Below are 57,671 nucleotides of genomic sequence, written 5' to 3'. Positions count from 1 at the left end.
ACACCTTCCGGCAGCTCGCAAGAACCGGTCACGTCAGTGGTCCGGAAGTAGAACTGCGGACGGTAGCCCTTGAAGAACGGGGTATGACGACCACCTTCTTCCTTGGACAGCACGTACACTTCGCACTCGAACTTGGTGTGCGGCTTGATGGAGCCCGGCACACACAGAACCTGACCACGCTCAACGTCGTCACGCTTGGTGCCACGCAGCAGCGCACCGATGTTCTCACCCGCACGACCTTCGTCGAGCAGCTTGCGGAACATCTCAACACCGGTACAGGTGGTCTTCTGGGTGTCACGAATACCAACGATCTCAACTTCGTCGCCAGTCTTCAGGATGCCACGCTCAACACGACCGGTTACTACGGTACCACGGCCAGAGATAGAGAAGACGTCCTCGATCGGCATCAGGAACGGCTGATCGATCGCACGCTCAGGCTCAGGGATGTAAGAGTCCAGGGCTTCTACCAGCTTCTTAACAGCGGTAGTACCCATCTCGTTGTCGTCCTTACCTTCCAGCGCCATCAGCGCGGAACCGGTAACGATCGGAGTATCGTCGCCCGGGAAGTCGTACTGGCTCAGCAGGTCACGAACTTCCATCTCTACCAGCTCAAGCAGCTCTTCATCGTCTACCATGTCCGCTTTGTTCAGGAACACAACGATGTAAGGTACGCCAACCTGACGGGACAGCAGGATGTGCTCACGGGTCTGCGGCATGGGGCCGTCAGCTGCGGAGCAAACCAGGATAGCGCCGTCCATCTGCGCCGCACCAGTGATCATGTTCTTCACATAGTCAGCGTGGCCCGGGCAGTCTACGTGGGCGTAGTGACGAGTCGGGGAATCGTACTCAACGTGAGACGTCGCGATGGTGATACCACGCGCACGCTCTTCCGGGGCGTTATCGATCTGGTCAAACGCACGGCTCTCACCAGTACCGAACACTTCGTGACATACACGAGTCAGGGCAGCTGTCAGAGTGGTCTTACCATGGTCTACGTGACCAATGGTGCCCACGTTCAAGTGCGGCTTATTACGCTCAAATTTAGATTTAGACACGGTTACACCTCTTCCTGTTTCTTAAGTCCTGGGGATCAACCCTTTTTAATGATCGCTTCGGCAATGTTCGAGGGAGCTTCCATATAGCGGGAGAACTCCATCGCATAAGACGCCCGACCCTGCGTTGCAGAACGCAGATCGGTGGCGTAACCGAACATCTCCGACAACGGAACTTCTGCACGGATGACTTTCCCGGCGGGACTCTCATCCATTCCCTGCACGAGGCCGCGACGACGGTTCAGGTCGCCAACAACGTCACCCATGTAGTCTTCAGGAGTGACAACCTCTACCCTCATGAGCGGCTCAAGAAGGGCAGGATTCGCTTCCAGAGCACCTTTCTTCATCGCCATGGAACCGGCGACCTTGAAGGCCATCTCGTTGGAGTCGACATCGTGGTACGAGCCGTCATACAGGGTTGCCTTGATGCGCAGCAGCGGGTAGCCGGCCAGACAGCCGTTCTGCATCTGCTCTTCAATACCCTGCTGAACCGCCGGGATGTATTCCTTGGGAACCACACCACCAACGATCTCGTTCACGAAGATAAAGTTCTCGCCATCTTCCTCATCCAGCGGCAGCGGCTCGAGCTTGAGCTTGACGTGACCGTACTGACCACGACCACCGGACTGACGAACAAACTTGCCTTCCACATCCACGGGCTTGCGGATGCACTCACGGTAGGCCACCTGGGGCTTACCGATGTTGGCCTCCACCTTGAACTCGCGACGCATACGGTCAACGATGATGTCCAGGTGAAGCTCACCCATGCCGGAGATGATGGTCTGGCCGGATTCCTCGTCGGTACGAACGCGGAACGACGGATCTTCCTGGGCCAGCTTGCCCAGAGCAACGCCCATCTTTTCCTGGTCGGCCTTGGACTTCGGCTCAACCGCCACAGAGATAACCGGCTCCGGGAACTCCATGCGCTCGAGAACGATCTTGTGGTTCTCGTCGCACAGGGTGTCACCGGTGGTGACGCTCTTCAGGCCGATGGCCGCAGCGATATCACCCGCCAGCACTTCTTTGATTTCCTGACGGTCTTTGGAGTGCATCTGAACCATACGGCCGACACGCTCTTTCTTCTGCTTGACCGAGTTGTAAACCGATGAGCCGCTTTCCAGCTTGCCGGAGTACACACGGAAGAACGTCAGGGTACCCACGAACGGATCGGTGGCGATTTTGAACGCCAGGGCCGCGAACGGAGCGTCGTCGTCCACCGGACGGGTCTCTTCGGTACCTTCGTCGTCTACCTCACCACGGATGGCCTTAACCTCGTCCGGGGCCGGCAGGAATTCAACAACGGCGTCCAGCACCGCCTGCACGCCCTTGTTCTTGAACGCGGAACCGCAGGTCGCTACGACGATCTCGTTGGCCAGGGTGCGCATACGCAGACCCTGCTTGATCTCTTCGTTGGAAAGCTCACCTTCTTCCAGGTACTTCTCCATGAGCTCTTCGTTGGCTTCGGCAGCCGCCTCAACCATCTGCTCCCGGTACATGGCCACTTCGTCGGCCATTTCTGCAGGAACGTCCTTCTGCTCATAGGTCGCACCGGAGTCTGCTTCGTTCCAGTAGATGGCCTTGTTACGAATCAGGTCAACGATACCGGCGAACTCGTCCTCGGAACCGATCGGCAGCTGAATGGGAACGCAGTTGGCGCCCAGACGCTTCTTGATCTGCTCAACAACACGCAGGAAGTTGGCGCCAGCACGGTCCATCTTGTTGACGAACACCATGCGGGGAACTTCGTACTTGTTGGCCTGACGCCATACAGTCTCGGACTGCGGCTCAACGCCAGAGGAGCCACAGAACACAACCACGGCACCGTCCAGAACACGCAGTGAACGCTCTACCTCGATGGTAAAGTCAACGTGTCCCGGGGTGTCGATGATGTTGATCCGGTGCTCAGGGTACTGCTTGTCCATACCCTGCCAGAAAGTGGTGGTAGCAGCAGAGGTGATGGTGATACCACGCTCCTGCTCCTGCTCCATCCAGTCCATGGTGGCGGCGCCATCATGAACTTCACCGATCTTGTGGGAGATACCTGTGTAGAACAGGACCCGCTCGGTGGTTGTGGTTTTGCCCGCATCAACGTGCGCACAAATACCGATGTTTCTGTAACGCTTGATAGGAGTCTTGCGTGCCACGATATAAACCTCGGCTGATTAGAAACGGAAGTGAGAGAACGCCTTGTTGGCTTCTGCCATGCGGTGTACGTCTTCGCGCTTCTTAACAGCGGCACCCTTGCTGTCAGCGGCGTCCAGGATTTCACCAGCAAGACGCTGCGCCATGGACTTCTCACCGCGCTTCCGTGAATATTCGACGAGCCAGCGCATGGCCAGCGCGTTCTGACGGGAGGGCCGTACCTCGACAGGCACCTGGTAAGTAGCACCACCCACACGACGGGATTTAACCTCAACCATCGGCTGGATGTTTTCCAGGGCCTTCTCGAACATGTCGATCGGCTCTTCCTTGGATTTCTCGGCAACAATGTCCAGAGCGCCGTAAACAATGCGCTCAGCTACGGATTTCTTGCCGCTCTCCATCACGTGGTTGATGAACTTGGCAAGACGTGCACTGCCGAATTTCGGATCCGGGATAATTTCCCGTTTTGCTGCAACTCTTCTTCTAGGCATCGATAAGCCCTTATATATCTAAAAGGTCTTCAGGAACCCCTGAGATAGCAGAATGCTACTCAGCCTTACTCTTACCGTTCTGACAAGCAACGATAAAAGACACCCGCTCGGGACATCAGGACTTGGGTCGTTTTGCACCGTACTTGGAGCGGCCCTGCTTACGGTTCTGCACACCCTGGGTGTCCAGCGTTCCGCGAACAGTGTGGTAACGCACACCCGGAAGGTCTTTTACACGACCGCCACGGATAAGCACTACGCTGTGCTCCTGAAGGTTGTGACCTTCACCACCAATGTATGAGGAAACCTCGTAGCCGTTGGTCAGACGAACACGGCACACTTTACGCAGTGCTGAGTTCGGCTTCTTCGGCGTTGTGGTGTACACACGAGTGCACACACCACGGCGCTGAGGGCAGGCCTGGAGCGCGGGAACGTCGCTCTTGGCTACCTTGCGCTTACGAGGCTTACGCACCAACTGATTAATCGTTGCCATGTAAGCAAACTCCAAAAAACCATATCAATGAAACTTACCCCCTGTGCAGGGGGTAAAATTTAAGGGACGCAAGTGTAAGCCTGCGTCCCTGGACAGTCAAGATGACTGGTCTCTTTTTGACCACCCACCGGGTAGGTAACTACCCGGAGGTGGCGCCCCGACCCAACTCAGCTTTCGCGGTTGAGCTCGGCACTCAGAGCTTCTTCCACATCGGCCGCTGTCACGCCCTGCTCTTCCAGGTCGCGTTTGCGACGACGCTCGTTGTGGTAAGCCAGACCGGTACCGGCCGGAATCAGTCGACCTACAACAACGTTCTCCTTCAGGCCGCGCAGGTAATCACGCTTGCCGGTAACCGCACCTTCAGTGAGTACCCGGGTGGTCTCCTGGAACGAGGCCGCAGAAATGAACGACTCGGTGGCCAGAGAAGCCTTGGTGATACCCAGCAGCAGACGCTCGAACCGTGCCGGTTCCTTGTCGGCTGCGTTGGCCTTCTCGTTTTCTTCCAGAACCTGGGTGATCTCCACCTGGTCGCCAGACAGCAGGGTGGTGTCGCCCGGATCGGTAATCTCTACCTTGCGCAGCATCTGCCGAACGATAACCTCGATGTGTTTATCGTTGATGACAACGCCCTGCAGACGATACACGTCCTGGATTTCGTTGGTGATGTACTTGGCCAGCTCGACCACACCCAGCAGACGCAGAATGTCGTGCGGGTTGGACGGGCCATCAGAAATCACCTCACCCTTCTCAACGGTTTCACCCTCGAAGACGTTCAGCTGACGGTGCTTCGGAATCAGCACTTCGTAGGCGTCGCCGTCCTTGGGTGTGATCACCAGGCGCTTCTTGCCCTTGGTTTCCTTGCCGAAGGACACCACACCGCTGATCTCAGCCAGAATGGACGATTCCTTCGGACGACGGGCTTCGAACAGGTCGGCAACCCGCGGCAGACCACCGGTGATATCCCGGGTCTTGGAGCTTTCCTGCGGAATCCGCGCGACCACGTCGCCCAGCTCCACGTTGGCGCCGTTGGCCATGGTGACCAGGGCGTTGGCCGGCAGGAAGAAGATCGCCGTGCCACCGCCAGGCAGCTCGACTTCTTCGCCCTTGTCGTCGACCAGCTGGATGGCCGGACGGATGTCCTTACCAGCCGCAGGGCGCTCTTTGGAGTCAATAACCTCCATGGTGGACAGACCGGTCAGCTCGTCCGCCTGGGTGCGGACAGTAATGCCCTCCTCCATGTTGACGAACTTGGCGGTACCCTTCGCTTCCGCGATGATCGGGTGGGTGTGCGGATCCCACTTGGCAACCACAACGCCCGCTTCAACCTGATCGCCGTTCTTCACAGAGAGCACTGCGCCGTAGGGCAACTTGTACCACTCGCGCTCACGACCCTGCTCATCGGCAATGGCCAGCGCAGAGGAACGGGAAACCACCACCAGGGAGCCATCGGTCTTCTCGATAGACTTCAGGTTGTGCAGGCGGACGGTGCCGCCATGCTTGACCTGGATGTTGTCCACAGCGGAAGCCCGGCTCGCGGCACCACCGATGTGGAAGGTCCGCATGGTCAGCTGGGTACCCGGCTCACCGATGGACTGAGCCGCGATAACACCGACAGCCTCGCCCACGTTGACCTCATGGCCACGGGCCAGGTCACGGCCGTAGCACTTGGAACAGATGCCGTGACGGGTCTCACAGGTAATCGCTGAGCGCACCCAGATTTCGTCCACACCCGCACGCTCCACCATCTCAACGGTTTTCTCGTCGAGCAGAGTACCGGCAGGCACAACCGCATTGTCCTTGTCGGTCGGTGTAAACACGTCACGGGCCGTCACGCGACCAAGCACGCGATCGCCCAGCGGCACAACCACGTCGCCACCTTCGATGTGCGGCGTCATCAGCAGGCCTTCATCGGTACCGCAATCTGGCTCGGTGACCACCAGATCCTGGGACACGTCCACCAGACGACGGGTCAGGTAACCCGAGTTCGCGGTCTTCAGGGCGGTATCCGCCAGACCCTTACGGGCACCGTGGGTGGAGATGAAGTACTGCAGTACGTTCAGACCTTCACGGAAGTTCGCTGTAATCGGCGTCTCGATGATGGAGCCGTCCGGCTTGGCCATCAGGCCCCGCATACCGGAGAGCTGACGGATCTGGGCCGCGGAACCCCGGGCACCGGAGTCGGCCATCATGTACACGGAGTTGAACGACTCCTGCATGAGATCCTCACCGTCCTCGCCCTTGACCGGCTGACCGTCCGGACCAATGACTTGTTCCTTGGACAGACGCTCCATCATAGCCTTGGAGACCTTGTCGTTGGCGCGGGACCAGATATCGATGACCTTGTTGTACTTCTCGCCCTGGGTCAGGAGACCGGACGCGTACTGGGTCTCGATGTCCTTCACTTCCTCGGAAGCGGCATCCACCAGCTCGTACTTCTCCGGCGGGATCTCGAAATCGTTGAAGCCGATCGAGATACCGGAAACCGTGGCGTAGTGGTAGCCCATGTACATCAGCTGATCCGCGAAGATCACGGTGTCTTTCAGACCCGCATCGCGGTAACAGGTGTTGATCAGGTTAGAGATCGCCTTCTTGACCATCGGGCGATTGACCAGATCAAAAGAAAGGCCGTCCGGCACGATATCAAACAGCAGTGCACGACCGACGGTGGTGTCGACAATCTTGTGCGTCTCCACACGCTCGCCGTCTTCACCGATCGCCACTTCTTTTACCCGAACCTTGACGATCGCCTGCAGGTCGACCTTGCCGGCACCGTAGGCGCGATGGGCCTCCTTCACATCGGAGAACACCATGCCTTCGCCCAGGGCGCTCTTGCGCTCACGGGTCATGTAATACAGACCAAGTACCACGTCCTGGGACGGCACAATGATCGGCTCGCCGTTGGCCGGCGACAGCACGTTGTTGGTGGACATCATCAACGCGCGGGCTTCAAGCTGGGCTTCCAGGGTCAGCGGCACGTGTACCGCCATCTGGTCACCGTCGAAGTCAGCGTTGTAGGCAGCACACACCAGCGGGTGCAGCTGGATGGCCTTGCCTTCGATCAACACCGGCTCGAACGCCTGGATACCCAGACGGTGCAGAGTCGGCGCCCGGTTCAGCATGATCGGGTGCTCACGGATGACTTCGTCCAGAATATCCCAGACCACGCCTTCCTCACGCTCGACCATTTTCTTGGCAGCTTTGATGGTCGTGGCCAGGCCGCGATGCTCCAGCTTGGAGAAAATGAACGGCTTGAACAGCTCCAGGGCCATCTTCTTCGGCAGACCACACTGGTGCAGACGCAGGTACGGACCGACCACGATCACCGAACGACCGGAGTAGTCGACACGCTTGCCCAGCAGGTTCTGACGGAAACGACCCTGTTTACCCTTGATCATGTCAGCCAGGGACTTCAGCGGGCGCTTGTTGGTGCCGGTAATGGCACGGCCACGGCGACCGTTATCCAGCAGGGCGTCAACGGCCTCCTGCAGCATCCGCTTCTCGTTGCGCACGATAATGTCCGGCGCGTTCAGCTCCAGCAGACGCTTGAGACGGTTGTTCCGGTTTATGACCCGACGGTACAGATCGTTCAGGTCGGAGGTGGCGAAACGGCCACCGTCCAGCGGAACCAACGGGCGGAGATCCGGCGGCAGAACCGGCAGCACGGTCATTACCATGTCGCCCGGCTTGTTGCCGGAATACAGGAACGCCTCAAGAATCTTCAGACGCTTGCTGAATTTCTTGATCTTGGTTTCTGAGTTGGTCTGGGGAATCTCTTCCCGCAGGGCATCCACTTCCGCCTGCAGGTCGATACCTTCGAGCAGCTCTTTAACGGCCTCGGCACCCATACGGGCATCGAACTCGTCGCCGAACTCTTCCAGGGCTTCGTAGTACTGCTCGTCATTCAGCAGCTGCCCCTTCTCGAGGGTGGTCATCCCCGGATCGATAACAATAAAGGATTCGAAGTACAGAACCCGTTCGATATCGCGCAGGGTCATGTCCAGCATCAGACCGATACGGGACGGCAGTGACTTCAGGAACCAGATGTGCGCGACCGGGCTGGCCAGCTCGATGTGGCCCATGCGCTCACGACGCACGCTGGCCAGGGCAACTTCAACCCCACACTTCTCGCAGATAACACCGCGGTGCTTGAGTCGCTTGTATTTGCCACACAGGCACTCGTAGTCCTTGATCGGGCCGAAGATCTTGGCACAGAAAAGACCGTCCCGCTCGGGCTTGAAGGTACGGTAGTTAATGGTCTCAGGCTTCTTCACTTCGCCAAAGGACCAGGAACGGATCATGTCCGGCGACGCCAGGCCGATACGGATGGCGTCGAATTCCTTGCTTTGGTTCTGGCTCTTGAGAAGATTCAGCAAATCTTTCATCAGTAAAAGCTCCGGATGGCGTTAATCTCGGGCGGGCACTGAGTGCCCGCTCACGCTGCCAAAAACAATTCGGCTCACTCGGATTCCAGCTCGATGTCGATACCCAACGAGCGGATCTCCTTGACAAGAACGTTGAAGGACTCGGGCATGCCCGGCTCCATGCGATGATCGCCATCAACAATGTTCTTGTACATCTTGGTCCGACCGTTCACGTCATCAGACTTGACGGTGAGCATTTCCTGCAGCGTATAGGCTGCACCGTAGGCCTCCAGGGCCCACACTTCCATCTCACCGAAGCGCTGGCCACCGAACTGCGCCTTACCACCCAGCGGCTGCTGGGTAACCAGGCTGTAGGAGCCAGTGGAACGAGCGTGCATCTTGTCGTCGATCAGGTGGTTGAGCTTCAGGATGTACATGTAGCCCACCGTCACCGGACGATCGAAGGCGTCACCGGTGCGACCGTCGTACAGCTTGGTCTGGCCGGTGGTGCTCAACCCGGCGAGCTCAAGCATGTGCTTGACCTCGGCTTCCTTGGCACCGTCGAACACCGGCGTTGCCATCGGGACACCGCCCCGCAGGTTATGGCACATCTCCAGGATTTCCTTATCGGACAGGGAATCCAGGTCCACCTTCGACACTTCGTCTGAGTGATTGTAGATCTCATCCAGCAGCTTGCGTAACTCGGCCACCTTGCGCTGCTCGTCCAGCATCTGGCTGATACGCTCGCCCAGGCCCTTGGCGGCGGCACCGAGGTGCGTCTCCAGAACCTGACCCACGTTCATCCGCGAGGGAACGCCCAGCGGGTTCAGAACGATGTCGACGGTATTGCCGTGCTCGTCGTAAGGCATGTCCTCGATCGGCATGACCGCCGAGATAACACCCTTGTTACCGTGACGACCGGCCATCTTGTCACCCGGCTGGATACGACGCTTGATAGCCAGGTACACCTTGACGATTTTGAGCACGCCCGGCGCCAGGTCATCGCCCTGCTGCAGCTTGCCCTTCTTGTCGTCAAAGCGAGCCTCGTGCTCCTTCTTGCGATCTTCCAGACCCTGCTCGGACTTCTCCAGCAGTTCGTTCAGACCCTCATCCTTCATGCGGAGCTTGAACCAGTCGGAGCGTGGCAGATCGGCCAGGTAGCTTTCTTCAAGCTTCGCACCTTTCTTGAGGCCAGGGCCGCTGATCACTTCCTGGCCCTTCAGTGCGCTCATCAGACGCTCGAAGGTAGCCCCTTCCACAATCCGGTACTCGTCCTTCAGGTCCTTGCGGTACTGGTCCAGCTGCTCCTTCTCGATGGACTGGGCACGCTGGTCTTTTTCGATACCGTCCCGGGTAAAGACCTGCACGTCGATGACGGTGCCACGGGTGCCGGTGGGCACGCGGGAGGAGGTGTCTTTCACATCCGACGCCTTCTCACCGAAGATGGCACGCAGGAGCTTCTCTTCCGGTGTCAGCTGAGTCTCGCCCTTCGGCGTTACCTTGCCTACCAGAATGTCACCCGGGCCGACTTCCGCACCGATATACACAATGCCGGACTCGTCGAGCTTGGACAGCGCACTTTCACCAACGTTCGGAATATCCGCGGTGATTTCCTCGCTACCCAGCTTGGTATCCCGAGCCACACAGGTCAGTTCCTGGATGTGGATGGTGGTCAGGCGATCTTCCTGAACCACTTTCTCGGAAATAAGGATGGAGTCCTCGAAGTTGTAACCGTTCCAGGGCATGAACGCGATACGCATGTTCTGGCCCAGTGCCAGCTCACCCAGATCCACGGACGGGCCGTCGGCCAGCACGTCACCACGGGCAATCACGTCGCCCTGGCGCACGATGGAGCGCTGGTTGATACAGGTGTTCTGGTTCGAACGGGTGTACTTGGTCAGGTTGTAGATATCCACACCTGCATCACCCGCCTCGGTTTCCTCGTCGTTGACCCGAACCACGATACGGGCCGCGTCAACGCTTTCGATCACACCACCGCGACGAGCGGTGACACACACGCCGGAATCCTGGGCCACGGTACGCTCAACACCGGTACCGACCAGCGGCACCTGGGAGCGCAGGGTCGGAACCGCCTGACGCTGCATGTTGGCACCCATGAGCGCCCGGTTGGCGTCGTCGTGCTCCAGGAACGGGATCAGGGACGCAGCCACTGACACAACCTGACGCGGAGAAACGTCCATGAAGTTGACGCTTTCCGGCGGCATCACGGTGAATTCGTTCTGGTGACGTACGGTAACGAGTTCGTCGGTCAGGCGCTTGGTCTTCTCGTCCATGGCCGCACTGGCCTGGGCGATGACGTAGTTGCTCTCCTCGATCGCGGACAGGTATACCACCTCGTCGGTGACCACGCCGTTTTCCACCTTCCTGTACGGGCTCTCCAGGAAGCCGTAGGAGTTGGAACGGGCATAAGTCGCCAGGGAGTTGATCAGACCGATGTTCGGACCCTCCGGCGTCTCGATCGGGCACACACGGCCGTAATGGGTCGGGTGAACGTCACGAACCTCGAAGCCGGCGCGCTCACGGGTCAGACCGCCCGGGCCCAACGCAGAGATACGACGCTTGTGCGTAACCTCGGACAGCGGGTTGTTCTGGTCCATGAACTGGGACAGCTGGCTGGATCCGAAGAATTCCTTGACCGCGGCAGCCACCGGCTTGGCGTTGATCAGGTCCTGCGGCATCAGGCCTTCGCTTTCGGCCAGGCTCAGGCGCTCGCGAACGGCGCGCTCAACACGTACCAGACCGACGCGGAACTGGTTCTCGGCCATTTCGCCCACGCAGCGAACACGACGGTTACCCAGGTTGTCGATGTCGTCCACATTGCCCTGGCCGTTACGGATATCGATCAGGGTCTTGAGGACATCAATGATGTCTTCGTGGGTCAGCGTGCCCTCACCGGTGCTTTCCTCACGACGCAGACGACGGTTGAGCTTCATCCGGCCAACGGCGGACAGGTCGTAGCGCTCTTCGGAGAAGAACAGGTTGTTGAACAGGTTTTCGGCCGACTCCTTGGTGGGCGGCTCGCCCGGACGCATCATGCGGTAGATCTCGACGAGCGCCTCCAGCGGCGTACGGGTCGGATCGATGCGCAGGGTGTCCGACATGAACGGACCACAGTCGAGGTCGTTGGTGTAAAGGGTTTCAATTTCCTTCACGCCCGCGTCCAGGATCTTGTTGACCAGATCTTCAGTCAGCTCGGAGTTGCACTCAACCAGCACCTCGCCGGAGGCCTGGTCGATCATGTCCTTGGCCAGCACACGACCGTAGAGGTACTCGGTCGGCACTTCCAGCTCGTTGATACCGGCTTTTTCCAGCTGCTTGATGTGGCGGGCGGTAATCCGGCGACCTTCCTCAACAATCACGTTGCCGTCATTGTCTTTGATATCGAAGGTTGCGATGTCACCACGCAGGCGGCTCGGCACCAGCTCCAGCTTGCACACTTCGGCGCCCAGGCTGAACTTGCTGGTTTCGAAGAACATGTCGAGCATCTGCTCGGAGGTGTAGCCCAGGGCCCGCAGCAGGATCGAGGCCGGCAGCTTGCGACGACGGTCGATACGCACGAACACGGAGTCCTTCGGATCGAACTCGAAGTCGAGCCAGGAACCACGGTAAGGAATCACCCGGGCTGAATATAGCAGCTTGCCGGAGGAATGGGTCTTGCCCTTGTCATGGTCGAAGAATACACCCGGGGACCGATGGAGCTGGGAAACAATAACGCGCTCGGTACCGTTGATAACGAAGGTACCGTTCTCGGTCATCAGGGGCATTTCGCCCATGTAGACTTCCTGCTCTTTGATGTCCTTGATCGCCTTGTTGGACGATTCCTTATCGTAAATGATAAGGCGGACCTTCACCCGCAGCGGCGCTGCATAGGTTACGCCCCGAAGCTGGCATTCCTTGACGTCAAACACCGGCTCGCCGATACGGTAACTCACGTACTCGAGCGCGGCATTGCCAGAGTAACTGACAATCGGGAATACGGATTTGAATGCTGCGTGAAGACCGGTTTCCCGGCGGTCTTCAGGAGCGGCTTCCATTTGGAGGAAGTCCCGGAACGAATCCAGCTGAATAGACAGCAAATAGGGGACGTCCATCACGGAAGGCAATTTACTAAAATCTTTGCGAATCCGCTTTTTCTCAGTGTAGGAGTAAGTCATCTGCATTCCCCAGCTTTAGACCTGATACCTGGTATCAAGAAGCAACCATTGTTCTGCTTCGGGGCCGAATTGCTCGGCTTATCGCGCCGTCTTGAACAAGACTCTGGCTGTAGGTTATCGACCTGACATCAACCTGCAATTGCACACCAGACTCTATAGCATATACAACAGAAAAAGGCCGGTGGCCCAAAGCCACCAGCCTGTCCATGCTTAACGCACGGTTTCGATCAACAGCCGACTCTTACTTGAGCTCAACAGAAGCGCCTGCTTCCTCAAGCTTCTTCTTGGCTTCTTCAGCGTCGTCTTTGCTTGCGCCTTCCTTAACAACAGAAGGAGCGCTGTCGACCATTTCTTTCGCTTCTTTCAGACCCAGGCCGGTCAGTTCACGAACAGCCTTGATGACGTTTACTTTCTTCTCACCGGCGCCGGTCAGAACAACGTCAAATTCGGTCTTCTCTTCAGCAGCAGCAGCGTCACCACCGGCAGCTGCAGGAGCAGCAGCAACAGCAGCAGCAGCTGATACGTTAAACTTCTCTTCCATTGCTTCTACGAGCTCAACAACTTCCATTACGCTCATTTCAGCAATTGCATTCAAAATATCGTCTTTAGACAGAGCCATGACTTTCTCCCAAAAAAGTAAAAAATGGTGTTCAACAGAATCAAGCAGCTTCTTGCTTCTGGTCCCGGACTGCAGCTACAACACGTGTGATCCTGCCCGGAATATCGTTCAGGGTACGTGCAAGCTTGGTAACTGGTGCCTGTGTAACGATGGCCAGCTTGGTCAACGCTTCGTGCAGCGTCGGCAGCGTGGCCAGGCGATCAATCTGGTCTGCACCCATCAGCTCACCGCCAACAGCCAGACCCTTGATTTCAAACGCCTCTTTCTCTTTGGCAAAATCCTTCAGCAGGCGCGCAGCGGCACCCGGATCTTCCATTGAGAAAGCCAGAATGGTCGGACCAACCAGCGCCGGATCAATGCACTCGAACTCGGTACCACGAATCGCGATCTTTGCCAGGTTGTTACGCACAACCTTCAGACGCACGTTTTCGGCACGAGCCTTGGCACGCAGCGCCGTCATGTCACCGGAAGTGACACCACGGTAGTCAGCCAAAACCACAGACAGAGCAGTACCAGCAGTCTCGTTGACTTCAGCGACGATCGCTTTCTTGTCTTCGAGTCTAATTGCCACTGGTTTTCTCCTCGATTTCGCCGGCACAAGCCAGCAAACCCATCTATGTCCCTTGCGGGACGCCTAACGGTGTTTGGGTTCAGAGAGAACGTCGTCACACCGTCTGCGCAGGCGTTGCTTTAACCCTTGTGGTGCTCCGAAGAGCACCTCGGGGGCCTGCGGTCTTTGACAGCCTTGGCTTCCGCCCAGACTACAAAGCAACTACCGTTCAGAGGATCAGATAGCCAGACCGCTCTGATCGATAGTCAGGCCAGGACCCATAGTCGAAGAAATGGTGATCTTTTTCAGATACACCCCTTTCGCCGACGACGGCTTGGCCTTTTTCAGGTCTGCAATCAGAGCTTCAAGGTTTTCCTTGATGTTCTGAGCAGAAAACTCAACGTTGCCCAGCGGGGCGTGGATGATGCCGTTCTTGTCGGTGCGGTAACGAACCTGACCCGCCTTGGCGTTCTTGACCGCAGTCTCAACGTCCGGAGTCACAGTGCCCACCTTCGGGTTCGGCATCAGGCCACGGGGACCAAGAATCTGGCCCAGCTGACCAACGACACGCATGGCATCCGGAGTGGCGATAACCACGTCGAAGTCCATGTTGCCTTTTTTGACTTCGTCCGCCAGATCATCCATACCAACCACGTCTGCACCGGCAGCGGTGGCTTTCTCGGCATTGGCACCCTGGGTGAACACAGCAACACGAACCGTCTTGCCGGTACCGTGCGGCAGCACAGTGCTGCTACGTACAACCTGGTCGGATTTACGCGCGTCAACACCCAGGTTGACAGCAACGTCTACGGATTCCTTGAACTTGACGCTCTGGCCCAGCTCAACCAGCAGCGCAACCGCTTCATCTACGGAGTAGGAACGGGTGGAATCAACCTTTTCACGAATAAGCTTCTGACGCTTGCTCAGCTTTGCCATGTTACAGGCCCTCCACGTTCAGGCCCATGCTGCGGGCTGTTCCGGCAATAGTGCGAACCGCTGCGTCCATATCGGCAGCCGTCAGATCCGGCTCCTTGGTCTTGGCGATTTCTTCGAGCTGGGCACGGGTCACGGTACCAACCTTGTCGGTATTCGGACGACCAGAGCCGCTCTTGATGCCAGCTGCCTTCTTCAGCAGAACCGGCGCAGGCGGAGTCTTGGTGATGAAGGTGAAGCTGCGGTCACTGTATACGGTGATCACGGTCGGAATCGGCAGACCAGGCTCCATGTCCTGGGTCTGGGCGTTAAACGCCTTGCAGAATTCCATGATGTTGACACCGCGCTGACCCAGCGCCGGACCAACGGGGGGACTCGGGTTGGCCTTACCGGCAGCAACCTGAAGCTTGATGTACGCTTCAATTTTCTTTGCCATGTTTCATCTCCTGTGGGTTCTAACGCCTTTCGGCTCCCCGGTTTTACACAACTGCCATTAGCAGACACAAAAAGCCCGCGTCGCCTGGGCGCGCGAGCTTTCAGATTTCCTGTTGCCTGTCAGTCCTTCTCGACCTGACCAAACTCCAGCTCTACCGGAGTGGACCGGCCGAAGATCAGAACAGCAACCTTCACACGACTCTTGTCGTAGTCGACTTCTTCCACAACGCCATTGAAGTCTGCAAACGGACCTTCAATAACGCGTACAATCTCGCCCGGCTCAAACAGCGTCTTCGGCTTGGGCTTGTCAGCACCACTCTCTACCCGACGAAGAATGGCTTCCGCCTCTTTCTCGGTGATCGGCGCAGGCTTGTCCTTGGTACCACCAATAAAGCCAAGAACGCGCGGCGTGTTTTTCACAAGGTGCCATGTCGCATCGTCCATTTCCATCTGGACCAATACGTACCCCGGATAGAACTTGCGCTCGCTCTTGCGCTTCTTGCCTTCGCGCATTTCGACGACTTCCTCGGTCGGAACCAGGATCTCGCCAAACTTGTCTTCCATGCCATTGAGCGCAACACGCTCTTTCAGAGTGCGCATTACGTGCTTTTCGAAGCCAGAATACGCATGAACGACGTACCAGCGCTTAGCCATTGCCCACTCCTGTTAACCGATGAACCCGGCGACCAGCCAGCTGATCAGTGAATCCATGCCCCACAGAATCAGAGCCACGACCAGCACGAACACCACCACAATAACGGTGGTCTGCACGAGCTCAGGCCTGGTGGGCCATACCACTTTCCGGATCTCTACTCTTGCTTCTTTCAGCAGGGTCGCAAAACGGCGACCCCGATCGGTCTGCAACGCCACCAGGGCGGCAACGATCGCAAGAGCCACTAGAGCCAGAACCCGATACAGCAGAGACTCGGCACTGAAATACTGATTACCCACCACGCCGGCAGCAATCAGAACGAAAACAACCAGCCACTTCAGGAAATCGAAACGGCTGGTTGACTGAACGGCTTTTGACTCCATAGGAATCAGCTTATGTATCCGGATGTTAAAAAATGGCAGGCCAGGAGGGAATCGAACCCCCAACCTGCGGTTTTGGAGACCGCTGCTCTGCCAATTGAGCTACTGGCCTGCACCGAAACAACTCAGCGCACTTACTATCGAGCGATTTACTCGATGATCTTGGAGACCACGCCGGCACCTACGGTACGGCCGCCTTCACGAATCGCGAAGCGCAGGCCATCTTCCATGGCGATCGGGGCGATCAGGGTAACACTCATCTTCACGTTGTCACCCGGCATTACCATCTCAACACCTTCCGGCAGCTCGCAAGAACCGGTCACGTCAGTGGTCCGGAAGTAGAACTGCGGACGGTAGCCCTTGAAGAACGGGGTATGACGACCACCTTCTTCCTTGGACAGCACGTACACTTCGCACTCGAACTTGGTGTGCGGCTTGATGGAGCCCGGCACACACAGAACCTGACCACGCTCAACGTCGTCACGCTTGGTGCCACGCAGCAGCGCACCGATGTTCTCACCCGCACGACCTTCGTCGAGCAGCTTGCGGAACATCTCAACACCGGTACAGGTGGTCTTCTGGGTGTCACGAATACCAACGATCTCAACTTCGTCGCCAGTCTTCAGGATGCCACGCTCAACACGACCGGTTACTACGGTACCACGGCCAGAGATAGAGAAGACGTCCTCGATCGGCATCAGGAACGGCTGATCGATCGCACGCTCAGGCTCAGGGATGTAAGAGTCCAGGGCTTCTACCAGCTTCTTAACAGCGGTAGTACCCATCTCGTTGTCGTCCTTACCTTCCAGCGCCATCAGCGCGGAACCGGTAACGATCGGAGTATCGTCGCCCGGGAAGTCGTACTGGCTCAGCAGGTCACGAACTTCCATCTCTACCAGCTCAAGCAGCTCTTCATCGTCTACCATGTCCGCTTTGTTCAGGAACACAACGATGTAAGGTACGCCAACCTGACGGGACAGCAGGATGTGCTCACGGGTCTGCGGCATGGGGCCGTCAGCTGCGGAGCAAACCAGGATAGCGCCGTCCATCTGCGCCGCACCAGTGATCATGTTCTTCACATAGTCAGCGTGGCCCGGGCAGTCTACGTGGGCGTAGTGACGAGTCGGGGAATCGTACTCAACGTGAGACGTCGCGATGGTGATACCACGCGCACGCTCTTCCGGGGCGTTATCGATCTGGTCAAACGCACGGCTCTCACCAGTACCGAACACTTCGTGACATACACGAGTCAGGGCAGCTGTCAGAGTGGTCTTACCATGGTCTACGTGACCAATGGTGCCCACGTTCAAGTGCGGCTTATTACGTTCAAACTTAGACTTAGACATTTGACCAATCTCCCTAATCAACCAGGACCGTAACGTTGACCGGATAAATAGTGGAGCTCATGGGCGGATTTGAACCGCCGACCTCACCCTTACCAAGGGTGTGCTCTACCGACTGAGCTACATGAGCATTACAAACCAAATTGGAGCGGGCAGCGGGAATCGAACCCGCGTCATCAGCTTGGAAGGCTGAGGTAATAGCCACTATACGATGCCCGCGAGCAATTAGTGGTGGAGGGGGCAGGATTCGAACCTGCGAAGGCGATGCCGTCAGATTTACAGTCTGATCCCTTTGGCCACTCGGGAACCCCTCCGAGTCGAGCTTGCTCACACAAACCCGGCAAAACTTAAAGTGGAGCTGGCGGACGGAATCGAACCCCCGACCTGCTGATTACAAGTCAGCTGCTCTACCAACTGAGCTACGCCAGCTCACATTCGCCTCGTCAGCGAGGGCGGTATACTACGGATTTTTTTCTGGCGTTGCAACACCTTCACAAGGCTCGATTTCCACGAAATCGAATTTGCTTCCATAATCCGCTTTGACCGCCTGAACCAGTTCCTCGGCGAGTTCCGGTTCCGCCTCAAAAGAGAGCGCGTAGCTTATCTGATTTCGAGGGAAGTTGACCAGTACCGCATTAAGATTCTGACGCTTTTTTTCTTCCAGCACGGAAATTGCAGACTCACGGGACTCGAAAAGACCCAGGGAAATGGCGTTACGGTTCTCGCCCTCGGTAACCAGGTAGGAATCAATGCCCCGGCGCTGGATGTCCCGGAACTGGCGCAGGGCCACCTCGGGCGGTTGCGGCGGGATGATGACCCAGTGCAGTGGCGGTAACTCCCGCTCCACCTCGTCAACACGAAATCCCGCCTCCGAGGCCAATGGCTGATTATCCACCAACCTCTGGGCCTGCTGGGCGGAGGGCAGCCAGCCGAGGCGTACACAGGAATTGCTGGCAGAGACCTCTGGCACCTGCTCGCTCGCAAGGTTGTTTTCCGGAGTTCCGGCCTTGAGGCTGGCAACGCGGGGCAGCGTGCCACTGGCAACCCTGGAAACTCCGACGGAGGGACCAAGGAAATCGGGAAGGGTATAAAGCAGAACGCTGACAGCCAGCAAAGTTGCAGCCACCCACCTCATTCTGCCGCGTCCTCAGCATCAATGGCACGCAGGCCAGCAAATACCAGATCCGGGTGAAGTGTACCGGTCAGACCCAGACCGATCAGCCGACCCGCATCGCCTCCGGTCACAAGTATATCCCTCAGACCCAGGGTACGGGCGTCTGACTGCACCCGTTCAACCATGGCCCCTGACAACCAGGCAAGTCCGTGGTTGACACACTCTCCAGTAGACCTGCCAGGTGCAGTTTCAAGTACCTGCTCCGGGTCAAACCAGATGCGGGCTGCATCATTCTGCAGGCTACGCACCATCATTCGAAGGCCGGGAAGGATATAGCCACCCAGGTGCTGCCCCTGGGCATCAACGTAGTCAACGGTGACCGCACTGCCGGCGTCAACGACCGCAAAGCCGTTCTTGTGGGAGAGCCAGGCCCCGTACATGGCGTGCCATCGGTCGGCGCCCATGCGGGCAACTTCCTGATAGGCATTCCGCAGCCCGCCCCGGCCGGCCTCTGCCCAGTAAAACCGGGCGGGTGTCGGGCACAGATCTGCCAGACTGGCAGCCAGTTGTTCGCGCCTGGCTTCGGAGGCAACCGTCGATACCACAATGCCGCTGATGGCAGGCCGGTCTTCAAGACCCTCAAGGTGGACCTGATCCTCGAGAACACCAGTGCCGGACCGGGTGACCTTGCCACTGTCTTCGAGACACCACTTGAGCCGGGTGTTGCCAGCATCAATGAACAGCTTCATTTTGCCACCCGAAGGCTTATTTCTCCGGCTCGCACCGGCACAATGCCGTTCGCGGTCTGTATTTGATAATTGCCGGCCTCATCGATTCCGACACCGCTGCCTTCGAGATCACCGCCCCGCGCCTGGAGAGGCTGACCTTTGAAGATATCCCGCTTTTGCCAGGGCGCCCGGAAATCACGGAAGCCGGAGTCGGTAAAGATCGGCAATGCATCCAGTATCGCATCAATAACCGCTGCGCCGATGCGGTTGCGGGACCAGTCGACCTCCGGGCAGGCACGATCCAGACTGCTCCAGGGCTGATCAACGCCATCCACCCTGTCCATGTGGACATTCAGACCAATGCCGGCGATGACCTGAACCACCCCTTCCTCCAGTTCGCCCTGAAGCTCAACAAGAATGCCGCCAAGCTTGCCATCGGGCAGGAAGATGTCGTTCGGCCATTTCAGGCCGATGCTGGGTACACCCAATCCCTCGAGGGCATTGGCCACCGCCACACCCAGCACCAGGCTCAGCCCATCGAGCACACCAAACCCGCCGTGGAACGTCAGCCCCATGCTCAGGTAGAGATTCTCGCCGCGGGGGCTCTGCCAGACCCTACCACGGCGGCCACGCCCGGCGGTCTGGCAATCAGCAATAACCACCGGCATGCCGGTACCCCGACGACCAATCTGGCGGATCACCTCGGCATTGGTGGAATCAACCTCGTCCAGTACGGTCAGTGCCAGCTGCTTCTGGTGAGACGGGGAAAGCTCCTGGAGAATGACCTCGCGATCGAGAAGGTCGACCCGGGATACCAGCTGATAACCACGGCCACGAACCGTCGCCACTTCGACCCCTTCGTCCATGGCGCGCCGGATCTGTTTCCAGACCGCTGTGCGACTGACACCCAGCTGTGCGGCAAGGGATTCTCCCGAATGGATCTCACCGTCACTGAGTAGCTCTATAAGTGCCCTGGATTTCATATCGCCGATCCCGCCAAAACATGGGTAAGGCCGGATTAAACACCAGGGCGCCGAAAAAAACAAAGGCGACCGGCGTTTTGCCAGGAGCCCCCAGACCCTCAGGGAATCGGGGTGGCGGTGAGGTTTGCCCGGATATCAACGTTCTGCAGCTTCACACCATAGATCGCTGTCTGGACACCGCCGGTCGGGTGCACCAGATCAATGTTGGAGATGGACAGTTCACGGAATTGCGTCCGGGCGCCCACGGCAAACCCCAGGGGGCGGTTGTCGATGTCCTGGCCAGTTGGATTGGCGACGTAGCGGTAGCCGGCAGCGGCTGCACTGTCCATGATCTTTTCATCACCCCGGTTGCCGGAGACACCCAGGGCATCCACACCATCGGACTTCTTGACCACCCGCGTCTGGTAAACGTCGACAGATAGATCGGTGCGAACGCCGAACTGATTGTCATCGATGCCGTCACCGTCGAAATCGCCGCCGTCGCTGGTATGAATGTCATCCAGCAGCAGTTGGGTCCCCGTGCCGTTGATCGGCTGACCTGTGCCGTCAACACGCCGGTTGGTCTCCCAGGTGAGGGCATTCTTCCGGTTGTTATTCTCGGCCTTGGCGTAGATTTGTGTCATACGCACAGTCAGCCCTTCCTCGCCGCGGTTTTCCCATACGCCGCCGGACGCTTCGCACACGGCCGCGCTGCCTCCGACACCCCCCGCACAAACTTCACCGGCGCCGCCCGGGATGAGGGTCATGCTGCTGCCTTTTTCGTATTTCTGGAGCACGACACGGCCGAAACTCTCGCCTGAGTCCTTGTCGCCGACCCGAAGGTTGCCGATGTCCATGGTGCTCCACGCTTCGCCGGTGACCAGCTCCAGCCCCTCCTCGGTGACATCAATGGTCATATCCCGCACGTGGCCATCGTAGCTCAGGTCACTCAGCCACAACCCCTTCTGGGAAATTTCGCCACTCCCCTCATCATAGGGCGCCGCGATGATGGCCGCCTTGCCGTCTCGTATACGAACATCAGAATTGACGGTAAGCCCCTCGCCGCTCGCGCCTCCGGCGCCCAGTGTCAGGTGTCCGTCCAGCTCAAACTCGTACGCCGGATAAAACCCCAGCGCCAGCAGCAATTCAGTGCCGCCCTGAAGCGGCGCATCCTCGCTGCCAACCCGCAGGCCGTTGATGCGGTAACCCGCCTGCACGCCCTCGAAGCCAATACGAAGGCCATCATAGAACCGGGTATTGTTGACCATAGCCTCACGGGTGACATTTACCGTTAAATCCCCCCTGCCCCAGGACTGCAGCCCACTGAATATGATGCGATTACCGTCCTCGATGTAGCTCAGGTCAGCCAACTGAAGACTCCACTCCGTGGCCAGTCGAAGACCCTGCGGGCCTGCGTCCGGGTGGCCGCCTCCCTGCAGGTAGATAGCGTTGGTGTAAGTGCGACCATCGAAGACCTGATCAGCCATGAGAAAACTGATATTCACCTGGCCCAGGCTGCGGCCCGCGGCTCCCACCTGCACAGCCCCGATCGCAAGGTTGCCTTCGAGAGAACCCAGGGTCAGCGCCAATGCCGGGCGATTCTTCCAGTCGCGGGCCACGTCCAACCTCAGATCGTCAATGCGGTAAGCGCCGGTGATTTCCTGGAATGCCAGCGCGTGGCCATCGTCCCGGTAGATAAAGGAGGCAGTGTGAATCTCGGTCTTGTTATCGATCCGTAACCCCTCACCTGCGCGGCCTCCGGGGGTAATGGCCGTGCGTGACGAAAGCTCGTACTCGCCGCTGAGGCTGCCATAGCTGGACAACGCGAGGCCGCTGTCGGCATCCGTGCTGACCCCGTGGTTGCGGGGATTGTTACTGTAGCGAATCGCACCGACCTGCCAGTCAGCCACCACTCGCGGCGCCTGGAGTATCAGCGACTCATCCACCACATCCAGGGTTACACCCAACGCCTCTACCGACATCGTTATGTCATCCAGGAAGAACTCGTTCCCATTGGTTCGGTAACCCAGCCTGCCGCCTGTCATGGTGTAGGCAGAGTCAAAGGTATAGCCGGCGCCGCCAACGGCTCCGCCCGGTCGGATGTTGAGATAACCATCCAGGGAGTGATCAAAAAAGACGCCACCCATACTGAGTCCCGGCGCCCCGGCCAGCCGGATGTCACCGAACTCGATCCGGCGGTCCTCCACCAGGTAATCGAGATTCAGCGAAGCGTCCCCCTGGATATCCACTTTGATGCGGTGGGCCGCGGCTTTATTGGGGTCGACCGCGGATCCAATGCGAAAATCTTCCAGATAGATGGCCTTGCCATCGTCCACATAGGCGATACTCCGGGCGTTCGCGTTCAGATCGAGCTCGATCGTCAAGCCGCTCTGCCCACTGATGCCAGCCATAGTCTGGTCATCCAGCTGTTTCAACTCAGCTGAAGCGCTCGCCACCATCGACAGGCAGGCCACGCCAACGGCGAAGATGACCATTGACTGCGAAGACTTTCCTGAATCTGCCATCTTCGTTCACCCCCTATGGCTGACCTGCTGGAAATACCAGCAGGTTGCCTTCCATGATCACCGCACCCCGCATTTCCACCGAGAAGATGTCGGTTTGCTGGAATCCCGGGTCGGTCGGGCGCGGCGTGCTGCTCGCTCCGATCTTGAACCGGACATCGTTGAAACGGACCGTATTCGGAAGGCCCAGCTCCAGTACATCGCTGTCGAACAACTCCCCATCGCCCCCGAAGCCCGAATCCACGTTTCGAACCCTGAGGGTCAGACCCTCAAACGAAAAGTTGCCCCGAATCTCGTCCAGCACCACCCACCCGCCGCCTTCCTTTAGCTGGTAGGCAAACCGGGCGCCACATTTCTTGTTCGCATCATCGCAGCGGCCGAAATAGCTGTTCTCCACGGGGCCACCCATTTCATTAATGCTGATGTCTCCAGACAGATAGATGCCGCCCTGACCGGAAATGTCCGAGAGCGCCTCGTCAGCCAGACTGGCCATTTCAGCCGAAGCCGATGAACTGCTCACTAACAACAGGACTAAAGCGGGGAGTACACCTGGATGCATGGTCATGGCGCCAGGTCTCTGGTCTTGATGTTCAGGTGCTGGATAAGCATGCCCTGAACCCGAGCCGATCCGAAATCCCGATCGCCCACGCTGAAATTGCCGATTCGCAGGTTGCTGCGAAACTCGGGGTTGGTGTAGTAGGACTCGTAAAAATCCCAGGCTTCGCTGTCGCTGCTCTCCCGCCCACCATCCGGGCCGATAGTGCCAGGCACTGGCCGGGTAATCGCGGCAACCTCCAGAACAAAATTTCCGGTGCCGTCCACATCAAAGAACACCGGCTGCAGCTGGTTGCCAATGGCAAGCTCGAGAGCGAAGTTGGTCATCAGAATCCGGGATCCACAGCTGGACCCGTCCTGGGAACAGGCGTTGATGGACAATTCCGGGGAGTAGAGATTCAGCTTGAACTGGCCCACCATCTGGCGCCGGTCATTGTCGCCCCACAAGCGCAGGTAACTGCCATCGATGACCGCGCTCCTGGCGTGGATATTGATGTTGGCCGAGCGATCATCGCCCACGGCGACATTCATCTGCATGCCAATGTCGGCTCGTTCGCCAATATACTCGGCCGTCGCAGGCCGACTGGCGCAGGTGCCAGACCCCGCACCAGCAGCCGGATCCAGACAGTCGAAACCCTGACCGGCAGCCAGCTTGGAGGAGGTGGCCAGTTCCAGTACAGCCTTTCCCGGAATACCGATGCCATCCCCATCCACCACATCGATTCGCCACGGATTGATTAACCTGCCGAGATTCACCGGACCCAGGTTCTGGCCGTAGTCACTGTTGCTTCCGGAGATGTAGAGATGATTGACGGTGATATCCACGTCACGTCCATCGGTACTCTTGATCCCGGCGATCCGGAAAATCCTCGCTTGTTCGCCGGCGGCGTTCGGTGCATCGGTGCCGTGGGAAAATTTGAAGTTTTCCAGAACCAGCCCGATGCCCGCGCCATCGATCTCAGCCATCTCCTCTTCTGCAAGGCCCTGAAGCTCTGCCTGTGCGGTGAACGGCAACAACAGAACGAGCAGAACGGAGACCAGGGGTGGAACGCCTGCGCTTTGACAACCGATCATCGCTTTGGCCATGACGAACTCCTCAGAACAGACCCTTGCCACGGTCAATGTACTCCGTGCGATACCGTTGGGTGCCGTAAAGAGCCTCATTGAGGTTGACCTCGGTAGCGCCGTTGGGAATGTTGAAAAACGCGCCGGAAGTCGCCTTGATGAAATCCTCCGGCGACAGGTTCGACTTGCGAACGTCCTCGAGCCACTCCAGGTCCTTGGTCTGGAATGAGATAAAGGCACCATCCGCAGGACCGGTTATCCGCCGCTCCCCGTTAACCTCACCGACTTCTCCAACCGGGAAACTGTTGTAGATATCCAGGTCGAAGCAGGAGTCGATACCCAGTACCAGGCAGTCTTCCGCGTACACATAGATGTCACCGCCCGAGCAGCTGAAAAACGAACAGTCCGGGACTTCGATCCGGGAGCTCGATCCCCAGCCAATCAGGTTCTTCACCGACCAGCGGGTAAAACCGCTGGCACCCTCGAGAACAAAGCGCTCACCGTCCGGAATGCCGATGTACTCCGCACGGACCGGGTCCAGCGAGCCAATATTCGGATCGCCTTCGGCGCCGTACACCAGTTCGGCCTTGGTAGAAAGTGGGCTACCGCTCTCGAGCAGGGGGGTCAGCAGAACGATAACTTGGTCAAAGAAGTTGCCGCTGGAACTGGCCTGGCTCAAACCCTCGCCCCGATCAATGATGTCGACGTTGACGTTGCCAGTCAGCGTTTCGATCTTGCCGGAGAGAACACCCATGGCTTCTCCGAAGCCGAATCGGAATCCCACGACTTCTTCGGTGGTCTGGTCGAAGGCGAATTCCAGGTAAGGGTTCTGGATGGAGAAGGGCACTATCTCGCCTTCCGCGTAAGCGGTGCCGTCCGGCTTTCGTTGGCGCGGTGCTTTAGGGTTTGCGTCGAAATAGGCCTGGTTATTGATGTAGCCGAGCGCGAAATCCTCGATATACACGTCGGAGGTTCCAGGCTTCTCACCCTCACGGTCGTAACGCCCCAACTCCAGGACGTCTACGTTGGTCTGGATGTCGATATCCATGCCCAGGTTTACGCGGGTATAAGCGGTGTTGTTGGTGCTGTCGGGATGATACTGACGGTCAACGGATACAAATGCCTGACCGGTCACCTCCGACATCTGCTTGTCGGTGATGGGACGCAGATCGGCCTGTACTGACGCGCTGAAAGCAGGCAGCAGAACAATGAGAGAAAGAACTTTACTCATAGCCATGTCTCACTGACGCCGGATTGTTTTTATTCACGGCGAATTAATGATGGCTGATGAGTGTCTCTGAGACTGGCTTGCTGAAGCTTTTATTATTGGCCAGTTCTTTTACAGGACATTAACGCTTGTTACAGATTGTCACTGTGCGCAGCGTCATAGTTTTGAGATTTCTCAAATTCCGGCAATAAAAAACCCCAGCATCGGGGATGCTGGGGTTTTGGTATTAGGAGCCTGACGATGACCTACTCTCACATGGGCAACGCCACACTACCATCGGCGCTGGTCTGTTTCACTTCTGAGTTCGGGATGGGATCAGGTGGTTCCAGACCGCTATGGTCGTCAGGCAAAACGGTTGATCACTGGGGGACGGGATAGAGTGTGATAGTGATTTCGTATGAGCGAGGCTTTCGCGTCGCTGTTGCGTTATCCGCAATTGTCTTGGGTGTTATATAGTCAAGCCGCACGAGCAATTAGTACCGGTTAGCTCAACGCCTCGCAGCGCTTACACACCCGGCCTATCAACGTCCTGGTCTTGAACGGCTCTTCAGGGGCCTCGAGGGCCCGGGGAGATCTCATCTTGGAAGGGGCTTCCCGCTTAGATGCTTTCAGCGGTTATCCTGTCCGAACATAGCTACCGGGCAATGCCACTGGCGTGACAACCCGAACACCAGAGGTTCGTCCACTCCGGTCCTCTCGTACTAGGAGCAGCTTTCCTCAAATCTCCAACGTCCACGGCAGATAGGGACCGAACTGTCTCACGACGTTCTAAACCCAGCTCGCGTACCACTTTAAATGGCGAACAGCCATACCCTTGGGACCGGCTTCAGCCCCAGGATGTGATGAGCCGACATCGAGGTGCCAAACACCGCCGTCGATGTGAACTCTTGGGCGGTATCAGCCTGTTATCCCCGGAGTACCTTTTATCCGTTGAGCGATGGCCCTTCCATACAGAACCACCGGATCACTATGACCTACTTTCGTACCTGCTCGACGTGTCTGTCTCGCAGTCAAGCGGGCTTGTGCCATTACACTAACCGCACGATGTCCGACCGTGCTTAGCCCACCTTTGTGCTCCTCCGTTACGCTTTGGGAGGAGACCGCCCCAGTCAAACTACCCACCACACAGTGTCCTTATCCCCGATCAGGGGACGAAGTTAGAACCTCAAACATGTCAGGCTGGTATTTCAAGGTTGGCTCCACGAGAACTGGCGTTCCCGCTTCAAAGCCTCCCAGCTATCCTACACAAACATGCTCAAAGTTCACTGTGAAGCTATAGTAAAGGTTCACGGGGTCTTTCCGTCTAGCCGCGGATACACCGCATCTTCACGGCGATTTCAATTTCACTGAGTCTCGGGTAGAGACAGCGCCCCCATCGTTACGCCATTCGTGCAGGTCGGAACTTACCCGACAAGGAATTTCGCTACCTTAGGACCGTTATAGTTACGGCCGCCGTTTACCGGGGCTTCGATCAAGAGCTTCGCACGAGTGCTAACCCCATCAATTAACCTTCCGGCACCGGGCAGGCGTCACACCGTATACGTCCACTTTCGTGTTTGCACAGTGCTGTGTTTTTAATAAACAGTCGCAGGGGCCTGGTATCTTCGACTGGCTTCTGCTCAACCCGCGAGGGGCGTCACATACAACCAGCGTGCCTTCTCCCGAAGTTACGGCACCATTTTGCCTAGTTCCTTTACCCGAGTTCTCTCAAGCGCCTTGGTATTCTCTACCTGACCACCTGTGTCGGTTTGGGGTACGGTCTCGAATAGCCTGAAGCTTAGAAGATTTTCCTGGAAGCAGGGCATCAATGACTTCCCGCCCAATGGGCAGTCGTCGTCGCGTCTCGGGATTGTGGACCCGGATTTGCCTAAGTCCACTCCCTACATGCTTAAACCGGGACAACCGTCGCCCGGCTCACCTAGCCTTCTCCGTCTCTCCATCGCAGCTATCCAAGGTACGGGAATATTAACCCGTTTCCCATCGACTACACCTTTCGGTCTCGCCTTAGGGGCCGACTCACCCTGCGCCGATTAGCGTTGCGCAGGAACCCTTGGTCTTCCGGCGTGCGGGTTTTTCACCCGCATTGTCGTTACTCATGTCAGCATTCGCACTTCTGATACCTCCAGCATGCTTTACAACACACCTTCGCAGGCTTACAGAACGCTCCCCTACCCCGCATACAAAGTATGCAGCCGCAGCTTCGGTGACCAGTTTGAGCCCCGTTACATCTTCCGCGCAGGCCGACTCGACTAGTGAGCTATTACGCTTTCTTTAAAGGGTGGCTGCTTCTAAGCCAACCTCCTAGCTGTCTGAGCCTTCCCACATCGTTTCCCACTTAACTGGTACTTGGGGACCTTAGCTGGCGGTCTGGGTTGTTTCCCTCTTCACGACGGACGTTAGCACCCGCCGTGTGTCTCCCGGATAGTACTCACAGGTATTCGGAGTTTGCATCGGGTTGGTAAGTCGGGATGACCCCCTAGCCGAAACAGTGCTCTACCCCCTGTGGTATTCGTCCGAGGCGCTACCTAAATAGCTTTCGGGGAGAACCAGCTATCTCCGGGCTTGATTAGCCTTTCACTCCGATCCACAAGTCATCCCCTGGCTTTTCAACGACAGTGGGTTCGGTCCTCCAGTGCCTGTTACGGCACCTTCAACCTGCTCATGGATAGATCGCCCGGTTTCGGGTCTATGCCCAGCGACTAATTCGCCCTATTCAGACTCGGTTTCCCTACGGCTCCCCTAAACGGTTAACCTCGCCACTGAACATAAGTCGCTGACCCATTATACAAAAGGTACGCCGTCACAGAACAAGTCTGCTCCGACTGCTTGTACGCATACGGTTTCAGGGTCTATTTCACTCCCCTCACAGGGGTTCTTTTCGCCTTTCCCTCACGGTACTGGTTCACTATCGGTCAGTCAGGAGTATTTAGCCTTGGAGGATGGTCCCCCCATGTTCAGACAGGATACCACGTGTCCCGTCCTACTCGATTTCACTGAACTCAGGTTTCGGATACGGGGCTATCACCCACTATGGCGGCACTTTCCAGAGCCTTCTCCTACCAGTTGTTCAGCTTAAGGGCTGGTCCCCGTTCGCTCGCCGCTACTGAGGGAATCTCGGTTGATTTCTTTTCCTCGGGGTACTTAGATGTTTCAGTTCCCCCGGTTCGCCTCTTACACCTATGTATTCAGTGCAAGATACCGACCCGAAAGTCGGTGGGTTTCCCCATTCAGAGATGTCCGGATCACAGCTCGTTTGCCAGCTCCCCGAACCTTATCGCAGGCTTCCACGTCTTTCATCGCCTCTGACTGCCAAGGCATCCACCGTATGCGCTTAGTTGCTTGACTATATAACCCCAAGACAACTGATCACGAACTCACACTCATCACCAGGCAAGCCTGATTCCGAGGTACATTCGAGACAGTCGACTGAAGTCATACAACAACCACTTCAACGACAACACCGGATAACGCTTGAAATCGCTATCACTTTGAACATCTTCTCTCGGAGATAATGAGAGAAGAATGTTCGTTCTATCTCGTCCAATTTGTTAAAGAGCAAATCTGACCCAGTGATCAGAAAGAAGGGCTTCGAACGTCATCACGTTGAAACACTTGTTTCTGCACACTGCTAACCGCAGTTAGTCAGTTTAAAGCATCGATCGTTCAGGCGTTTGGTGGAGCTGAGCGGGATCGAACCGCTGACCTCCTGCGTGCAAGGCAGGCGCTCTCCCAACTGAGCTACAGCCCCAGAACTTGTCCAGCTTCCGTTACCCGTCGTTGCAGCATTCGTTCGCTTCGGTCATGACCCATCGAGGGTCACTCCCTTACTCACTCAAGCTGCGCCTAGGTTAACGAAACCTGTCCTGCGCTCTGCTATCGTCGGAAGACCAGGGTTTTACTGATCTAGGCGTCAAAGTGCGCCGCATAGCCTGCTATGCAAGTGCTTTGACAACGACGAGCAGTGAAATCCTGGTGGGTCTGGGTGGACTTGAACCACCGACCTCACCCTTATCAGGGGTGCGCTCTAACCACCTGAGCTACAGACCCAAAAACACGGGCCTGCAACGACCCTTTGCTCTCTTTATTAGCCAACCAAGTAATTCGTGTGGACTCTGACCGAAGCATTCGGCTTCGTTTAAGGAGGTGATCCAGCCGCAGGTTCCCCTACGGCTACCTTGTTACGACTTCACCCCAGTCATGAACCACACCGTGGTGATCGTCCTCCCGAAGGTTAGACTAACCACTTCTGGTGCAATCCACTCCCATGGTGTGACGGGCGGTGTGTACAAGGCCCGGGAACGTATTCACCGTGACATTCTGATTCACGATTACTAGCGATTCCGACTTCACGCAGTCGAGTTGCAGACTGCGATCCGGACTACGACGCGTTTTGTGAGATTGGCTCCCCCTCGCGGGTTTGCAGCCCTCTGTGCGCGCCATTGTAGCACGTGTGTAGCCCTGGCCGTAAGGGCCATGATGACCTGACGTCATCCCCACCTTCCTCCGGTTTGTCACCGGCAGTCTCCCTAGAGTTCTCAGCCGAACTGCTAGCAACTAGGGATAGGGGTTGCGCTCGTTACGGGACTTAACCCAACATCTCACGACACGAGCTGACGACGGCCATGCAGCACCTGTGTTTGGGTTCCCGAAGGCACCAATCCATCTCTGGAAAGTTCCCAACATGTCAAGGCCAGGTAAGGTTCTTCGCGTTGCGTCGAATTAAACCACATGCTCCACCGCTTGTGCGGGCCCCCGTCAATTCATTTGAGTTTTAACCTTGCGGCCGTACTCCCCAGGCGGTCAACTTAGTGCGTTAGCTGCGCCACTAAGACTTCAAGAGTCCCAACGGCTAGTTGACATCGTTTACGGCGTGGACTACCAGGGTATCTAATCCTGTTTGCTCCCCACGCTTTCGCACCTCAGTGTCAGTGTTGGTCCAGGTAGCCGCCTTCGCCACTGGTGTTCCTTCCTATATCTACGCATTTCACCGCTACACAGGAAATTCCACTACCCTCTACCACACTCTAGCCTGACAGTTCGAAATGCCGTTCCCAGGTTAAGCCCGGGGCTTTCACATCTCGCTTATCAAACCACCTACGCGCGCTTTACGCCCAGTAATTCCGATTAACGCTTGCACCCTCCGTATTACCGCGGCTGCTGGCACGGAGTTAGCCGGTGCTTCTTCTGTGAGTAACGTCAAGCCTCATGGGTATTAACCAGAAGGTTTTCCTCCTCACTGAAAGTGCTTTACAACCCGAAAGCCTTCTTCACACACGCGGCATGGCTGGATCAGGGTTGCCCCCATTGTCCAATATTCCCCACTGCTGCCTCCCGTAGGAGTTCGGGCCGTGTCTCAGTCCCGATGTGGCTGATCATCCTCTCAGACCAGCTACGGATCGTCGCCTTGGTAGGCCTTTACCCCACCAACTAGCTAATCCGACATAGGCTCATCCAATAGCGCAAGGTCCGAAGATCCCCTGCTTTCCCCCAAAGGGCGTATGCGGTATTAATCCGGGTTTCCCCGGGCTATCCCCCACTACTGGGCAGATTCCTATGCATTACTCACCCGTCCGCCGCTCGTCAGCGGGGTGCAAGCACCCCCTGTTACCGCTCGACTTGCATGTGTTAAGCCTGCCGCCAGCGTTCAATCTGAGCCATGATCAAACTCTTCAGTTTAAATCATACTGAGATCCGAAGATCCCAAAATCATGCTCAAGACAAAACTCAATTTCGACGAGTCACTGTCCTGATATTTCGTATCCGAAATACCTCGGCCAGCGCCCACACGAATTACTTGGTTAACTTTTTAAAGAGCGTTGAGCCTCTGCTCAATCAAGGCCGCGTATTCTACATCGTTGCGCCGCCTTGTCAACCGTTTATTTTTTCGTTGTTTTCCGTCTCCGGAAAGCGCCGAAAAATCACCCGGCTTACTGCTTGATTCGAGGCGCGCATTCTACAGCGAATTGCTTGCCTGTCAACTGCTTTATAAAGAAATCAAAAACTTATTTTCTTCAAGACATTCAAACAGTTATCTCTCGAATTTTGCGCTGCCTTGGCGGTGCTCCCCTCGAAAGAGATGCGCATTCTACAGAGCTGCCCGAGGGTGTCAACGGCGATTCTGAAAAAATCTCAAAATCGCCCCTAATCGATCAAACAGTGATCAGAACCCGAGCAATCTTCTTCTTGCCCGCCTGGATGACACAATCATCGCCCTCTGCGAACATCCGGTCGCCTTCGAACTTCTCGCCGTCCACGAAAACGGCACCGCGCCCCAGGACGTCCCTGGCCGCCGCGCCATTCTTTACCAGACCAGCCAAACGAAGCACCGCGGCCATCGGGATTTCTGACTGACCATCCAGCGACACCTCAACGGTCGGCACGTTTTCCGGTATTTCGCCGAGCGCCACCCGATTACCGGCTGACTTGTGAGCGGTTCTCGCTGCTTCTTCATCATGGAAGCGGGTAATGATTTCTTCCGCGAGCAACTTTTTGTAGTCCTGGGGATTGGCGCCGCCAGCCACGGCCTTGCGGAATTCGTCTACCTCTGCAAGCGGCCGGAAGCTCAGCAGCTCGAAGTAGCGCCACAGGAGATCGTCCGGCATGGACAGTAACTTGGTGTACATTTCGCCGGGCGAATCGTTGACGCCTACATAATTGCCCAGGGACTTGGACATCTTCTGGACACCATCAAGGCCTTCCAGAATCGGCATCGTCAGTATTACCTGAGGCGACTGGCCATAGTGCTTCTGAAGAATACGCCCCATCAGGAGATTGAATTTCTGGTCGGTACCGCCAAGCTCAACATCCGCTTCCATGGCGACGGAGTCATACCCCTGGACGAGGGGGTAAAGAAATTCGTGAATGGCAATCGCCTGCTCAGCCCGGTAGCGCTTGGTGAAGTCATCCCGCTCAAGCATTCGGGCAACCGTATACTGGCCGGCCAGCTTGATCATATCGGCGGCGCTCATCTTGCTCATCCAGTCGGAGTTGAACATCACGCGGGTTTTCTCGGGATCAAGGATCTTGAACACCTGCTCCTTATAGCTCACCGCGTTCTCGGCGACCTGCTGCTCTGTCAGAGGAGGACGCGTGGCGCTTTTACCGGTGGGATCACCAATCATGCCGGTGAAATCACCAATCAGGAACATGACCTCGTGCCCCAGATCCTGGAACTGGCGAAGCTTGTTGATCAGGACGGTGTGGCCAAGGTGCAAATCCGGAGCCGTCGGATCGAAGCCCGCCTTGATCCGCAGTGGACGACCTTCCTTCAACTTCTTGATGAGCTCTTCTTCCGGGATGAGCTCGTCTACGCCGCGTTTGATTATCGCCAACGCTTCATCAATGGATGCCATGAACAACACGTCCCCGTTTTGGTTCTGCAAAGATTCGGTTGGTTACAGAGATCAACAAAAGAAATCTGTGAGTTACCTGCCGCCCTGTTACAGTGAAATGACCAGATTTTGATCAACGCGGATCCGACAGGGCGGCGTAGTATAGCAATGCCGTCGCCAGAAATCCGGAAGCCGGGGCAGCAACGGTAATGTTCGACGCTGTCCCGCGCGCTTTTTATACGGTAATCTGTTGGACTATACTTGAACAACAGCTTTAATTAGGTAGTACAACCTACCGGAATGCCGATTAAAACGGGTGCGACACGTGCTGAAAATGTTTCCGAAAACCCACATCACCATTGCTGCCGGAGTAACGGTTGTTGTCACCGCCGCTATTTTAATGAGTCCCAGCAGCAACGTCGAAGCCAAGCGAATGTCTTACGCGCTGGACCTTGAACAGGGCACGGTATCCTCAACACAGCCGGAGCCGGTTCAGCAGGACACCGCCGCAGCTCCGCTGCCCGAGAAGACCGCAGCAGAACCGTCCCCTACCAAAAAAGCGACAGACGCTGTGGCGGTTGCCTCCCCGGTAAAACAAACTGCTGAACCTGAGGTACCGGCAGCACCCAGGCTTGAGTGGCAAACCTACGCCATCAAGTCCGGGGATACGCTCTCGTCGCTGTTCAAGAAGGCCGGATTCAATGATGGCATCATGCTGTCGGTCATTCACGGCAAGGGCGAAGCAGAGAAACTGCAGCGCCTGTACGCTGGTGAAACCATTCGCTTTGCCACCACCGAAGATGGCAATCTGGCTGGCGTGGACCTGCAGCGGAACCTGCTTGAAACCCTGAAAATCCGCAAAGAGGTTGACACCTACACGGGTGAGACAGAAGTACGCAAGCCTGAGGCCAGACCGGCGTTCGCTTCCGGCACCATCGATGGCTCACTTTATCTGGCTGCCCGGGAGGCAGGCCTGAACGATCGCCTCACAATGGAACTGGCCGGCATTTTCGGTTGGGATATCGACTTTGTTTATGACGTGCGCAAAGGCGACCAGTTTGAGGTGGTATACGAAGAGCTCTACCTCGACGGCGAGAAGTTCGACACCGGCCGCATCCTCTCGGCCCGATTCGTCAATCGGGGCGAGGAGAACATCGCCCTTCTTTACACCGACAGCAACGGCGACAGTGATTACTATGCACCGGACGGCAAGAGCATGCGCAAAGCGTTTTTGCGTACGCCTATTAATGCCCGGGTTTCCTCTCCCTTTAACCTTCAGCGCCGCCATCCGGTGCTGGATGTCGTTCGCCCTCATGAGGGGACCGATTACGCAGCGCCTCCCGGGACCCCGATCAAGGCCGCTGGCTCAGGTCGGGTGAAGTTTGCCGGGTGGAAAGGCGGTTACGGTCGCACCGTCATTCTCCAGCATGGTGACAACATCACTACCCTTTATGCCCATATGAGCCGATTGGGCAAAGGCATCAAGAACGGCACCCGGGTAAAACAGGGGCAGACTATTGGCCACGTGGGCTCATCCGGCATGGTCACCGGCCCCCACCTGCACTACGAGTTCCGACTGAACGGAGCGCCGCGTAACTCCAGAACCGTGAAACTGCCGGACGCCAAGCCGATTCCCTCCGCGGAGATGGCCCGCTTCAAAAAGTTCACGGAGCAGCGACTGGCCCAGTTCGACGTTTTCCGGGAGAGCTACCAGCAGCTGGCCCTTGCGGCAGACGACTGACGATCATGGAGGCCTGGATCGGGCTCATGTCCGGCACCAGCATGGATGGCATTGATGCCGTGCTGGTGTCCTTCAATGGCCGGCACAGCCATATCATCAGCTCACACACCGAACCTTATCCGGACGCTGTCAGGCACCGGTTGCTGTCGGCCAGCCAGAATCAGGCCGCTCCGGATGAACTGGGCGAACTGGACACCCTCACAGGAAGCCTGTTCGCCCAGGCGGCAACCGAGGTCATCCGCAAGGGCGAGATTTCACCCTCATCCGTCAGGGCCATTGGCAGCCACGGCCAGACCATACGCCACCAGCCCTCGGGCGCCTCGCCCTTCACCATTCAGATTGGCAATCCCGCCCTCATTTCGGAAGCCACCGGCATTACCACCGTGGCGGACTTCCGCAGGAGAGACATGGCCTCAGGCGGCCAGGGCGCTCCGCTGGTACCCGCGTTCCACAAGGCCTTTTTCAGCTCGGACTCCGAGGATCGCTGCCTTCTTAACCTGGGCGGTATCGCCAACATTACCTGGTTACCGGCAGACCCGACATTGCCAGTGGTCGGCTTCGATACCGGCCCCGCCAATGCCCTGATGGACGCCTGGTGCCTCGACCAGACCGGCCTGCCCTTCGATTCGGAAGGGCACTGGGCGAAAGAGGGAAATGTTGACAGCGACCTGCTGACTGACATGCTGTCGGACGCATACTTTTCGCGTAAACCACCGAAAAGCACAGGTAAAGAGCGCTTCAATCTCGACTGGGTGAAAACCCTCGCAGGCAGACATCCCGACACTCCGGCCGAAAACATCCAGCGAACCCTGCTGCAGCTCACCGTTGCAAGCGTCGCCAATCAGTTACCCAAACAGGGGGGCTTCCGACTGTATGTCTGCGGAGGTGGAACCCGGAACCCTGTGCTTATGGAAGAGCTTGGCAAAGCGCTGCCTGACACCCGTTTGACGCTTACGTCAGAACTGGGGCTGGACCCGCAACTGGTTGAGCCGGTGGCCTTCGCATGGCTGGCAAAACAGGCCCTGGAAGGACAACCCGGGAACCTGCCAGACGTGACCGGAGCAAAAGGGCCAAGAATACTCGGAGCAATCTACCCGGCTTGAATTCGCAAAGTTTGCCGATTTGGGGAGGGTTGGGTGGCCCTGGCCACCCGGGGGAACATCAGATGGAGAAGGAGCTGCCACACCCGCAGGTCGAGCTGGCATTGGGGTTCTGCACGACAAACTGCGACCCCTGGAGACCTTCCTGATAGTCGATGGTGGCACCCACCAGGTATTGATAACTCATCGGGTCCACCAGCAAAGACACGCCATCGCGCTCAACAACCGTGTCTTCTTCATCCTGGGCCTCGTCAAACGAAAAGCCATACTGGAATCCGGAACAGCCACCGCCGGTTACGAACACCCGGAGCTTGAGGTTGGTGTTCTCTTCCTCCTCGATCAGCTCACGGACCTTGGCAACGGCGCTGTCACTGAAGAACAGCGGTGTCGCTATCTGTTGCTGGACTGCACTCAACTCTGCCTCCGGAAATTCCCCAACTGTCTGGCCGATTATGGTATTCCTGACCAAAACAATCAACTATTCGGACTTTCCACCACCCGATGAAGTGTCAACACCGACCGGCTCTGAACTCTCCGCAGCCCGCTCCTCTGGTCGATCAGCCCTGGAGCGATCCTGGCCGATCAGCCCCACCGGCTCGCGCTGATGAACCAGGTTGCCATTAACAGAGGCACCCATGGCCATTTCAATCAGGTTGTAATAAACGCTGCCATTGATGGAGGCCTTCTCCGCCAGTTCAAGATGAGCCGAGGCGTAGACATCACCGTGCACGGTACCGTTGATGATCACGTGGGGAGCATTGATGTCGCCGGTAACCTCGCCCACTTCCGATACTCGCAGGACCGCATCGGCGCCTTCATCGGCCATCACCTTGCCCCGAATTCGGCCATCCACATGCAGACCACCGGAAAAGTGGACATCGCCCTCGACCGTGGTCCGGGAGGAGATCAGTGTGTCAAAGTGGCCGGCTGGGCGGCGCGGTTTCTGTTTCTTTTTGCCAAGCATGTCAGTTCTCCGTTAATTGATCCCAGCGAAAGGTCCGCTCGGCCTGTGAGGATTTTTGCCCCTCCGCCTGGGCCACCACCTGTATTTCGATCGGCTCGAAGTCTTCCGGCAAAACCAGGGAACCCTCAACATCCTGGAAGTACCGGAATCGGAACTTCACGCCAAGATCTTCTATATCTTTGGAGAGGTCTCTTAACGCGATGACCTCTTTTTCCTCATCTCGCAAGCCAATGACGTTCACCGCCACCACACCGGAGATGTAACTCTTGTTGTTACCAACCTGGGTCAGTACCAGTTTGAAATCGTAGGCATCCTGGGCCCGGTCGAACGCCAGCGTCAGGCTGTCCACCTGCAACCCCTTGCTGGTCTCCGAGGGAGCCATGATGTTCCTGTAAAAGGTAAGGTCTGACTGCAGGGAAACGATCCGGGTTTCCAGTTCCACGATGGTTCGGCGCGCCTGATTCAGCGCCTGCTCATCAATGGCCTTACCACGCTCCAGATTGATCAGTTGCTGCCGGGCGTCGCGGAAGTCCTCGCGCAGGGTTTCCAATTCGTCCTCCAGCGCCCGATTCGATTCCTGGGTATTGGAGAACCGGAACCCGCCCTGGGCGAGACCGGTTGCGTAACCGGCTGCCGCAGCAACGAGGGTAAAAATCAGCAGAATCGCCGTCCGGCGAATCCTGTGACCGGGACGGTGGCGAACCACCACGTATTCTTCGGCCGGCTTTCGCTGCTCACTCACAGTTGTGCCTTCACAGTTGTGCCTTCGAGCCTTACGGCAGCAGTGCCGGAGCATCAAGCCCCAGGGTTTCTCCCAGACCGAACATGATGTTCATGTTCTGAACCGCCTGGCCGGCGGCGCCCTTCACCAGGTTATCGATAACCGACGAAACAATAACAATATTGCTCTGTTCCTGCCTGTGCAGCGCCATACGACACATGTTGGCGCCCCGCACACTCCGGGTTTCCGGATGACTGCCGAACGGCATCACATCCACGAATGGCTCGTCCCGGAAACGATCCTCGAACATGGACTGCAGTTGTGCAAAATCAGCCGAGTCCCTGAGCTCCGCGTACAGCGTTGCTTCAATGCCCCGGATCATCGGAATCAGGTGCGGCACGAAGGTAACACTCACGTCGCCGCCAGCGGCCCCCACAAGCCCCTGTCGAATCTCCGGCAGGTGACGGTGGCCCGACGCCCCGTAAGCCTTGAAGCTCTCGCCGATCTCGCCGTGCAGCATGCCGATCTTGCCCTGACGACCGGCACCACTGGCTCCGGATTTTGCATCGGCAATCAGCCGGGCCGGATCCACCAGCCCCTTCTCAAGCAGCGGCAGAAAACCGAGCTGCACTGCCGTGGGGTAACACCCGGGATTGGCCACCAGCTGCGCGCTGCGGATGGCCTCACGTGCCACCTCCGGCAGGCCATACACGGCTTTTTCTGCCCACTCGGGGCTTTCATGGGCCATGCCATACCAGCGCGCCCAGACATCCAGGTCCTTCAGGCGGAAATCCGCAGACAGATCCACCACACGAACACCGGCCGCCATGAGTTCCGGCACCATGCGCATGGCGACGCCGTGGGGGGTGGCGAAAAACACCAGGTCGCAGGCGCTCAATACTGCGCTGTCCGGCTCGGAAAATGCCAGGTCATAATGACCGCGCAGGTTCGGATACATGTCTGCAACCGGCAGGCCGGCTTCCGACCGCGAGGTAATACAGTTCACTGTCACTTCAGGGTGAACTGCCAGGATTCTGAGCAGTTCCACACCGGTGTAGCCGGTGCCGCCAACGATGCCTACTTTTATCACCTTACTCTCCAGCGACATGGTATCGGATATTTAAGCTCTCTGGACGTAGTCTATCATGATAAACCAACGACTTATTGCAGCCCTCCGGGCGACCGTTACAATGTTGACAGAAACGCACCTTCTGTCACCCATTTGCCGTTTACCAACGTCACCGGAACGCCGGCCTCATGCGCAAAATCTGGCACCAGATTACCGAGCAACTGATCCCTGTCTTTCGCCGCAGACTGTCCGGTGTCGACGCCCTGCCGCAACTTGCGGTACTCGGCCTCCTCTCGGGCCTGATCACCGGCGCGGTGATCCTGGTATTTCGTCTGGCGATCGAATGGCCACTGGAACATTTCCTGCCCGGAGAAGGATCGGAATCCTTTGAAAGCCTGGATGTGCTTACCCGGGGACTCCTGCCGCTGGCCGGCGCACTTGGACTTGGGCTGCTACTGCACAGGCTGGCGCCCCACAACCGCAAAGTGGGCATTGTCCATGTCATGGAGCGGCTCAACTACCACCAGGGCTATATCTCGTTCCGCAGTGCCATGGTGCAGTTCATTTCTGGCGTGGCCACCGTAACGAGTGGCCAGTCGGCGGGTCGGGAGGGCCCCGCGGTGCATCTGGGAGCGGCCTTCTCGAGCCTGATGGGGCAATGGATGAGGCTGCCGAATAACAGTATCCGCACGCTGGTGGCCTGCGGCTGTGCCGCCGCCATTTCTGCCTCGTTCAACACACCAATATCCGGTGTCATCTTTGCAATGGAAGTGGTGATGATGGAATACACCATTGCCGGCTTTACCCCGATCATCCTCGCGGCTGTCAGCGCCGCCATTGTCACTCAGGCCGTCTACGGCGCGGAGCCGGCCTTCAGTGTGCCGGCCCTGACCATGAACTCGCTGCTCGAGATTCCCTGGATCCTGGCTATCGCAGTGATTGTCGGAATTGCGGCTGCACTCTTTATTCATCTGGTCGACACCATGGGCAAACACCATCACCGCCCCGTACTGCTGCGGATTGCCGTGGCCGGCCTGCTGATGGTGCCCTTTGCGATTCTGATTCCGGAAACCATGGGCATCGGATACGACACTGTTAACGCGACCATCAACGGCCAGCTTGGTTTCTGGCTATTGATCGGTGCGGGCGTGGCAAAGTTGTTGATCACATCCCTGACGATCGGGCTGGGTATGCCAAGCGGGGTTATTGGCCCCACCCTGTTCATGGGCGCCACGCTCGGCGGTGCCATGGGGCTTATCGGCGCCCAGATTGTCCCGGAACATGCGTCCTCCGTCGGCTTCTATGCCATGCTCGGAATGGGCGCGATGATGGGAGCCGTATTACAGGCACCACTGGCAGCGTTGATGGCCCTGATGGAACTGACCCGCAATCCGAACATCATCCTGCCGGGCATGCTGATCATCACCATTTCCAGCCTGGTGACCAGCGAAGCCTTCGGCAAGCGCTCATTGTTCCTGACCATCCTCAAGAACCAGGGGCTCAGCTACCAGAACTCCCCGGTGATTCAGGCCCTGCGCCGGGTCTCCGTTGGTGCCATCATGGATCGAAGCATCCTGCGCACCGAGCGCCATCTCAGCGTTGAGGAGGCCCGGAAGGTGCTGAAATCCGAGCCCAAATGGCTGGTGGTTGAAGGCAGCAACGGACCGACGGCACTTCTGCCTGCGGTCGACCTTGCGCGCTACCTCGAAGACACCGACAAACTGGTCACCGAAAAGGAAATGGACGCGCCGACCGACATCGACCTGATGGACATTCCCGCCAATCGTCGCGATGTGGCGCCGGTGCAATACCAAGCCACCCTCGAGGAAGCCCTGGACGAATTCGATGCAACCAATGCCGAGGCCCTTTACGTACAAAGAGCCGTGGCCCCCATGATCCAGCGGGTCTATGGCGTGGTGTTGAAGTCCGACATTGAAAGCTACTACCAATACCGACGGAGCTGATGAATGCTTTGGGTGAAAGCCTTTCACATTATTTCGATGGTGTGCTGGTTCGCTGGCCTGTTTTACCTGCCGCGACTGTTCGTTTACCACGCGGCCTGCGAGGACCAGCCCGGACGGGAACGCTTCAAGATTATGGAGCGCAAGCTTTACCGCGGCATCACCACCCCCTCCATGGTGGCCACCTTAGTCTTCGGCGCCTGGCTGATCGGCTACAATGTGTCCGGCTATTTCAGTCAGGGGTGGCTGCACGCCAAGCTGGCACTGGTGGCCCTGCTGGTTATCTACCACTTTTACTGCGGCCACCTGGTCAAGGTTTTCCGGGACGACCGGAACACCCGCAGCCACGTCTTCTACCGGTGGTTCAATGAACTGCCGGTCCTCGTGCTTCTGGCGGTGGTCATCCTGGCCGTTGTCAAACCTTTCTGAGGAGCTGAGCTATCAAACGTTACACCCGACCCCAGGTACTGATCCTCTCCGGCCTTGACCCTTCGGGCGGCGCCGGCATCCAGGCAGACATCCAGGCAGTCACGTCCCTGGGCTGTCACCCGTTGCCGGTACTGACCTGCCTCACGGTTCAGGACACCCGCAACGTATACGGCGCTGAGCCGATCTCCGCGGAGCTCATTCGCCAGCAGTTGCACTGCCTTGCTCAGGACACCCCCATCCACGCAGTCAAAACCGGGGCCCTGGGCAACGCCGCGGTGGTCGACGTGCTGGGGGAATTCATGGCTGAACGCCGCGGTATACCGCTGATCACTGACCCGGTCATCAAGGCCGCCGGCGGTGGCGACCTGGCCGACGACGAACTGATCGCTGCCATGAAAGACCGGCTGTTCCCCCTGGCCGAGATGATCACCCCGAACGGCATCGAGCTTGCGATGCTTGGTGGCAGCGACAATCCCGACGAGGCAGCGGCAAAGCTGTTGGCCGGCGGCTGTGATTCGGTACTGGCGACCGGCGGCCACGGCGAAGGCATTCATATTATCAACACGCTCTACAACCATGGGCCGGAACCCATGCGCTGGGAAATTGAGCGGGTTGGCGGCGAATACCATGGCACCGGCTGCACGTTGGCCGCAGCCATTGCGGCCGGAAGGGCCTCCGGATTGTCCCAGAGAGCCGCCATATCCCAGGCCCAGAATTACGTTCACCGGGCCATCCTGCACGCGCTGGAGGTTGGCAAAGGCCAGCCGGTACCGGATCGGGGCATCCTGTGGGAACGATGAGCAAAGGGCTTCGACCGGGACTCTACGGCATCACCGACAGTACGCTGACACCACCGGATCGCCTGCTGGCCTCCGTGGAAGCCGCCCTCCGAGGCGGTGCTGTCATGATACAATACCGGGAAAAGCAGGCGCCGATGGCCGAGAAACTGGCCCAGGCCCGCAGCCTCAAGAGCCTGTGCGAAAGCGCGAACGTGCCGTTGCTGATCAACGACGATCCGGAACTGGCGAAGCGGGTCGGTGCAGCCGGCGCCCATGTCGGACAGGGTGATACCTCGGTGCTTGAGGCTCGCCGTATACTGGGCGAGCAGGCCATTATCGGCATCACCTGTCACGCCGAACTGGCCCTGGCCCGTTCTGGCGTGGAACAGGGCGCCGACTACCTGGCCTTTGGCCGATTTTTCAACTCGTCCACCAAGCCCGGCGCACCTGCGGCCTCGCCTTCGGTCCTCACCGAGGCCAAACGCTTTGAGCTGCCATTGACCGCCATTGGCGGGGTAACAGCCGACAACGGCGAGGCCCTCATTCGTGCCGGAGCGGATCTGCTGGCCGTGGTGGGCGGTTTGTTTGGAGGCAGCGACGAGGACATCGAGCGTCGCGCACTCAGCTTTGCGCGGTTATTCCAGAATCATCATCCACTTTTTTCACTCCCGCACTAACAGGAGCCCAGACTCATGACGCACTCCGAAACCCTGTTTGAACAGGCCCAGAAATACATTCCAGGCGGTGTGAACTCGCCGGTGAGGGCCTTTCGTGGTGTCGGCGGCACGCCCATTTTCTTCAAGCACGCCCAGGGCGCCTACCTGTACGACGAAGACGACAAGCGCTACATCGACTATATCGGCTCCTGGGGCCCAATGATCCTTGGCCATGGCGACCAGCGCATCAAGGATGCCCTGCATGCCCAGGTGGATCTGGGCGTTGGCTACGGCGCGCCCACGGCCATTGAAACGGATATGGCCAGGAAGGTGTGCGAATTGGTGCCCTCCATTGAACTGGTGCGCATGGTGAATTCCGGCACCGAGGCCACCATGAGCACCATTCGCCTGGCCCGGGGCTACACTGGCCGCGACAAGATCGTGAAATTCGAGGGCTGCTATCACGGACACGTGGATTCGCTGCTGGTGAAAGCCGGTTCGGGCGCACTGACGCTGGGCGTACCGAACTCTCCCGGCATTCCTGCCAGCCTCGCCGAACACACCATCACACTGACCTATAACGACATCGACAGTGTGCGGGAAACCTTCAAAACCATGGGCGACCAGATTGCGGCCATCATTGTCGAACCGGTGGCAGGCAACATGAATTGCATCCCGCCGGTGCCGGGCTTCCTCGAGGGACTTCGGGAAGTGTGTGACGAACACGGCACATTGCTGATTTTCGACGAGGTAATGACCGGATTCCGGGTATCCCTCGGCGGAGCGCAGGGCCTGTACGGCGTAACACCCGACCTCACGGCACTGGGCAAGGTCATCGGTGGCGGCCTGCCCGTAGGTGCCTTCGGAGGCAAACGGGCAATCATGGAGCACATCGCACCACTGGGCCCGGTGTATCAAGCCGGTACTCTCAGTGGCAACCCGCTGGCCATGTGCGCCGGGCTGACCACCCTGAACGCCATTTCCGAGCCGGGCTTCCATGACCGGCTTACCGAGAAGACCAACGCAGTGGCCCAGGGCCTGAAGGAAGCGGCCCACGCCAACGGCATTCCGCTGACGGTTCAGGGTGCTGGTGCCATGTTCGGCTTTTTCTTCACGGAAGAGCCCTCCGTGTCGCGATTCGATCAGGTGATGGCCTGTGATATCGAACGCTTCAAGAAGTTCTTCCAGGGCATGCTGAAGGAAGGTGTGTACCTCGCCCCATCGGCGTTCGAGGCCGGATTCACCACCGCGGCGCTGTCTGATGACGACATCGCCGACACCATCGCAGCAGCAAAGAAAGTCATGGCAACCCTTTGACCACGTGGGGCCTGTGGCCTTGTTTGCTGGCCCCGCAGGGCACCACCTGTCTTGCGGGGCCATCTGAGTGAACACGGTCACACTTTGGCAGGGAAACGTCCTCCGCTCCCGCTTATACCGTTGACTTGGCGCTCCACCTGGACAAATGTTAGACACATCTCTCGCGAGATGCTCTGACGGCCACAATCTAACAAACACAAGAACCAAGTCAGCGCACGGAAGCACTCAGCGGGCCCTCTGGCCTGCGCAGTCTGAGAACGTAGTCTCTGGAGCAACCCGTTAGGTTGAGCCGCAGTTTGAATAACAAACACAAGATCAAACTGTAGGAACGACAATGAAACTCTGGATCCAAGCAATGGCCCTGGCCCTGACTGTGGCCTGGTCCGCGCCCTCTGCCGCCTGGTGGTGGGACTCCACACCCTCGAACTACACCGACACCCGATACCCCATTGTGCTCGTGCACGGCATGTTCGGTTTCGACTCCATTGCCGGTGTCGACTACTGGTACGGCATCGCCAGCGACCTGCGTAAATACGGTGCCGATGTCTACACCACACAAGTGCCTGCCCTGGACAGCACCATCGCCCGCGGCGAAGCTCTACTGCCTCAGATCCAGGCCATCGCTGCCGTACATGGCAAGGTGAATCTGGTTGGCCACAGCCACGGCGGACCGACCGCGCGCTACATTTCCCGCGTTCGGCCTGACCTGGTGGCCTCGGTCACTTCGGTGGGTTCCCCGCACAAGGGCTCTCCGGTGGCGGATCTGATCTACGGCTCCCCGGCCGAGAGCCTGGCCGCGAGCCTCGGAGATGCACTGGGAGGATTGATTGACCTGCTGTCTGGTGGCGGTTACGACCAGGACCTTCGCTCCAGCCTGTACTCGCTGACGACTGAGGGCAGCGCCGAATTCAATCGCTTTGCGCCCGCTGGCGTTCCCCAGACCGCCTGCGGTGAAGGCGCCTACGTCGCCAACGGGGTGCGCTTCTATTCCTGGGGTGGTACCGGGGTGCTGACCAATGTACTGGACCCGTCCGATGCCCTGCTCGGTACCACCAGTCTGGCGTTCGGCTTCAGCCAGAACGACGGGCTGGTTGGCCGCTGCAGCAACCACTTTGGCGACGTTATCCGGGACAACTACTTCATGAACCACCTGGATGAAGTGAACCAGGCGCTGGGTCTGCACAGTCTGTTCGAGACCGATCCAAAAGCCGTGTTCAAGCAGCACGCCAACCGGTTGAGAAATGTCGGCCTGTAGGCTCGCAGCTAGAGTGAACCCTCAACGGTGACCATGAGCGTCTGGCGCTGATAGTCGTACTGCGCCAGACTGCTCTCGTTTTCAAGGATCCGCCATTCCGCCCGCAGCAGCCACCGGGCATCCAGCGAGCGCTCCATTACAACGCCGGCCTCGAACCTGTTGTCCCGTCTTGTTCCACTCTCGCCTGCAGTCTCCGGGACGCTGTGAGGATCTGCGTACCGACTGTGACGGAAAGACCCCACCCCCCCAACATTGACACGCTGGTTTACCGCGTAGAGCGCCACCATTTCAAAACCGTGCCGGGTGGGCGATACACTGACAAAACCGTTCGTGTTCTGCAGGTCCCGTCGACGATTGATCTCCAGATGGTAGTCGCCCTCGATTCGCCACCGCCCAAGGTAACGCAGAGCGTCCAGACCCAGGCGATAGACCTGGCCGTCGTAGGCCTCGAAGTCCGGGCCACCCGTCACCCGAGCAGCGCTCACGAGGAGTCCGCACCGGTCTATGACTCCGGTCACCGAACAGACATCCCAGTCACGGAAACCCTCAAGGCCCACTCGACGCTCGAAGCGTTCGCCATCGAACCAGGACTGGGCCAGCGCGAACCTGGCGCCGAGCTCCCCAGTATCCAGCTTTTCCGACCACCCGAATCGCCCCTGCAGAACCCGGGAATCGTACATATCCTGCGACGGGTGGCTACGTGCGAAGGCAGCGGCATCCAGCGTGAGCCAGGAGCCTGCACCAGCCTGGAATGCCAGACTCCCCGCCGCGAGAGCCTCCGTGAAAAAACCGCCCTCGCTGGAGGCGCTGGCATCCGGCAAACCGGCAATATTGGAGTCGTAACCGCCTGAAACGGCGAGATAGCCACGGCCGTCCGGAGTGGGTGCGGGTGCGGGTGCGGCCTGAGGTTCAGCCAGCCGGGTGAGCTGCGTCTGTGACAACACCCTGAGTTTCTCCGGGGCATTGTCCGCTGCAGCCGACTGCTCGAACCATCGCCTCGCAGATTCGGGGTTGTCGCGGGCCAACTCAATCAGGCCAAGGTTATAGCGGGCAAGCGCATCATCGGGGCCCGACAGCAGCTGCCGGAACGCATAATCTGCGGCGTCAAGATCGCCCAGCTGGTAGCAGGCTACGCCCAGGTTGTAGAACAGGGAAGGAGAGGAAAGACCGGCTGCTGCCGCTTGTTCAAACAGCTGGCGGGCAGCGGACGGGTTACCCTTCTGGTACTGCTGGATACCCTCAAGAAAGAGATCCTTGCCGACTTCGTGTCCGGCTCCGAAGAGGACCTGAGGAATCGACAGGCAAAACCAAAGCGGCAGGGCTCTCCAACGCACCAGCAACGTCACTCTCCGGATTGAACATCAGGGAATACGACTGACGCGCTGGCCGGGGCTTAGCGATCCCTTCCCGGGGTCTCGGGCAGCTCCGGTCTTTGCGGTCGGTCGGGCGCTTCGGGTCTGCCGGGCACGCCCTGGCTCAGATCCCTCGACTCTCGGGCCCGCTCCGACATCTCCTGGCCGAAGGCTCGCCCTCGCTCACGGGCCTGCTCTGCAGTATCAAGACCACGAGAGTCTGCGTCTGCATTACCGCCCACCGCAGGGCTGCTGTCAAGTCGGGGCAGCTCAAGTTCACGCACCACCGACTCGCTCAGTTCCGCGTCGTCAGTCACCATGCGCATGGTAACATCAAGATCCTCGCTGGCGAGCACCGTTGTCGGAATTATAGCTGCGAGCGTCACAGCCCCGAACAGGGTCAGGGCCCGACCATAACGATAGTGTTTCATGATCCTGAATCCTCAGGGTAAGGCTCCGGGTAGCGAGGTATCGGCGCCCGGAATGTCTTCTGTCGGTCCCCTGCATCCAGGCGGGCAACCAGCTCTCCATTACCGGGGAACAGCAGCTTGAGGGGCAATGCCAGAACGTTCTCGCCCTTATCGAGGCTAACCTGCCAGCTCAGTTCCCGACGACCCGGCCAGGCGGCTACTTCAACATTGGGCGGCAACTCCAGGGTTAAAGTGACATTCTCAAGCGCCTCAGCAGACCGGAACGCCAGACGCACGGTTTTCTCCACCGGTGCGGCTACCGCTTCCACCTGCTTCGGTGCCGTTGTGGCAACAGGGTTTGAGGTTTGCTGGATGCCCGAACCGAAAAACAGGCCAAGGCCAAGACCGAACACCAGGGCCGCAGCTATCGCGCCGCCGACCGCCGGGGAACGCCAGCTGGCCGAGCGCCCACGGGGATCACCGTGGGCCGCCGACAGCACTCTTGCCTGGAAGCTTTCAGAAAGTTCAGGCACCGCATAGCGGTTCTGTAACGCGGCATCGAGGCTGCGCTCGGCGGACAGGGCAGCACGACACTCAGGACACCCGTCGAGATGCTGCTCGACCAGGCGCGCCTCAGAATGGGACAGCTCCTGGTGCAGATAGCCGTGCAGGCTGGATTGAATATCAGTACAGGTCATCGCTTTTACCTCAATCTCCCAGACCTACACGCCCGTCACGGGGCGGCGGTTCCACCTCATGACGAAGTTTATTCCTAAGCGCCGAACGACAGCGGTGCAACCGGGATTTGATCGTACCCTCAGGCACATCCAGCACCTCTGCAATATCCTCAACCCGCCAGCCGTCGACGTCGTGCAGCAGCAACATGGTCCGATGGTCCGGCGGCAACTCGGCCAGAACGGCATCAAGCATCGGACCAAGCCGTGACTGTTCCAGCTGCAGATCCGGCCCGGACTGATCGCTTTCAAGGCTGTCAAACCAGTCCGACTGGTCTTCCGGCCCAACAAATTCAGTGAGCGGTCGGTCCAGCTGCCGTCCTTTACGGCGCACCTGGTCGATGAACTGGCGATACAGCACCCGGTTGAGCCACGGCCGCAGTTGCTCCACCGCCTCCAGCTCCTCCAGCCGGGGGTAGAGCTTGATCACAACATCCTGGACCAGATCTTCCGCGTCCTGCTGCTGCCCCGCCAGCCGGAAGGCAAACCGGTACATGGCGTCCAGATGCGGCTGAACCAGTACATCGAAGCGGCGTGCTCTGGAGCTTCTGAAAGGAAATATTGCCAAAGCCGTGGTCTACCTGCGTGGATGGAATCAAGCGGCCGAGTCTATACCAGACCGTCGGGTGGATGCAGCTGCTCAAGCACGCACACTGGCCCGACAGGCTCCCTGAGATTAACGGCGGATGAGCAAACGTTAACAAAATTTCCGGAACGCTTCCCCTCCCGCAAGCGTTCTGTGGGAGTAAGCCAGCCAGTTCTGAGCGCTGGCACACACAGAATAAGCCATGGAGGTTTGTATGAAGCGTTCCATCCGATTGTTCACGATTTCGGCCCTGGCTGCAGGCGTTGCGGCTTGTGGCGGCGGTTCAGGCTCAGGATCAACCGGGACCGTCTCTTTCGGAGTTACCGATGCCCCTGCCACCGATCTGAGCAATGTCACCATTGCCTTTACCGAATTGCGATTGAAGCCCGAGAACGGCGACTGGATCGAGTTTTCGGTGGATGGGTTTGAGCAGATAAACCTGCTGGACCTGCAGGGTGGACTGACCGAACCCCTGATCACCGACGAGGAGGTGCCGGCAGGCAACTACACCGAGTTGCGACTGATCATCGACACCCAGAATTCTTTCGTAAAGAGGGAATCACAAGGGGATAACGAGTACACACTTGCAGTTCCCTCAGGTGAGCAGAGTGGCCTCAAACTGAAGGGCGACTTCCTGGTTGCGGCTGACACCACCACCAACTTCACCATCGACTTCGATGTCCGCAAGTCCATCGTAGACCCACAGGGCAATGCGCTCGCCGACTTCATGTTGAAGCCGTCTCTCCGTCTGGTGAACAACCTTGAGGTGGGCTCAATCAGCGGGCAGGTAGACTATGCACAGATCAACTCTATGCGGGGTGTCGAAGACACTGAAGACGCGTTGGCAGACTGCCAGTACGAGGGGTCGGTGTATGTCTACGAAGGTGTTGACGTAACACCAACGGATCTGAACGTAAACAATGAAGAAGGCAACCCGCTGATGGTCGTGCCCGTGGAGGCCGATCAGGATTCCGTGTTCTACAACTACACGGCAGCTTTCCTTCCAGCGGGCGACTACACTATCGCCTACAGCTGCCAGGAGGACGACAACGAGCAGGATGACGCCATCGAGTTCGAGGGTGAGCAGAACGTTACTGTTGTCGCCAACGAGACCACCGAAGCGGAAACCATTCCTCTCCAGTGATTGCCTCCAGACGCCCCCTCCCACGTTAGAGGGGGCGTTTGACGCCCCATTTATCCTAGAGCGCAGCCGCCCTCGCCTCGGCCTGATCCGCCCCGGCCACGTTCCCCCGGGCTCTGCGGATATCGGCCAACAACAGCCATCCCGCCCGTTGCAGTCTTACGTCATTCCCCGCCAGAGACAGTCCCTTCAGGGTGAACTGTTCCGCCGTGCCCAGCTGATTGCCGGCCACGTAGGCCTCGGAAAGCTTGAAATAGACTTCGGCCGAGCGCGGGGCAATGCGCTGGGCCCGCTCCAGGCGCGCGATGGCAGCCTGGGTATCACCCTGGGCCAGTAACCGCTCCGCTTCGCGAACCAGGCTCAGGGCGGCGGGAGAAAGGCTGTCGCCGCTTTCCCGGTAACTCGGACCGGCGCTACCGGCAGGCTCCCTGGATTCCGGTACCGGTTCCGCCTCAGGCTGTTCGCTCTTGCGCCATACCTGCGCCTCTTCACGGGCGCCATCGTCGCTGGTTCTGGGCGGCTCGGGCGCCTTGGCGGGCTCTCCGCCTACCGGCACGTAGATACCGCCCCCGGGTCCGGAGGCGCAGCCGGCCAGGCCGAGGGCAGCCGCCAGTGCCGTGGCAATAAGCGGGGTGCGGGATGTGCGTTTTTCAATCATTGGAACAGTCCTTCAAACCAGCCCCGGATTCTGCGCTCAAGGGTTCCGGAGCATGAGATTGTCTGAGTGGGCTCGCTGCCAGCGATGAACGGCAGCAGCCGGGCATTGTCGCAGTATTCGTCGGTCAGCGCCTGACGCCGGGAATTTACCCAGTGATAGTTAACACCGTCCGGCACCACCGGCGAGAATCCGTGCTGGGGCACCTGCGCCATGAAGCGCGACCACACCGGCAGGGCACCACTGGCGCCGGTCAACGACGTTGGCCCATTATCATCACGCCCCACCCAGGCAACCGCAAGCAGATCGCCGCTGAAACCGGCGAACCAGGAATCCCGACCATCGTCGGTGGTGCCGGTCTTGCCAGCAAGCGTCAGTTCCTCGGGCACCGTGTAGTAAGCCGAACGCCCGGTTCCTTCCTGCATGGTCTCCTGCATGGCGTACTGAACCAGATGCACGGCCGACGGATCGGCCACCTGCTCGACTTCCAGACTGTACCGGGAAAGCGCCTGCCCCCGGGCGTCGGTAACTTCGCGGATGGTGCGAAGCGGCGTGTTGAAGCCCGATGTTGCCAGTCCCTGGTAGATCTGGGCAACGGTAACCGGGCTCATGGATACCGACCCGAGCAGCATCGACGGATATTGCGAGATGGGCGAATCGACACCAAACGCCGTCAGGGTATCTCGCACCACATCAACGCCAATATCGAGCCCAACGCGCACTGCCGGGAGATTGTAGGAGTGTGAGAGCGCCTCGTGCAGGGGCACGTCCCCGCGCTCCTCGCCATCGTAGTTCTTCGGCTGCCAGCGGCGACCGTCATCGAATTCCAGGGTAAAGCTCTTGTCCTGCACCGGTGTAATCAGGGTATACCGGTCCGGCTGCTGGAGGGCCGAGAGGTAAATGAAGGGCTTGATCAGTGAACCAATGGGTCTCTGCGCATCCAGGGCCCGGTTGAAGCCCGCGTATTGCGGCTCCTTGCCGCCCACCAGCGCCAGAACTTCGCCGGAATCCTTGGCGGTCACTACCAGAGCCGCTTCCAGCGACTTGGCTGCCTCTCCTGACCCGAGGCGCGGTACGGTCCGGGAGACGGCAAATTCGGCGGCGTACTGGATAGCCGGGTTGAGCGTGGTAAAGATCCTCAGACCCTCACTCTGGAGGTCTTCCTGCCGGTAATCCCGGGCCAGGTGTCGGCGAACCAGATCGATGTAGGCCGGGTAGCGGTTCTCGGAATAGGATGGCCGCTCGCTGACCCCCAATGGCAGACCCCGGGCCCGGGCCGCACGCCCCGGCTCGATGAGCCCGGCCTGCTCCATTTCCGAGATCACCAGGTTGCGACGCTCGGTGGCCCGTTCGGGATGCCGGCGCGGATTGTAGTAGCTGGGTCCCTTCACCATGCCCACGAGGAGTGCAATCTGATGCACCTCCAGGTCCCGGAGTGACTCCCCGAAGAAGAACTGACTGGCCAGGCCAAAACCGTGGATGCTGCGGGTGCCCGCCTGCCCGAGGTACACCTCGTTGAGGTAGGTTTCGAGGATGTCGTCCTTTTCATAGTGCAGCTCCAGCAGCAGCGACATCAGCGCCTCATTGCCCTTCCGCAATAGCGTCTGATCGCGACTGAGAAACAGGTTTTTTACCAGTTGCTGGGTCAGGGTGCTGCCGCCCTGGACAATCCGACCGGCGCGGATGTTGGCCAGCATGGCCCGGCCGATGGACAGGGGGGCGATGCCGTGATGGTCGTAGAAATTCCGGTCCTCGATGGCCATCAGGGTTGCCGGCAGCAGGGCCGGCACCTCGTCGAGCTGCACCAGTATACGATCTTCCCGGTGAGCCGGGTAGATGCCGCCAATCTGCGCCGGCTCCAGGCGCACGATGGGGGAAGGTTCGCCCTTAACCACGGAAAACTGCTGCACCCGGTCGCCGGCAATGGTCAGCGACAGCCTGCGCTTCGGCTCTTCGCCATCAGGAAACAGGAATCCACGCGTGTTGATAACAAACCGGCCGCCGCTACGCCGATAACTGCCCGCTTCGGAACCGCCCGCCTTGCGGTAACCGGACAGTTCCAGTTCGCGCTCCAGACCACTGGCGCTTACGCTGGCGCCGTCGAACAGCTCAAGGGGACGGGCATACACGCGGGACGGCACTTCAAAGCGACGCCCCTCGAAGCGGTCAGTCACTACGGCGTCCAGATAGACCATCCAGCCGGCCAGCAATACCAGGCCGATGGCGCCCAACCGGAACAGGAAGCGCCAGAACCATGGGCGGCGACCGTTGCCAGAGGACCTTCGGGACGATTTCTTTCGGGGGTTGGGTGTTGAGCGCGATTTTTTCATGGCTCGGATTATAACGAAGGGAGCGGGCGGGAAGGCAGGCCAACTGTGTGTTATTTCTGTAATCTGCCCGTTATGATAGGGCAAGAAAAATCAATGGGTTCAGGGAACGCGAGGAGAGTGACGTGAGTGAGACATCCCCAGGCAATCTGGTTCGGGCATTGCAGAATCCGGAGCTGTACGACCACCCGGTGTCCGGGTTCCGGGTTATCGAAACTCACATCTCCCAGGTGATCCTGACCGGCGACTACGCCTACAAGATCAAGAAGCCCATGGATTTCGGCTTTCTGAATTTCTCCACCCTCGAGCGCCGCAAACATTTCTGTGAGGAAGAGCTGCGGCTGAACCGCAGGCTCGCGGAGAAACTGTATCTGGAGGTTCTGCCCATTACCGGCACACCGGAAAACCCGGTACTCGGCGGCGACGGCGAGGCCTTCGAATACGCCATCCGGATGCGCCAGTTTGACCAGGACCAGTTGTTCGACCGGCTGCAGGAAAACGGCAACCTGGCTCCCGAGCTACTCACCAGCCTGGCGCGGCAGGTGGCGGCCTTCCACCAGCAGTTGCCGCCGGTTGCCGAAGACAAGCCGCTGGGCACACCGGAGGCGGTGTTTGCCGCCATGCAGGAAAACTTTGACCAGATTCGGCCATTGATCAGCGACACCGATCTGCTCGCGCAGCTCGACAACTTGCAGGCCTGGACCGAATCCACCTTCGAGCGCCACCGGGATCTGATTGCCCGGCGCCGTGCCAATGGTCTGGTGCGAGAGTGTCACGGCGATTTGCACCTGGCCAACATTACCCGCTTTGAGGGTCAGGTCACCGTCTTTGACTGCATCGAATTCAACGAGCCGTTCCGATGGATTGATGTGATCAACGACCTGGCGTTCCTGCTCATGGATCTGGAATTCCGGGGCGAGAACGCGCTGGCCAATCTGGTTCTGAATACCTACCTGGAGCACCGGGACGACTTCGAGGCGCTACCTTTACTGCCCCTGTACAAAGCCTACCGCGCCATGGTGCGGGCCAAGATCGCGCTGTTCACCATGGGCAACCCGGAACTGAGCGAAGCCGAGAAAGAAGGCCTGATGCAACGCTACCGGGCCTACGCACAGCTGGCAGAAGACTACGGCAGCATCCCCAATCACTACCTGCTGGCCACCACCGGCCTGTCTGCCAGCGGCAAGACCTGCGTCAGCGCGGCCATGGCCGGTGAGCTGGGGCTGATTCGCCTGCGTTCGGATGTTGAGCGCAAGCGCCTGCACGGGCTGGCCCCGCTGGATAGTTCCCGATCACCAACCGGCGGCAACCTCTATACTGAAGAGGCTACCGAAAAAACCTATCAACGCCTGGCCGATCTCGCTGGGCAGGTTCTTGCGGCCGGCTTCCCGGTGATTGTCGACGCCGCCAGCCTGAAGCAGAAGGAGCGTTCCCTGCTGGCCAGCGTGGCGGAGGCCCAGGGCCTGCCGTTTACCCTGATCCACTGCGAGGCGCCGGAGGCCCTGCGCCGGGAGTGGATTCGCAAGCGCCAGGGCGACGCTTCGGAAGCCACCGAAGAATTACTCGATGCCCAGCAGAGCTGGTTCGAGCCACTGACTGCAGAGGAAAAGACCCACACCGTCCACCTGCACACCGATCAGGAACATGTGGCCGAAGCCGTGGCGGACCGGATCCGTCAGCACCTGGGCATCAATCCCGGCTAAAATAACAACAGGATTTGCACTGGCCACTGCGAGGCACACGATGGACGACAAAAGCGAGCACGACGTACAACAGATCAGCCATCCGCTCTACGACCTGCTCCGGAGCGAAGACATCAAGGCGTTCAACACCCAGAAAGCCAAGCTCTCGGAGTTGCCGAGCTTTGCCCATGGTGACTTCAGGGGCCTGGACCTGCGAGGCATGGATGCACAGGGGCTGGACTTCCGCCACGCCTATTTCCGGGGCGCGGATCTGCGCGGCGTGGATTTCTCAAAATCGCGCATGGAAGGGTCCAGCATCGCCAGCGCCAAGATTTCCGGCTGCTACTTCCCGCACCGGCTGCACGCGGATGAAATTGTCATGTCCCTGAACCATGGCACCCGGATGCGCTACGCCATACTGCCAAAATGACGGCAAGCAACCGCCAGTGGCAAACCGTCTGCCCCGCCCCGGAACTGGTGCCCGGTCGGTTTGTGGAGTTCCGTCTGCGGGAAAAGGCCCGGCAGCCGGAAGGTATGCCGCTCACCGGCTTTCTGTTTCTGGACGGGGAGGAGCCCCGGGCCTACCTCAACATCTGCCCCCACCTGGGCATTGAACTGAACTGGATGCCGGGGCGCTTCATGGACAGCGACAACCTGTTTATCCAGTGCTCCACCCACGGCGCACTTTTCAAACCCGGGGATGGCGAATGCATTGCCGGGCCCTGCCAGGGCGACGCCCTCACGCAGCTGGAGGTGCGCGAACAGGAGGGGCAGCTGGAGGTCAGACTTCCAGAATAACCGGCACCGGCTCAGTCAACGTGAGAAGACCGGTAGGGTCACCCGCTGCGCTGGCCAAACTAGCCCGGTACGCCAGCACCTCCACCCCGGCATCGCAGGCTTCCCTGAGTAACTGACCGTAGCGGGCATCAATGTGGTCGGCGGGCCGAACGGTTTCGATCCCGGTGTGATTGACCACGAAAAACAACACCCCACGCTCGCCCTGCTCTACTTGGGCCATCAGTTCGCGCAGGTGCTTCTGACCGCGCTCGGTGACCGCGTCCGGGAAAAACCCCTGGCCGTCCTCCGCCAGGGTCACGTTCTTGACTTCCACCCAGGCGTCTGGCTCCGAGGGATGACCGGACAGCAACAGGTCAATCCGGCTTTTTTCGGCGCCGTATTTCACTTCAGCCCGGCACTGACTGTAACCGGCCAGCTCTGACACCCGCCCGGTTTCCACGGCTTCCCTTGCCTGGCCGTTGGGCCTGGCGGTATTCACGCAGGCCAGTTGCCCGGGCACGGCTTCCACCAGCTCCCAGGTGTATTGCAGCTTGCGCTTGGGGTTGTCGCTGCGGCTCAGCCAAACGCGGGCGTTCTCCGGCTGGCAGCCCAGCATGGAGCCGGTGTTGGGGCAATGGGCGGTCACTTCGGTGCCGTCTGACAGTCGCACATCCGCCAGGAAGCGCTTGTAACGACGAATAAGACGGCCTTCAACCAAAGGTTCAGGAAACTTCATGAGCTCTCCGTTCAAAAGTCGGTGCCACAAGGCTGGCACCCCCGTAACTAATCTGCTATTTTCCGCAAATTCCCGTTTTCAGGACGACTGCTTCATCCAGGGTAAATCCGCTCAGCCACGGGGGCTCACGCGGCGGGAAGCAAAAGCGTTCTTGTGAAGTACAATCAAGAGGCCGGGTTCAATGGCAAACACTGCAGAACAACCACGCGAACGTTTTACCAACTTCACCCCCTATGAAATGAAGAAGGGTGAAGAGTACATGAGTGCGGAAATGCTCCAGCACTTCAAGGACCTTCTCCTCCAGTGGAAGCAGGAGCTGATGGAAGAGGTCGACCGCACCATGCACCACATGCAGGAAGACGCTGCAAACTACGCCGATCCAAGCGACCGCGCAACCCAGGAGGAAGAGTTCAGCCTGGAACTGCGCACCCGCGATCGTGAGCGCAAGCTGATCAAGAAGATCGATCAGACCATCGATCGCATCGACAAGGACGACTACGGCTTCTGCGACCAGTGCGGTGTGGAAATCGGTATTCGCCGCCTCGAAGCGCGCCCGACGGCAACCCTGTGCATCGACTGCAAAACCCTGGCCGAGATCCGCGAACGCCAGACCGGCATCTGAGCCGGCCTCGCCAGGAACAGTTGCCGGCCTCGTACCTTGTACAGAGACGGGCCGGCTGACTGACCGCCATGAAGCATCCTCAATACCGGGGCCGTTTCGCTCCATCACCAACCGGCCCCCTGCACTTCGGCTCACTGGTCACCGCCCTCGCCAGCTATCTGGAAGCCCGCGCCCACAACGGCCAGTGGCTGATCCGTATTGAAGACCTGGACCCCCTGCGGGAGCCGCCGGAGGCCACCGGCCAGATCCTGGCCAGCCTGGAGGCTCACGGCCTGTTCCCCGACCAACCCGTGCGTTTCCAGTCAAAGCAGCATCACGCCTATCAGAGCGCCATCGAGCAACTACTGGCATCAGGGCATGCCTACCGCTGCCCCTGCTCCCGAAAGGAGCTGCAAGCCCACCAGGGCCGCCATCCCAACCATTGCCGACGTGGCGGCGCGGGTGTTGGTGATCGCCCCTGGGCGGTACGCTTTGCCCTGGAAGACGAAGACTGCCGCTGGCAGGACCTGTTGCTGGGGCCACAGCACCAGACGGTACGGGCAGAACTCGACGACCCCGTGATCCTGCGCAAGGAGGGATTCTTTGCCTATCAACTGGCGGTGGTGGTGGATGACATCGACCAGGGAATAACCGATGTGGTGCGCGGCTCCGACCTGCTCGACATGACGGCACAACAACAGCAGATCTACCGGGCCCTGGGCCAGACGCCGCCCAGCTGGTTGCACATTCCGGTCATCCTCAACGAGCAAGGCCAGAAACTGAGCAAACAGACCCATGCACCGGCCCTGGACGATTCGATGGCCGCCCGTAACCTGGTTCAGGCTCTCGAGGCGCTGGGACAGCAGCCACCGACCTCCCTGGCCGACACATCCGCGGACTCGGTACTGGCATGGGGTTGCGCCAACTGGCGGCGAAGCGCCATTCACCTGACATCCCGCTGAGGGACATGGTATAACACCCCTCTCACACCTCAGCGCGGATAGCATGCCTGATGTATATCTACCGTCTGGTCTTCCTGTTGGTTCTGGCCATCTATATTTTTTCGCCCAACATCCTCGACTGGTGGACCTCTCCGGAAAATGCCTGGTACAGCCCCTACCTTATCTGGGCAGGCCTCATAGCTATCGGCTTCTGGCTGGAATGGCGGCGAGACCCCAATGAGTTTTAGTGCCTCCGGACTGCTGCTTGCCAGCCTGCTTTACCTGATATTGCTGTTCGGGATTGCGTGGGTCACCGAACGTGGCGTGGTGCCCGGTCGCTGGGTGCGCCACCCGCTGGTCTATGTGCTGAGTCTGGGCGTCTATGCCGGAATCTGGGCCGTCTACGGGGCCGTGGGCATGGCCGCCGAGTCAGGCTACGGATTTCTGGCTTATTACCTGGGCATCAGCGGCGCCTTTCTGCTGGCGCCGGTACTGCTTAATCCGGTGATGCGAATTGGCCGGGCCTACCAGCTGACCTCGCTGGCGGACCTGTTTGCCTATCGCTATCGCAGCCAATGGGCCGGTACCCTGGTAACCCTCTGCTCGGGT

At 58.6% G+C, this 57,671-nt stretch carries 48 protein-coding genes, 7 tRNA genes and 3 rRNA genes (2 of these 58 running past the window's edge); 16 read left to right on the top strand and 42 right to left on the bottom strand.

Annotation, left to right across the window (positions count from 1 at the left end; translation table 11 throughout):
* The 31 genes from tuf (AC0J1C_RS02810) to tyrS form a co-directional block, all read right to left on the bottom strand.
* Positions 1–1,055 carry the 5' portion of an elongation factor Tu gene (tuf, locus tag AC0J1C_RS02810; RefSeq protein WP_473045525.1) on the bottom strand. 142 nt of this gene lie to the left of the window's left edge, so the window shows 1,055 of its 1,197 coding nt (coding positions 1–1,055); its start codon is at positions 1,053–1,055; its stop codon lies beyond the left edge, outside the window.
* A gap of 35 nt (positions 1,056–1,090) precedes the next feature.
* Positions 1,091–3,196 carry an elongation factor G gene (gene fusA / locus AC0J1C_RS02805; RefSeq protein ID WP_473045531.1) on the bottom strand — a complete coding sequence of 702 codons (2,106 nt, stop codon included), beginning with the start codon at positions 3,194–3,196 and terminating at the stop codon, positions 1,091–1,093.
* Between the two features lie 18 nt (positions 3,197–3,214).
* Positions 3,215–3,685, bottom strand: coding sequence for a 30S ribosomal protein S7 (rpsG, locus tag AC0J1C_RS02800; protein ID WP_091992444.1), 471 nt, complete (start codon positions 3,683–3,685; stop codon positions 3,215–3,217).
* Positions 3,686–3,800: 115 nt separating this feature from the next.
* On the bottom strand, positions 3,801–4,175 hold the full coding sequence (gene rpsL / locus AC0J1C_RS02795) for a 30S ribosomal protein S12 (RefSeq protein WP_008174844.1): 375 nt from the start codon (positions 4,173–4,175) through the stop codon (positions 3,801–3,803).
* A gap of 167 nt (positions 4,176–4,342) precedes the next feature.
* Entirely contained in the window at positions 4,343–8,557 is a 4,215-nt protein-coding gene (rpoC, locus tag AC0J1C_RS02790) for a DNA-directed RNA polymerase subunit beta' (RefSeq protein WP_091992443.1), read from the bottom strand.
* A gap of 74 nt (positions 8,558–8,631) precedes the next feature.
* Positions 8,632–12,711 carry a DNA-directed RNA polymerase subunit beta gene (gene rpoB, locus AC0J1C_RS02785; protein ID WP_473045530.1) on the bottom strand — a complete coding sequence of 1,360 codons (4,080 nt, stop codon included), beginning with the start codon at positions 12,709–12,711 and terminating at the stop codon, positions 8,632–8,634.
* Between the two features lie 241 nt (positions 12,712–12,952).
* Positions 12,953–13,330: a 50S ribosomal protein L7/L12 gene (gene rplL / locus AC0J1C_RS02780; protein ID WP_473045529.1), complete on the bottom strand. Its 378-nt coding sequence runs from the start codon at positions 13,328–13,330 to the stop codon at positions 12,953–12,955.
* A gap of 40 nt (positions 13,331–13,370) precedes the next feature.
* Positions 13,371–13,901, bottom strand: a complete 531-nt coding sequence (gene rplJ, locus AC0J1C_RS02775) for a 50S ribosomal protein L10 (RefSeq protein ID WP_091992441.1) — start codon at positions 13,899–13,901, stop codon at positions 13,371–13,373.
* A 216-nt stretch (positions 13,902–14,117) separates the two neighbouring features.
* Positions 14,118–14,816, bottom strand: a complete 699-nt coding sequence (gene rplA, locus AC0J1C_RS02770) for a 50S ribosomal protein L1 (RefSeq protein WP_473045528.1) — start codon at positions 14,814–14,816, stop codon at positions 14,118–14,120.
* A 1-nt stretch (position 14,817) separates the two neighbouring features.
* Entirely contained in the window at positions 14,818–15,249 is a 432-nt protein-coding gene (rplK, locus tag AC0J1C_RS02765; protein ID WP_136633898.1) for a 50S ribosomal protein L11, read from the bottom strand.
* A 119-nt stretch (positions 15,250–15,368) separates the two neighbouring features.
* The gene (gene nusG / locus AC0J1C_RS02760) at positions 15,369–15,902 is read right to left on the bottom strand and encodes a transcription termination/antitermination protein NusG (protein WP_473045527.1); all 534 of its coding nucleotides are present in this window, start codon (positions 15,900–15,902) and stop codon (positions 15,369–15,371) included.
* 12 nt (positions 15,903–15,914) lie between these two features.
* Positions 15,915–16,283, bottom strand: coding sequence for a preprotein translocase subunit SecE (gene secE, locus AC0J1C_RS02755; RefSeq protein WP_091992437.1), 369 nt, complete (start codon positions 16,281–16,283; stop codon positions 15,915–15,917).
* Between the two features lie 33 nt (positions 16,284–16,316).
* Positions 16,317–16,392, bottom strand: a tRNA-Trp gene (locus AC0J1C_RS02750).
* 37 nt (positions 16,393–16,429) lie between these two features.
* Complete coding sequence (tuf, locus tag AC0J1C_RS02745; RefSeq protein WP_473045525.1) at positions 16,430–17,626, bottom strand: elongation factor Tu; 1,197 nt, start codon at positions 17,624–17,626, stop codon at positions 16,430–16,432.
* A gap of 51 nt (positions 17,627–17,677) precedes the next feature.
* Positions 17,678–17,753, bottom strand: a tRNA-Thr gene (locus tag AC0J1C_RS02740).
* A 14-nt stretch (positions 17,754–17,767) separates the two neighbouring features.
* Positions 17,768–17,842 (bottom strand) — tRNA-Gly (locus AC0J1C_RS02735).
* Positions 17,843–17,852: 10 nt separating this feature from the next.
* Positions 17,853–17,937 (bottom strand) — tRNA-Tyr (locus AC0J1C_RS02730).
* A gap of 39 nt (positions 17,938–17,976) precedes the next feature.
* A tRNA-Thr gene (locus AC0J1C_RS02725) sits at positions 17,977–18,052 on the bottom strand.
* A gap of 31 nt (positions 18,053–18,083) precedes the next feature.
* Entirely contained in the window at positions 18,084–18,758 is a 675-nt protein-coding gene (locus AC0J1C_RS02720) for a hypothetical protein (RefSeq protein ID WP_473045524.1), read from the bottom strand.
* A complete protein-coding gene (locus AC0J1C_RS02715) occupies positions 18,755–19,486 on the bottom strand; it encodes a type III pantothenate kinase (protein WP_473045523.1) in 732 nt (243 codons plus the stop codon). Before AC0J1C_RS02715 ends, AC0J1C_RS02720 begins: the two co-directional genes overlap by 4 nt.
* Positions 19,483–20,448, bottom strand: coding sequence for a biotin--[acetyl-CoA-carboxylase] ligase (locus AC0J1C_RS02710; protein WP_473045522.1), 966 nt, complete (start codon positions 20,446–20,448; stop codon positions 19,483–19,485). The genes AC0J1C_RS02715 and AC0J1C_RS02710 overlap by 4 nt, the downstream gene beginning before the upstream one ends.
* A gap of 98 nt (positions 20,449–20,546) precedes the next feature.
* The gene (locus AC0J1C_RS02705; RefSeq protein ID WP_473045520.1) at positions 20,547–22,952 is read right to left on the bottom strand and encodes a DUF6160 family protein; all 2,406 of its coding nucleotides are present in this window, start codon (positions 22,950–22,952) and stop codon (positions 20,547–20,549) included.
* 13 nt (positions 22,953–22,965) lie between these two features.
* Positions 22,966–23,442: a hypothetical protein gene (locus tag AC0J1C_RS02700; protein ID WP_473045519.1), complete on the bottom strand. Its 477-nt coding sequence runs from the start codon at positions 23,440–23,442 to the stop codon at positions 22,966–22,968.
* Between the two features lie 68 nt (positions 23,443–23,510).
* Positions 23,511–24,590 (bottom strand): hypothetical protein, encoded by a 1,080-nt coding sequence (locus AC0J1C_RS02695; RefSeq protein ID WP_473045518.1) that lies wholly within the window; start codon positions 24,588–24,590, stop codon positions 23,511–23,513.
* A 10-nt stretch (positions 24,591–24,600) separates the two neighbouring features.
* Positions 24,601–25,800 carry a DUF6160 family protein gene (locus AC0J1C_RS02690; protein WP_473045517.1) on the bottom strand — a complete coding sequence of 400 codons (1,200 nt, stop codon included), beginning with the start codon at positions 25,798–25,800 and terminating at the stop codon, positions 24,601–24,603.
* Positions 25,801–26,029: 229 nt separating this feature from the next.
* A 5S ribosomal RNA gene (gene rrf / locus AC0J1C_RS02685) occupies positions 26,030–26,144 on the bottom strand.
* Positions 26,145–26,249: 105 nt separating this feature from the next.
* A 23S ribosomal RNA gene (locus AC0J1C_RS02680) occupies positions 26,250–29,142 on the bottom strand.
* A 327-nt stretch (positions 29,143–29,469) separates the two neighbouring features.
* A tRNA-Ala gene (locus tag AC0J1C_RS02675) sits at positions 29,470–29,545 on the bottom strand.
* Between the two features lie 222 nt (positions 29,546–29,767).
* A tRNA-Ile gene (locus tag AC0J1C_RS02670) sits at positions 29,768–29,844 on the bottom strand.
* An 89-nt stretch (positions 29,845–29,933) separates the two neighbouring features.
* A 16S ribosomal RNA gene (locus AC0J1C_RS02665) occupies positions 29,934–31,473 on the bottom strand.
* The 16S, 23S and 5S rRNA genes sit together here with 2 tRNA genes alongside, the layout of an rRNA operon.
* Before the next feature lie 473 nt (positions 31,474–31,946).
* A complete protein-coding gene (gene tyrS / locus AC0J1C_RS02660; RefSeq protein ID WP_473045515.1) occupies positions 31,947–33,149 on the bottom strand; it encodes a tyrosine--tRNA ligase in 1,203 nt (400 codons plus the stop codon).
* Positions 33,150–33,453: 304 nt separating this feature from the next.
* Here tyrS and AC0J1C_RS02655 point away from each other — a divergent pair, with 304 nt between their 5' ends.
* Positions 33,454–34,869 (top strand): OapA family protein, encoded by a 1,416-nt coding sequence (locus AC0J1C_RS02655; protein ID WP_473045513.1) that lies wholly within the window; start codon positions 33,454–33,456, stop codon positions 34,867–34,869.
* 5 nt (positions 34,870–34,874) lie between these two features.
* Positions 34,875–35,972, top strand: coding sequence for an anhydro-N-acetylmuramic acid kinase (locus AC0J1C_RS02650; RefSeq protein ID WP_473045512.1), 1,098 nt, complete (start codon positions 34,875–34,877; stop codon positions 35,970–35,972).
* A gap of 58 nt (positions 35,973–36,030) precedes the next feature.
* Here the strand turns inward: AC0J1C_RS02650 and erpA are convergent, their stop codons facing one another.
* The 4 genes from erpA to argC all read right to left on the bottom strand — a co-directional run bounded on the left by erpA (position 36,031) and on the right by argC (position 38,744).
* Positions 36,031–36,384: an iron-sulfur cluster insertion protein ErpA gene (gene erpA, locus AC0J1C_RS02645; RefSeq protein WP_375192467.1), complete on the bottom strand. Its 354-nt coding sequence runs from the start codon at positions 36,382–36,384 to the stop codon at positions 36,031–36,033.
* 63 nt (positions 36,385–36,447) lie between these two features.
* Positions 36,448–36,933 (bottom strand): bactofilin family protein, encoded by a 486-nt coding sequence (locus AC0J1C_RS02640; protein ID WP_473045511.1) that lies wholly within the window; start codon positions 36,931–36,933, stop codon positions 36,448–36,450.
* A 1-nt stretch (position 36,934) separates the two neighbouring features.
* Positions 36,935–37,675 (bottom strand): DUF6776 family protein, encoded by a 741-nt coding sequence (locus AC0J1C_RS02635; RefSeq protein WP_375192469.1) that lies wholly within the window; start codon positions 37,673–37,675, stop codon positions 36,935–36,937.
* Between the two features lie 31 nt (positions 37,676–37,706).
* Positions 37,707–38,744, bottom strand: a complete 1,038-nt coding sequence (gene argC, locus AC0J1C_RS02630) for an N-acetyl-gamma-glutamyl-phosphate reductase (protein ID WP_375192470.1) — start codon at positions 38,742–38,744, stop codon at positions 37,707–37,709.
* 167 nt (positions 38,745–38,911) lie between these two features.
* On the opposite strand from argC, the gene AC0J1C_RS02625 reads away from it, so the two are divergent.
* From AC0J1C_RS02625 to AC0J1C_RS02600, 6 genes are all read left to right on the top strand, one after another.
* Positions 38,912–40,687, top strand: coding sequence for a chloride channel protein (locus tag AC0J1C_RS02625; RefSeq protein WP_473045509.1), 1,776 nt, complete (start codon positions 38,912–38,914; stop codon positions 40,685–40,687).
* A gap of 3 nt (positions 40,688–40,690) precedes the next feature.
* On the top strand, positions 40,691–41,113 hold the full coding sequence (gene hemJ / locus AC0J1C_RS02620) for a protoporphyrinogen oxidase HemJ (RefSeq protein ID WP_473045508.1): 423 nt from the start codon (positions 40,691–40,693) through the stop codon (positions 41,111–41,113).
* A 41-nt stretch (positions 41,114–41,154) separates the two neighbouring features.
* Complete coding sequence (gene thiD, locus AC0J1C_RS02615; RefSeq protein ID WP_473046492.1) at positions 41,155–41,913, top strand: bifunctional hydroxymethylpyrimidine kinase/phosphomethylpyrimidine kinase; 759 nt, start codon at positions 41,155–41,157, stop codon at positions 41,911–41,913.
* The gene (thiE, locus tag AC0J1C_RS02610) at positions 41,910–42,569 is read left to right on the top strand and encodes a thiamine phosphate synthase (protein WP_473045507.1); all 660 of its coding nucleotides are present in this window, start codon (positions 41,910–41,912) and stop codon (positions 42,567–42,569) included. The genes thiD and thiE overlap by 4 nt, the downstream gene beginning before the upstream one ends.
* A gap of 15 nt (positions 42,570–42,584) precedes the next feature.
* Positions 42,585–43,865, top strand: a complete 1,281-nt coding sequence (hemL, locus tag AC0J1C_RS02605; RefSeq protein ID WP_473045506.1) for a glutamate-1-semialdehyde 2,1-aminomutase — start codon at positions 42,585–42,587, stop codon at positions 43,863–43,865.
* 334 nt (positions 43,866–44,199) lie between these two features.
* Complete coding sequence (locus AC0J1C_RS02600) at positions 44,200–45,120, top strand: lipase family alpha/beta hydrolase (protein WP_473045505.1); 921 nt, start codon at positions 44,200–44,202, stop codon at positions 45,118–45,120.
* Between the two features lie 8 nt (positions 45,121–45,128).
* On the opposite strand, the gene AC0J1C_RS02595 is transcribed toward AC0J1C_RS02600, so the two are convergent.
* The 4 genes from AC0J1C_RS02595 to AC0J1C_RS02580 are packed head-to-tail and all read right to left on the bottom strand — an operon-like array spanning position 45,129 to position 48,184.
* The gene (locus AC0J1C_RS02595) at positions 45,129–46,454 is read right to left on the bottom strand and encodes a tetratricopeptide repeat protein (RefSeq protein WP_473045504.1); all 1,326 of its coding nucleotides are present in this window, start codon (positions 46,452–46,454) and stop codon (positions 45,129–45,131) included.
* A gap of 59 nt (positions 46,455–46,513) precedes the next feature.
* The gene (locus AC0J1C_RS02590; protein WP_473045503.1) at positions 46,514–46,903 is read right to left on the bottom strand and encodes a hypothetical protein; all 390 of its coding nucleotides are present in this window, start codon (positions 46,901–46,903) and stop codon (positions 46,514–46,516) included.
* A complete protein-coding gene (locus tag AC0J1C_RS02585; protein ID WP_473045502.1) occupies positions 46,900–47,580 on the bottom strand; it encodes an anti-sigma factor family protein in 681 nt (226 codons plus the stop codon). The genes AC0J1C_RS02590 and AC0J1C_RS02585 overlap by 4 nt, the downstream gene beginning before the upstream one ends.
* A 10-nt stretch (positions 47,581–47,590) precedes the next feature.
* Positions 47,591–48,184, bottom strand: coding sequence for an RNA polymerase sigma factor (locus AC0J1C_RS02580; RefSeq protein ID WP_473045501.1), 594 nt, complete (start codon positions 48,182–48,184; stop codon positions 47,591–47,593).
* Positions 48,185–48,416: 232 nt separating this feature from the next.
* Here AC0J1C_RS02580 and AC0J1C_RS02575 point away from each other — a divergent pair, with 232 nt between their 5' ends.
* Complete coding sequence (locus AC0J1C_RS02575; RefSeq protein ID WP_473045500.1) at positions 48,417–49,346, top strand: DUF4382 domain-containing protein; 930 nt, start codon at positions 48,417–48,419, stop codon at positions 49,344–49,346.
* Between the two features lie 55 nt (positions 49,347–49,401).
* On the opposite strand, the gene AC0J1C_RS02570 is transcribed toward AC0J1C_RS02575, so the two are convergent.
* Positions 49,402–50,001, bottom strand: a complete 600-nt coding sequence (locus AC0J1C_RS02570) for a tetratricopeptide repeat protein (protein WP_473045499.1) — start codon at positions 49,999–50,001, stop codon at positions 49,402–49,404.
* Complete coding sequence (gene mrcB, locus AC0J1C_RS02565) at positions 49,998–52,328, bottom strand: penicillin-binding protein 1B (protein ID WP_473045498.1); 2,331 nt, start codon at positions 52,326–52,328, stop codon at positions 49,998–50,000. Before mrcB ends, AC0J1C_RS02570 begins: the two co-directional genes overlap by 4 nt.
* A gap of 122 nt (positions 52,329–52,450) precedes the next feature.
* Between mrcB and AC0J1C_RS02560 the strand changes: the two genes are divergently transcribed.
* Genes AC0J1C_RS02560 through AC0J1C_RS02550 form a run of 3 tightly spaced genes read left to right on the top strand, consistent with a single transcriptional unit; the run spans position 52,451 to position 54,805 of the window.
* A complete protein-coding gene (locus AC0J1C_RS02560; RefSeq protein WP_473045497.1) occupies positions 52,451–54,028 on the top strand; it encodes a bifunctional aminoglycoside phosphotransferase/ATP-binding protein in 1,578 nt (525 codons plus the stop codon).
* 40 nt (positions 54,029–54,068) lie between these two features.
* Entirely contained in the window at positions 54,069–54,437 is a 369-nt protein-coding gene (locus AC0J1C_RS02555) for a pentapeptide repeat-containing protein (RefSeq protein WP_473045496.1), read from the top strand.
* Positions 54,434–54,805 carry a Rieske (2Fe-2S) protein gene (locus tag AC0J1C_RS02550; RefSeq protein ID WP_473045495.1) on the top strand — a complete coding sequence of 124 codons (372 nt, stop codon included), beginning with the start codon at positions 54,434–54,436 and terminating at the stop codon, positions 54,803–54,805. The genes AC0J1C_RS02555 and AC0J1C_RS02550 overlap by 4 nt, the downstream gene beginning before the upstream one ends.
* On the opposite strand, the gene sfsA is transcribed toward AC0J1C_RS02550, so the two are convergent.
* The gene (gene sfsA / locus AC0J1C_RS02545) at positions 54,789–55,520 is read right to left on the bottom strand and encodes a DNA/RNA nuclease SfsA (protein ID WP_473045494.1); all 732 of its coding nucleotides are present in this window, start codon (positions 55,518–55,520) and stop codon (positions 54,789–54,791) included. The genes AC0J1C_RS02550 and sfsA overlap by 17 nt on opposite strands.
* Before the next feature lie 181 nt (positions 55,521–55,701).
* Here sfsA and dksA point away from each other — a divergent pair, with 181 nt between their 5' ends.
* The 4 genes from dksA to AC0J1C_RS02525 all read left to right on the top strand — a co-directional run.
* On the top strand, positions 55,702–56,142 hold the full coding sequence (gene dksA / locus AC0J1C_RS02540; RefSeq protein ID WP_008940629.1) for an RNA polymerase-binding protein DksA: 441 nt from the start codon (positions 55,702–55,704) through the stop codon (positions 56,140–56,142).
* A gap of 68 nt (positions 56,143–56,210) precedes the next feature.
* Positions 56,211–57,083, top strand: a complete 873-nt coding sequence (gene gluQRS, locus AC0J1C_RS02535; protein ID WP_473045493.1) for a tRNA glutamyl-Q(34) synthetase GluQRS — start codon at positions 56,211–56,213, stop codon at positions 57,081–57,083.
* Positions 57,084–57,133: 50 nt separating this feature from the next.
* A complete protein-coding gene (locus AC0J1C_RS02530; protein ID WP_167363236.1) occupies positions 57,134–57,310 on the top strand; it encodes a hypothetical protein in 177 nt (58 codons plus the stop codon).
* Positions 57,300–57,671, top strand: partial view of an ATP-binding protein gene (locus AC0J1C_RS02525; RefSeq protein WP_473045492.1) — the beginning only. The gene runs 2,592 nt beyond the window's last position; 372 of the gene's 2,964 nt are visible here — the first part of the coding sequence; the start codon lies at positions 57,300–57,302; its stop codon lies off the right edge, out of view. The genes AC0J1C_RS02530 and AC0J1C_RS02525 overlap by 11 nt, the downstream gene beginning before the upstream one ends.

Source organism: Marinobacter sp. E2, from assembly GCF_055755345.1.
Note: the sequence above shows the minus strand (reverse complement) of the source record. Positions and strands in the feature narration are given on the sequence as shown.

Excerpts from the sequence above, each read along its gene's own strand:
- AC0J1C_RS02590 (WP_473045503.1), bottom strand. The coding sequence starts at position 46,903 with ATGAAACACTATCGTTATGGTCGGGCCCTGACCCTGTTCGGGGCTGTG.
- rpsL (WP_008174844.1), bottom strand. The coding sequence starts at position 4,175 with ATGGCAACGATTAATCAGTTGGTGCGTAAGCCTCGTAAGCGCAAGGTA.
- sfsA (WP_473045494.1), bottom strand. The coding sequence starts at position 55,520 with ATGAAGTTTCCTGAACCTTTGGTTGAAGGCCGTCTTATTCGTCGTTAC.
- AC0J1C_RS02585 (WP_473045502.1), bottom strand. The coding sequence starts at position 47,580 with ATGACCTGTACTGATATTCAATCCAGCCTGCACGGCTATCTGCACCAG.
- AC0J1C_RS02695 (WP_473045518.1), bottom strand. The coding sequence starts at position 24,590 with ATGGCCAAAGCGATGATCGGTTGTCAAAGCGCAGGCGTTCCACCCCTG.
- hemJ (WP_473045508.1), top strand. The coding sequence starts at position 40,691 with ATGCTTTGGGTGAAAGCCTTTCACATTATTTCGATGGTGTGCTGGTTC.
- AC0J1C_RS02640 (WP_473045511.1), bottom strand. The coding sequence starts at position 36,933 with ATGCTTGGCAAAAAGAAACAGAAACCGCGCCGCCCAGCCGGCCACTTT.
- AC0J1C_RS02550 (WP_473045495.1), top strand. The coding sequence starts at position 54,434 with ATGACGGCAAGCAACCGCCAGTGGCAAACCGTCTGCCCCGCCCCGGAA.
- AC0J1C_RS02575 (WP_473045500.1), top strand. The coding sequence starts at position 48,417 with ATGAAGCGTTCCATCCGATTGTTCACGATTTCGGCCCTGGCTGCAGGC.
- rpoB (WP_473045530.1), bottom strand. The coding sequence starts at position 12,711 with ATGACTTACTCCTACACTGAGAAAAAGCGGATTCGCAAAGATTTTAGT.
- AC0J1C_RS02555 (WP_473045496.1), top strand. The coding sequence starts at position 54,069 with ATGGACGACAAAAGCGAGCACGACGTACAACAGATCAGCCATCCGCTC.
- tuf (WP_473045525.1), bottom strand. The coding sequence starts at position 17,626 with ATGTCTAAGTCTAAGTTTGAACGTAATAAGCCGCACTTGAACGTGGGC.
- rpsG (WP_091992444.1), bottom strand. The coding sequence starts at position 3,685 with ATGCCTAGAAGAAGAGTTGCAGCAAAACGGGAAATTATCCCGGATCCG.
- gluQRS (WP_473045493.1), top strand. The coding sequence starts at position 56,211 with ATGAAGCATCCTCAATACCGGGGCCGTTTCGCTCCATCACCAACCGGC.
- AC0J1C_RS02530 (WP_167363236.1), top strand. The coding sequence starts at position 57,134 with ATGTATATCTACCGTCTGGTCTTCCTGTTGGTTCTGGCCATCTATATT.
- hemL (WP_473045506.1), top strand. The coding sequence starts at position 42,585 with ATGACGCACTCCGAAACCCTGTTTGAACAGGCCCAGAAATACATTCCA.
- rplA (WP_473045528.1), bottom strand. The coding sequence starts at position 14,816 with ATGGCAAAGCTGAGCAAGCGTCAGAAGCTTATTCGTGAAAAGGTTGAT.
- nusG (WP_473045527.1), bottom strand. The coding sequence starts at position 15,902 with ATGGCTAAGCGCTGGTACGTCGTTCATGCGTATTCTGGCTTCGAAAAG.
- rpoC (WP_091992443.1), bottom strand. The coding sequence starts at position 8,557 with ATGAAAGATTTGCTGAATCTTCTCAAGAGCCAGAACCAAAGCAAGGAA.
- thiE (WP_473045507.1), top strand. The coding sequence starts at position 41,910 with ATGAGCAAAGGGCTTCGACCGGGACTCTACGGCATCACCGACAGTACG.
- rplL (WP_473045529.1), bottom strand. The coding sequence starts at position 13,330 with ATGGCTCTGTCTAAAGACGATATTTTGAATGCAATTGCTGAAATGAGC.
- AC0J1C_RS02700 (WP_473045519.1), bottom strand. The coding sequence starts at position 23,442 with ATGGCCAGTCTGGCTGACGAGGCGCTCTCGGACATTTCCGGTCAGGGC.
- AC0J1C_RS02710 (WP_473045522.1), bottom strand. The coding sequence starts at position 20,448 with ATGAAATCCAGGGCACTTATAGAGCTACTCAGTGACGGTGAGATCCAT.
- AC0J1C_RS02705 (WP_473045520.1), bottom strand. The coding sequence starts at position 22,952 with ATGGCAGATTCAGGAAAGTCTTCGCAGTCAATGGTCATCTTCGCCGTT.
- AC0J1C_RS02650 (WP_473045512.1), top strand. The coding sequence starts at position 34,875 with ATGGAGGCCTGGATCGGGCTCATGTCCGGCACCAGCATGGATGGCATT.
- AC0J1C_RS02570 (WP_473045499.1), bottom strand. The coding sequence starts at position 50,001 with ATGATTGAAAAACGCACATCCCGCACCCCGCTTATTGCCACGGCACTG.
- rplK (WP_136633898.1), bottom strand. The coding sequence starts at position 15,249 with ATGGCAAAGAAAATTGAAGCGTACATCAAGCTTCAGGTTGCTGCCGGT.
- AC0J1C_RS02720 (WP_473045524.1), bottom strand. The coding sequence starts at position 18,758 with ATGAGGTGGGTGGCTGCAACTTTGCTGGCTGTCAGCGTTCTGCTTTAT.
- AC0J1C_RS02600 (WP_473045505.1), top strand. The coding sequence starts at position 44,200 with ATGAAACTCTGGATCCAAGCAATGGCCCTGGCCCTGACTGTGGCCTGG.
- AC0J1C_RS02690 (WP_473045517.1), bottom strand. The coding sequence starts at position 25,800 with ATGAGTAAAGTTCTTTCTCTCATTGTTCTGCTGCCTGCTTTCAGCGCG.
- tyrS (WP_473045515.1), bottom strand. The coding sequence starts at position 33,149 with ATGGCATCCATTGATGAAGCGTTGGCGATAATCAAACGCGGCGTAGAC.
- dksA (WP_008940629.1), top strand. The coding sequence starts at position 55,702 with ATGGCAAACACTGCAGAACAACCACGCGAACGTTTTACCAACTTCACC.
- AC0J1C_RS02715 (WP_473045523.1), bottom strand. The coding sequence starts at position 19,486 with ATGAAGCTGTTCATTGATGCTGGCAACACCCGGCTCAAGTGGTGTCTC.
- AC0J1C_RS02625 (WP_473045509.1), top strand. The coding sequence starts at position 38,912 with ATGCGCAAAATCTGGCACCAGATTACCGAGCAACTGATCCCTGTCTTT.
- mrcB (WP_473045498.1), bottom strand. The coding sequence starts at position 52,328 with ATGAAAAAATCGCGCTCAACACCCAACCCCCGAAAGAAATCGTCCCGA.
- secE (WP_091992437.1), bottom strand. The coding sequence starts at position 16,283 with ATGGAGTCAAAAGCCGTTCAGTCAACCAGCCGTTTCGATTTCCTGAAG.